Source organism: Hydrogenophaga sp. (assembly GCF_025699295.1).
Taxonomy (GTDB): domain Bacteria; phylum Pseudomonadota; class Gammaproteobacteria; order Burkholderiales; family Burkholderiaceae_C; genus Hydrogenophaga.
In genome coordinates this window covers 227,672-283,814 of sequence record NZ_JAILWB010000002.1, presented here as the reverse complement: position 1 = coordinate 283,814, position 56,143 = coordinate 227,672, and the positions used below count along the sequence as shown (strand labels likewise).

The following is a 56,143-nucleotide window of genomic DNA, read 5'->3' as shown; positions in this document are numbered from 1 at the left end:
TCTCACAGCCTGCCAACGACGATGCCCTCGGCATACCAGGTCATCTTGCCCAGTTCGGCATCTGGATACGAGGCGCCAGCGGGCACTTTCAGGTTGCCTTGGTTGTCCTTCATGGGCCCAGAAAACACCTTCAGGCGGCCTTCGGCGATGTCTTTGCTCTTGGCCGCGACCAGCGCCACCACGTCCTGGGGAACCCAGCTGCTGAAGGGCGCCATCTTGATGTTCCCTTCCTTGATGCCGCCAAAGTACAGGCCGCCCTTGCAGTGCCCTGCGAGCGCCTCCGAGGTCATCCTCGTGTAGTAGCTGCCCCACTCGTGAGTCACCCCGGTCAGGTAACGCTTGGGCGCGAACTTGCGCATGTCAGAGTGAAACGAGATGGAGGCGACGTTGCGCGTATCGGCAGCGCTGACCACGGCCGGTGTGTTCGTGTAGTGGGTCATCACGTCGACGCCCTGGTTCATCAGCGCGTTGGCTGCATCTACTTCCTTGGGCGGGTCAGACCAGGAGCCGACAAAGACCGCCTTCACGGAAGCCTTGGGGTTGACCGACCGAGCCCCCTGTACGAAGCCGTTGAGGTACAACATGACGTCCGGCACCGGGTTGGCGCCAACGAATCCGATGAGGTTAGCTTTGGTCATCTTGCCGGCAACCAGACCTGCCAGGTAACCGCCCTCTTGCCACTTGGCGTTGTAGCCACTGGCGTTTGGGCCGGTCATGTATGCACTGGCTGTGGCGTAGCACTTGTCGGGGTTCTCTCTCGCCACGCGCAGAACCTCTCGCATGTACCCGAACCCGACAGCGAAGATAACCTTGGCACCATCGGCCGACAGCTCGCGCGCGACGCGTTCACCATCGGGGCCTTCCGATGTGTTTGGCACCGTTTGGACAGACACCCTATTGCCCAAGGCCTTCTGCATTTCCTGCCGGCCAAGGTCATGCTGGTAGGTCCAGCCAGCGCCGTTAACAGGTCCGAAGTAGATAAATCCGACTTTTGTCGGTTCCTGGGACAGGGCAAGCGATGGTGCTAGTGCAACCACCAAGCTTGCTGGCCATACAGACATTGACCGTTTCATCATCGCTCCTTTAAACACTGCAACACGGAGCAGCTAAATGCTGCGGGAATGGTTGAGAATTTATAGGGCTACGCGGTCCGTTTAAAGAGTGCCCTGGGGACGATGCATTCCATTTTTGGAACAGTCCGGCTTCAGCGCACCAGCGCACCAGCGCACCAGCGCACTAGGAACACTACGCAGCCTTTAAACCAAGGCGACATGCCGACCCCCTTTCACTGGAGCGGGGTTCTGGGAACAATTGATCGACAAACAGTTCCATTTTTGGAACGATAGAGGCGTCACACTTTGAACATGGAACTGAAACTTGTCGAAGCATTCGCGTCCATCATGAGGGCGGGGAGTCTCACAAAGGCGGAGGCGCAGACAGGTGTCGCCAAAGCAACGCTGAGCAGGTCGCTGCAGCGATTGGAAGAAGAGCTTGGAGTCCAACTCCTCATTAGGTCTGCCAGAACAATCACTCCCACCGAGGCAGGACAGATGCTGTACGCGCACTGCGAGGCGCTGCTGGCCGACCTGAGCGGCCGTTGGGAGACGGCCCAGCACGAGGTGCAAGAGCTGACGCAGGGTGGCAAAGGGCGGCTCAAGGTTCTATCGGACAACCACTTCACCACGACGTTCGTCTGCCATGTCATCAAGTTGTTCATGGAGAGTCATCCGAACACGCTCTGCGAACTGGATGCGGCCGAGCGGTCAGATGCGCCCCGGCTTGATGACGTGGACTGCTACATCTGCGCGGTCGCGCCTGACGTGCCTGACGTTGTAGCCAAGCTAGTTGGCAAGCTCTCGTTTGGTCTTTACGCGAGCCCACAATATGTGGCGCGTCACGGTATGCCGATGGAACCAAAGGAGTTGACTGCACACAACTCCGTGGTCTTGAAACGCTCCGAATTCTCGGAACGAGTGATGCTGCACTCCAGCGATACCTCGCACAAATACCAGTCACGCGTGGCAGTAAGGACCAACGATTACTGGCTGATGAAGACCTTCTGTGTGGACGGTCTCGGGCTTGCCTTGCTGCCAGACTTCTTCGCGCAACCGGAAGTGAAGAGCGGTGGTCTGTTGCCCGTGCTGCCTGCGTGGAAGCCGGAACAGAAGCGAATCTACTGCGCCTATCAGCGAAGCCGCTACGCCTCCAAGAAGTTGCGTTCGTTTGTCGACATGCTCACCCAGAGCATGGAAGACATCGGCAAGCTTAACAACTACGTGGCGTCCGTGCTCACTCCGAGCACCAGGCGATAGTTCGCGATCGCTTGAGAAAGCCCAGGGCCTGACGAGCACCATCTGCTCGTCAGGCGCTTGCCTATTGGGGCGCCAGCTCGGTGCGTTCCATATTTGAGGCTCAAGCGTTGCAGCTTTGTTGCTATCCAAGGTCACGGTGCCCCCATACAGTGGCCTCCAGGTCGCGCCTTGAGCCATATCAAACAGGCCGCTCGCAGACCCACCCGACAGACGCACAGCGCTGATTGATTCATGCATCAGCGGTCGGATTCGTGCGCCCTGACGGTGGGCGATGTAGGTGCCCTTGCCCAAGGTCGCAGACCCGCTTCACGAATAACAACGACATGGCCTGAGAAATGTCACTCCCCTTCGACTTCCCCACTTATAGGAGTTCTGCAATGAATCTTGGTTTCCTGGGCAAGATGGCCGCCGTGACCCTCGCATCGGCCACGACCGTCGCCGCAACTGCTGCCGACTGGAGCACAACGAGTTTCGAGTACCGGCGTGGCAATACCTTCAACGATAACGGCTCGACCGGTGGGCCGAAGTTCGCCAAGGACCTCTTCGAGGTCGAGAACGTGACGGGGTCAAGCTGGGGCCGGACTTACTTTTTCCTGACGCTGGAGAAGACGGCCGAAGAAGATGGTCGCGCTGCCGGCATGTACAGCGAAGGGGATGTCTATCTGAGTCTGTCGAAGCTCTCCGGCAAGAGCATCTCCTTCGGTCCGGTGAAGGATGTCAACGTGCAGGTGGGCTACAACTATGGCGCCAAGAACAGCGCCTTCCGGCCCAACGCGTCCGCTATCACCTATGGCATGGGCTTCGAACTCGATGTCCCGAAGTTCACGTACTTCAACTTCGACGTGGTGGCCTACCGCGACCTGGGCACCTACGGCGGCTTCGGTGGCGGCACCCTGTGCGGCCGGCGCACAACGACCTACCAGCTGACCCCGTACTGGAGCGCCCCATTCAAGGTGGGCAACCTGAATTTTGTCTTCGACGGGTACATGGACATCATCGGCGGCCACGGCACCTGCAAGCAACAAATTCTCACGGCACCTCAACTCAAGCTAGATGTGGGTGATTTCTGGGGTAAGCCCGGCAATGTCTACATGGGCGTGGAGTATCAGTACTGGAAAAACAAGTTCGGTGCCAAGGGCAGCACCGAACGCGTTCCCCAACTGGTCCTGCACTGGAAGCTGTGAACAGGAGCCACCCACATGAACCGTCGCGATTTTCTGTCCGGCCTGACGCTGCTCTCAGGCACGGTGCCGCTCTTTGCCGCGCAGGCGGGCAAGCCTTTGAAGGTCGGCATCGTCTACCAGTCGTCGATTGGCGATGCCGGCTGGAACTACCAGCACAACCTGTCCATCCGCGCGCTGGAGAAGCAGTACGGCTCCGATGTCGTTGTCACCAGGGTGGAGAACGTGCCGGACACGGCCGACTCCGAGCGTGTGTTCCGCCAGTTGGCCATGCAGGGCCATCAGCTCGTCATCGGCACCACCTTCGGGTACATGAACTCGATGCTCAAGGTCGCGAAGGAATTTCCCAAGGCGACCTTCCTGAACGCATCCGGCTACAAGACCGCACCCAACATGAGCTGCTACACGGCCAACATGTACGACGGCACCTACCTGGCCGGTGGCATCGCGGCCTCGGTGACGAAGTCCAAGGTGCTGGGCTTTGTTGCGCCGGTCCCACTGCCGGAGATCTTCCGCAACCTCAATGCCTTCACGCTGGGTGCCCGCAAGGTGGACCCGGCCATCCAGGTCAAGGTGGTGTGGATCAATGCGTGGCATGACCCGGGCAAGGAGCGCTTGGCTGCCCTCACGCTGATCAACGGGGGAGCGGATGTCATCCTTCAGGACGCCAATTCGACCGCGCCGGTAGCCGTCGCGCAAGAGCGTGGTGTTTACTCGTTCGGGTGGACCAGTGACATGGCCGCCTTCGGACCGAAGACCTGCCTGGGGTCGGTGGTTGCCGATTGGTCCGATTACTACCTTCGTCAGGCGGCACAGGTGCTTGGTGGCACCTGGAAGAGCTCGGCCGAGGCCGGCTCCCTCCGCGAGAAGTTCGTCGATATCCGAGGCTTGAACGAGAAGCTCATTCCTGCAGCGGCCTTGGCCCGGTTCCAGGCCGACCGCGAGCTGACGATTCAGGGCAAGTTGGACGCCTTTGCCGGCCCGTTCAAGGACGGCAAAGGGGTACAGCGCGTCGCCGCGGGGGCTTCCCTGCCTTCTCAGGATCGTGACCGCATGGACTGGACAGTCGAGGGCGTCGTCGGCACGCCTGGTGGCTGAAAGGTGGCGCGGTGGTGAAGCCATTGTTGGAGCTGATCGAGGTCAGCAAGCGATACCCCGGGGTCATCGCAAACGAACGCGTATCGCTCAAAGTCCGTCCGGGTGAGATACGCGCCATCGTGGGCGAGAACGGCGCCGGCAAGAGCACGCTGATGAAGGTCATCCACGGCTCAGTGCAGCCCGACGAGGGGCAGATCATCTGGGCGGGCCGCGAGATCGACTTTCTCGGCCCGCAGCAGATGCGCGAGCTGGGCGTGGGCATGGTCTTCCAGCACTTCTCTTTGTTCGAATCCCTGACGACGCTGGAGAACATCCTGCTCTCCGTGCCGCCAGGCCGCACGGAACAGGAGACCCGGCTGCGCGCGACCTCGGTCGCCCAGAAGTACGGGCTCCAGCTCGCCTTGGACAGCAAGGTAGAGGCCCTGTCTGTAGGTGAGCGCCAGCAGGTGGAGATCGTGCGTTGCCTGCTCTCGCAGCCGCGGTTGGTGATCTTCGACGAACCCACGGCGGTCCTCCCCGCGCCAGCCATCGCGTCGCTCTTCGACAGCATCCGCAAGCTGGCAGACGATGGTTGCGCCATCCTGTACATCAGCCACAAGCTGGCAGAAATCAAGTCACTGTGCCACCACGCCTCGGTTCTGCGCGGGGGTAGGCTCGTCGGAGAGGTCACGGTGGCCGACACGCCGGAGGGCGAACTGGCGGTGCTCATGACCGGCCGTGAATTGTCCGTGTACGAGCGGCCAAGCAAGGCTCCTGGCGATGTGGTGCTCAAGGTGGTCCACCTTTCATCTACCCCAAGCACCTCCGACGAAGTCAGGCTCGTAGACCTGAATTTCGAGGTAAGAAGTGGCGAGGTTCTTGGCATCGCCGGTGTTTCAGGCAGCGGCCAGAGGGAGCTGTTCGAGTTCCTTTGTGGCGAGCGGTTGTCGGCCGAAGGGGCGGTCCAGGTTGGGGGGAAGTCGGCCGGCACCGTCGGCGTGAAGAAGCGACGGGCACTTGGCATCGCCTACATACCGGAAGAGCGTGTGGGCCAGGGCGCCTTGCCTGATCTGTCCTTGACGCAGAACTTCTTGTTGTCGCAAGCTGGCGCATCGACGGATGAGTTCTCTCATCTTGGCTTTCTGCGTTCAGCCAGGCTGGCAGAGATGGCCCAGGCGACCATTGCCAAGTTTGGCGTGAAGTGCGCAGGGGCCGACTCGGCCGCGTCCACGCTGTCCGGGGGCAACCTGCAGAAGTTCATCGTCGGCCGGGAGCTGGGCAAACGCCCGAAGGTCCTGCTGGTCGCGCAGCCGACATGGGGCGTGGACATCGCCTCGTCCTTGTTCATCCGCCAGCAGATCACAGAGTTGGCCCAGGCCGGTTCCGCCATCCTGGTGGGCTCCGAGGACATTGATGAGCTCATGCAAATGTGCGACCGCATCATGGTCATCGCCAAGGGCAAGCTCTCCCCCGCGGTCTCGCGCCACCAGATGAACACAGAGCGGCTCGGCTTGTGGATGGCGGGCCTCTTCGATGAGCCGGCTACAAGCGAAGCTGCAGCTTGATGGGCAACCAATGAATACATCCGTACTTGCTTTCAAACTCGCGCCCAGGCTGCGCCCGTCAGTGTGGGCCTTGCGCATGACGCCGTTCGCGGCGCTCGCGATGACAGTCCTCTTGTCCGCCTTGCTCTTTTCGATGCAAGGTGCGCCACCGATCAAAGGCATCGTGACGTTGGTCGTCACGCCTGTGTCGTCCCTGGGCGGCTTAGCGGAGGTGCTGCTCAAAGCGTGCCCTCTTAGCATCACAGCCCTCGGACTGGCTGTGGCCTTTCGAACCGGCGTCAACAACATTGGCGCTGAAGGACAGGTCATCCTGGGGGGCATTGGCGCGACCGCTGTGGCACTGCACATGCCGCCTGATGTGCCGACATGGCTGGCCACTTTCACTGTTCTGGTTGGCGGGGCGTTTGGCGGCGGCGCCTGGGCTGCGCTGCCAGCAATGCTGCGCACCAGGTTCTCTGTGAACGAAACGCTATCGAGCCTGCTGCTGGTGTACGTCGCAGGGCAACTGCTCAGTTGGCTCACGGGCGGACCTTGGAGAGACCCACAAGGGCTCAACTTTCCGGAGACGGCGCTTTTTAACAGCAATGTGACGCTGCCAGGCGTGGCAGCCATGGGTTGGTCGCTTTGGGATGGGACGCGGCTTAACCTCGGCTTGGCCGTCGCGGTCGTGGCCGTCATCTCCACGATCCTGTTCATTGACAAGAGTCGAATCGGGTATGAACTCATCGTTGCAGGCCAATCCGCGCGAGCTGCGTCCTATGCAGGCATTTCAAAGCCTATGGCCATCTGGGTGGCGTTCCTGTTCAGTGGTGGTGCAGCGGGACTTGCGGGCGCAGTTGAGGTGTCGGGGTCTCTTGGGCAGTTGCAGGCAGGTTGGGTGCCCGGCTATGGGTTCACCGCGATCGTGGCCGCCTACCTGGGCCGATTGAAGCCGGCATCGATCGCCGTCTCAGCAGTGCTTCTTGCTCTGGTTGACATCGGCAGCCTTAACCTGCAAATGGAGCTTGGGCTACCCAGTGCGCTGAGCTATTTGATTCAAGGGGTACTTCTGCTGAGCATCTTGGGTATGGACCTGCTCGTGCGCTATGAGCTTCAGCGCAAGGCTCAAGTCAACCGCCCTATCGGGGCACAAGGAGTGTGAACATGGCAGGACATGATGTCGTGGGGGCGCTGCTTCAAAGTGCCGTGATTGCTGCGCTGCCGCTGATGATGGCTGGACTTGGCGAGCTCGTCAGCGAGCGAGCTGGTGTGGTCAACCTGGGGGCGGAAGGCACCATGCTGGCGGGTGCCGCGACAGGTTTCGTTGCGGTGACAGCGACGAACAACCTGTGGGCAGGGATGCTCGCGGGCTTGGTGGTGGGGTTGTTCTTGGGGGCCATTTTTGGGTTCTGTACCCTGACGCTTTACACAAGCCAGATACCCACGGGTATGGCCATCACGGCATTCGGCACTGGTCTGTCGGCCTTCATTGGGAAACTGACGCCGTCTCAACCCATCCAGCCCACGCCCAACGTCCACATCCCTTTGCTGTCCGAACTCCCTATCGTCGGGCCCGCGGTGTTTGGGCTGCCGCTCTTTGCCTATCTCGCATTGACATTGTGCGCAGCTGCGTGGTGGTTCGTGTACCGGTCGCGGGCAGGTTTGCGTCTCAGAGCGGTTGGTGACTCTCCCGTCGTGGCCCACCAGATTGGATTTCCTGTCACGAGGCTGCGATATGCCGCAGTGCTCTTTGGCGGAGCAATGTCAGGGTTGGCCGGTGCGTACTACTGCGCTGGATATGTCCTGCTTTGGCAAGAGAACATGGTGGCAGGGCGAGGGTGGATGGCCATCGCCTTGGTCCTGTTTGCAGGGTGGCGACCGATCCGGCTGGTATTCGGCGCTGTCTTCTTCGGAGCCATCACAGCCGTTCAGTTCCAGGCGCAAACCTTGGGAATAGAGTTTCCGTCACAGTTGCTGGCGGCTATTCCGTACCTTGCTACCATCGGGGTGCTTACCTACATCTCCAGCCAGAAAAAGGCCACGCAAGATATGCCGCGGTCTTTGGGGCGAACGTTCCACCCCATTGTTTCGAAGCTCGTTTGAGGTCGTATGACGAATACGAATTGCCTCGGCTGCACCATCGAAGGCTTCTCCCCATCTTTCCCTTAATGTCGGTGGTGTCTGGTCGCCGAAGGAGCGAACGGACACGCGGCCATCCTACGCGGGCTCGGGCGCTTGTGACGTCGACTGAACAAGTCATGATGGGCTTTTGACCTTGTTCGAACGGCGCCGAGCAAATGACTGCAAAGCGGCGTGTGAGTTACATCAAGGCACTGCAGCAATGTCTGCATCCGCTGGAGGCTGTGTGAAAACCCTCTCACGGCCTGTTCCCTGGGCCGGTAGAGTCCGCAGACATATTGAACACCGGGGTCAATATGTCCAGATTCATCGAGGGTCAGGATCGGCAGCAGGTCACATTGCTGCCAGAGTGCCTGGACGACTTCATTGCAGAGGACAACACGGTTCGGATCGTTGATGCCTTCATCGACGAGTTGGACCTTGCGGCGCTGGGATTCGACGGCGCAACGCCAGCTTCCACCGGCAGACCCTCATACCACCCTGCAGTGCTCCTGAAGCTGTACCTCTACGGCTACCTCAATCGCATCCAGTCCAGTCGCCGGCTGGAGCGGGAGTGCCAGAGGAACGTGGAACTGATGTGGTTGACCGGCAGGCTCACTCCCGACTTCAAGACCATCGCGGACTTCCGGCGCGACAACGGCAAGGGCATCCGCAACGTCTGCCGTCGCTTCGTGGTGCTGTGCCGCGAGTTGAAGCTGTTCACCGAGGCCGTGGTGGCCATCGACGGCAGCAAATTCAAGGCGGTCAACAACCGGGAGCGCAACTTCACACCGGGCAAGATCGAGCGGCGCGAGCGTGAGCTGGAGGAAAGCATCCAGAGCTACCTGGACGCGCTGGAGACGGCAGACCGGACCCAGCCTGCAGAGATGCAGGCCAAGACCGAGCGGCTGCACGGGAAGATCCAGAAGATGCGCCAACGCCTGCAAGGCCTGCAGGTGATCAAGGCGCAGTTGGAGACCCTGCCGGATCGGCAGATCTCCCAGACGGATCCTGATGCGCGCGCCATGACCACTTACAGCGCCAAGGGAACGGCCCTGGTGGGCTACAACGTGCAAGCCGCGGTGGACACCAAGAATCATCTGATCGTGGCCCACGAGGTCACGAACAACGGCAGTGACCGCGCGCAGCTGAGCCCGATGGCGCTGGCGGCGCGTGATGCGATGGGCAAGCGCCGGTTGAAAGCGATCGCAGATCGTGGCTACTACAGCGGCCCTGGGCTCAAGGCCTGCCAGGATGTCGGGGTTGCCGCGCTTGTTCCTAAACCGATGACATCCAACGCCAGGTTCGAAGGCCGGTTCGACAAGACCGACTTCGTCTACATCGCCCGCGACGACGAGTACCAATGCCCAGCGGGTCAGCGCGCGATTCACCGCTTCAGCCGAGAAGAAGCTGGACTGCAGATCAGCATTTACTGGTCCAGCGCCTGCCCCACCTGTTCAATGAAGGCGCAGTGCACGACGAGTGAGTACCGGCGCATCAGGCGATGGGAGCACGAGGAGGTCATGGACCAGACCCAGCAACGGCTAGACCGCATGCCCAACGCCATGACGGTGCGCAAGAGCACCATTGAGCACGTGTTCGGAACGCTCAAGCACTGGATGGGCTGGACGCACTTCCTGACCCGGGGCTTCCAGAACGTGGCAACCGAGATGAGCCTGAGCGTGTTGGCGTACAACTTCAAACGAGTCCTCAGCATCCTGGGCTTTGAGGGGGCCATGAAGGCGATGCGCCTCCTGGGCGCATGAGCGCCATCTACGGTCGCTGCGGGATGAATAGGCACCCCGAGATCGCCTCGAAGATCAATCAGACGGGTCGCTGCCGCGACCAAGCTGAGAAAACCGCCTGAACAGCCAGCGACACCCCTGCAGGACCAGTGCTTCGCGTGTTATCACACAGCCTCGCTGCAGTGCTGTCTACCCCGGCGCAAAGTCAAGAGCAAGCCCGCCCCGGCACAGTAGACGATCGACACCCGTTGAATCAATACTGCAGCCGGGTCGGCCTGAACAGTCGGCCCTCCTCCCTGAAAGTCGTGTCACAGCGACTTTGAGTTGCCCGGCTTTCATGCCGGGTTTTCTTTTGCCAGTGAAGCCGATGGTGCCGATGGTGCCGATGCGTTGTAACGTGCAGATGCTGGAAAACAGCCCAAATCCAGCAGCAGGACCCGGATCTCCCAGACCTACATTGACCTCACGGCACCCAGCGAGATGAAGTGACCTTCACCTCCGGCGGATGCGGAAACTGTGAGGTGTCAGATGGTCTTCATCCCTTCAAGGAACCGGCAAGCGCCCTCACTTCGGAGCGCGGCCCTGTTGGTGGACAAGGTCAAGAAGCTGTGCTCGGCGGGGGCAGCCACAGCTCTGCTATCCCTGGGCCTGTTCGCCCCCAGCGCCGCGCATGCCGTGGACGGCTGTCTGGTGTTGCTGTGCTTCGCAGCACCCAGCTGGAAATCAATTCCTCAGTGCGTTCCACCGATCCGGCAAGTCCTGCGCGACCTGGCGCATGGGGAGCCCTTCCCCACCTGCGGCATGTCGGGTGCGGGCAACTCGGCGAATCATGCGTGGGCACGGGCACCCGGTCGGTGCCCGCCGCAGTACACCCGCGTTTACGAGCGGGATCACACCACGCTCTACCGCTGTGATTACACGGGTGTCATCTCCGTCTCGATTGACGACAAGCCGTTCACGAAGACCTGGTGGAACTTCTCCGGCGACACGGTGACCGACTTCAGTCCTGCAGCCAAGTCCCAGTTCGGCACCTGGGACACGCGGTACGACGACGAAGAGGCGGCTTGGCGCCATTCGCATCCCTGAGGAGTTCGACATGGACGCTTCCACTTTCATGACACTGGCGCTGGCCTGTGCACCCCATGTGCACCCGCAGACGGCACATGCCTTGGTGTCGGTCGAGAGTGCATTCAACCCTTGGGCCATCGGCGTCGTGGGTGGTGCACTCGTTCGTCAGCCGCAGAACCATGCACAAGCCCTCGCCACAGCGCGGGCGCTGCAGGCCCACGGACACAACTTCAGCGTCGGATTGGGGCAGATCAACCTCGGCAACTTCGCCCGACTGGGCCTGACCACCGCCACCGCCTTTGACCCCTGCCTGAACCTGACCGCCATGCAGGAGGTTCTCGCCGAGTGTTTTGACCGGGCCAGGGGTGGCAAAGACCCGACCCGGTCAGATCAGTCAGCACTGCGCATGGCGCTCTCTTGCTATTACAGCGGCAACTTCTCGTCGGGCTTTCGCCACGGCTACGTCCAGAGGGTGATGGCTGCAGCCCGCACGGTTTCCCGTCACCAACCCAACCATGTCCCAAAGGAGTCGTCATGAACCAACAGAAGCTTTCGCCCGCCCAGGTCCGCGCGCTCGGCCTGTTTATGTTGTTGCCTCCCCAGCTGTGGGCGCAAGGCTTTGACAAGGTCAACACGACGGTCACCAACGTCAACGCGATCCTGGTGACGATCTCCGTGGCCGTGGTGACGATCGCGATCATCTGGGCCGGCTTCAAGATGATCTTTCAGGGCGCCCGGCTGGCCGACGTGGCCAACATCCTGATCGGCGGCACCCTAGTCGGCGGCGCGGCGGCCTTCGCCAGCTACATCGTCAGCTGACCTCAGCTGGTACCCGCCATGCAGGCCGAAACCATCTACAAGGGCGCAACCCGCCCGGCCATGAAGCTGGGCATTCCGCTGGTGCCACTCGTGGTGCTCTTCGGCAGCGGGATGCTGCTGATTATGTGGGGCGGCATTCTGGTCAGCTGGTGGATTGCGCTGGGCGTGGTGATGTCCTTTGTGCCCACCCTCTTCTGGATGCGCTGGGTGACGTCCCGCGACGACCAGCGGTTTCGTCAGATCTTCATCGCACTCAAGCTGCGCCTGCACGACCGCAACGGGCGGTTCTGGCGCGCTCGCAGCTACTCACCCACCCTCTTCCGGGGAGCCTCCGATGTCTGGCATCTTTGATCGACTCGGCAAGGGGTCACGCCGCGCGAAGCGCCGCCCCAAAGCGGTAGGCCCTCAGCCGCGCCACTGGTCGCAGGCGCTCGCAGAAAACCCGTTGACGCGGTTCGTGCCCTTCTCGTCGCTGCTCAGCGACCACGACGTGATCACCCGCGGTGGTGACTTTCTGAGGGTGTGGCGGCTCGACGGTGTGGCCTTCGAATGTGCCGATGACTACCTGGTCACAGAACGGCACGAAGCGCTCTGCAGTCTGCTGCGCAACCTCTCTGGCGGCCAGTGGGCCATCTGGACTCACCGTCTACACCGCAAGATTCAGGACTCGCTGACCGACCCGACGGAAGACGGCTTTGCCAAAGACCTGTCACAGGCCTATCAGGCGCACCTGAACCAGCGGGCGATGATGAGCAATGAGCTGTACCTGACGCTGCTCTACCGGCCCAACACCTCTCGCATCAGCCGGGCACTGCAGTCGCCTCAGCGGTCCAAGGCCGCCATCGAAGAGGCACACGCGGAAGCCTTGCGTGTGATGGAAGAGCGAACGGCATTTGTGCACCGGGTGCTGCGTGGCTTCGGCCCACAGTTGCTGGGTGTCCGTGAGCAACGAGGTCGCCTCTATTCGGAAGTGGCCGAGTTTCTGGGCTACCTGGTCAACGGGTACTGGAAGCCCGTGCCTTTCACGGCTGGTCCACTCCATCGCACCCTGCCCTCGACCCGCCTTTCGTTTGGTGGCGACAAGCTGGAGCTGAGAAATGGCGATCAGCGGCGCTGCGCGGCCCTGGTGGACATCAAGGAATACGCCGACGCAGTGGAGCCGGGCATCCTCAACGCTTTGCTGTACGAAGACAGCGAGTTCATCGAGACCCAGAGCTTTTCCATCCTGCCGCGCCGCGAGGCCACTCGCGCCCTGGAGCTGCAGCGCGACCAGCTGATCGCCAGCGACGATGTCGTGTCCAGCCAGATCGCGGACATGGACGAAGCGCTGAACGAACTGGGTGATGGTCAGTTCTGCATGGGCGAGTACCACTACAGCCTGGTGGTGTTCGGTAACCCCGGTGAAGACAGTCTGGCCGATGCCGGCAGGCGCGCGGCACAGGCCATCGGCGCCGTGGGCGAGTCATCGAGCCTGCAGATGTCGCCAGTGGACCTGGTGGCCGACGCGGCCTGGTTTGCCCAGATGCCGGGCAACTGGCAGTGGCGCCCGCGCGATGCCAAGTTGTCCTCGCGCGCTTTCGCCGCCCTGGCCAGCGGACACAATTTCGCCCGTGGCAAACGCGACGGTAACCCCTGGGGCGAAGCCTTGGCGCTGCTGAGAACGCCATCGGGCCAGCCGTTCTATCTGAACTTCCACAGCAGTCCCGACGGCGAAGATTCCGCCGACAAGAAGCTGCCCGGCAATACGATCATCATGGGGTCAACCGGCGTCGGCAAAACCACGCTGGAGATGTTCCTGCTGACGCTGACGCGCAAGTGGAACCCGGCGCCCCGCCTGGTGTTGTTCGATCTGGACCGGGGCTGCGAGATCGCCATCCGGGCCATGAATGGTCGCTACTTCACACTCGAAGCCGGCAAGCCCACGCATCTGAACCCGCTGCAGCGCGACCCCACGCCGGCCCGCATCCAGTTCTGGGAACAGCTGGTGCGCACCTGCATCGCGACACCCGCCCTGCCCCTGCTGCCGGCCGACGAGCGCGCCATCGCCGATGCCGTGAAAACGGTGGCGATGATGCCGACCGCCTTGCGCCGCTTCTCGACCATCCGCCAGAACCTGCCGAAGTCCGGCGAGAACAGCTTGTATGAACGTCTGGGCCGCTGGTGCGAGGGTGGCGCACTGGGCTGGGTGTTCGACCAGGCGAACGACCAGCTGATGGACCTGCAGTCAGCCTCGGTCATCGCTTTTGACACCACCGAGTTCCTGGACCTGCCCGAGGTCCGGACGCCGGTGATGCTGTACCTGCTCCAGGTGATGGAAGAACTGGTCAATGGCGAGCGGCTGATCTACGTGATCTCGGAGTTCTGGAAAGCACTGGACCACGACATCTTCAGCGACTTCGCCAAACAGAAGCAGAAGACCATCCGCAAGCAGAACGGTCTGGGCATCTTCGACACCCAGAGCCCGTCCGACGTGCTGCGCCATCCCATTGGCCGCACGATGGTCGAACAGAGCGTGACCAAGATTTTCCTGGCCAACCCGGAAGCGGTGCGCGAGGAATACGTCGAAGGTTTCGGGCTCAGCGAGGCCGAGTTCGGCATCGTGCGCAGCCTGGGCGCGCAAGGCGGCAGACGCTTTCTGGTCAAACAGGGGCACAGCAGCGCCATCTGCGAGCTGGACCTCAGCGGCTTGCAGGACTTCGTGACCGTTCTGTCGGCCACCACCGACAACGTTGCCCTGCTCGACACCGTTCGCGAACAACACGGTAACGATCCGTTGCTGTGGCTTCCGGTGCTGCTGCGCGAGGTTCAGGATCGCAAATCCCGCAACTCCAGGAGAGCGACATGAACCGGTTTCACCTCATGCTTGTCCTGCTGCCCATCGCCATAGGCAGCGCGAACACCAGTGCCCAGACCGTCAAAGGCAACGAGGCGGTTCGCACCTCGACCAGCGGTGAACGCATTGTCGAGCTGGCGCCACTGCCCAGCGCCGGCCCCATCCTCAAGTCCAAACCCTGCATGGCGCACGCGGGCTGTCACGCCGGCCCCTGGCACATGGTGGAGACACGCGACGGGCTGATGGAATGCACCGAGGTCTATGCGCGCGAAGGTACCTGCCGCGCCTCCAGCTACGGTACCACCAAGCTATCGCGCATCTGGGTGGTGAAGGCTGGAGGCCAGTGGCTGCAGTGCCAGTACCCCGACCTGGGCAGCAAATGCGTCAAGGTCTTTGCGTCGCCACCGACCAACCTGCCCTACCCGGCGGTGCAATAAAGGAGCGATGCCATGTTCGCCTGGGTCGGTTCCAACTTCGACGCGATTCTGAGCACTTACGTGCTCGGCGTGGTGTCGTCGCTCATGTCAGCGATCACGCCGATCGCGCTGTCGGCGATGACGGTGTGGGTGGCGCTCTACGGCTGGGCGGTGCTGCGCAACGAGGTGTCCGAAACCGTGCCCACCTTCGTCTGGAAGGTTTTCAAGATCGGGCTGGTGCTGGCCTTTGCCCTGCAGTCGGGCTTCTACATCAGCAACGTGTCGGACACGGCCAATGGTCTGGCCATGGGCGTGGCCAGCACCTTTCTGCCTTCGGGTGTGGACCCGGCCACCATCAGCTCGCCCTACGCCCTGCTCGACAAGTTCAACGACGACGCCAGCGCCCAGGTGGCCGACATCATGAAAGAGGCCAGCGTGCTCCGGCTTGATCTGCTGCTGGCCGGCGGCATTTTCTCCATCGGCACGGTCTTCTTCCTCTGCATCGCACTCTTCGTTGTCACGCTGGCCAAACTGTTCCTGACCTTCGTGATTGCCATCGGGCCACTGTTCATCCTGTGCCTGGCCTGGCGTCCTACTGCGCGCTTCTTCGACAGCTGGTTGTCCATGTTGCTGAACGCGGTGGTGCTCACCTGGTTCGCCTTCTTCGCGCTGGGCCTGAGCGCCTACATGGGCGCCGCGATGTTCAAGGCCATCAACGACGGTGGTGGCTTCCTCGGGAGCACCTTCAACGTGCTGGGCGAGGCCACGCGCTACTGCGTGCTCATGATCCTCATGGCCATCCTCTGCTTCCAGGCGCCCAGCCTTGCCTCGGCCCTGACCGGTGGCGCCGCCATCCAGCAAGGCGTGCAAATGATCCAGAACGCCATGATGGTCTCGGGCCTGCGCTCTGCTTCCTCGGCACGCTCGGCCGCCACCGGCACGGGCCAGGGAGGCGTGATCCGTTCAGGTGCCGGCGCCACCGCTACGGCCGGTGCTGCAGCCGCAGCCACGGGCCGATACGCCGGAAACATGGCCCGAAAGGGCTACGGAGCCGCACGGTCTGCGGCATACCGACTTGCCGCCTTGCGCGGCCGGTCCTGATCATCCACTTGCCAAGGAGCACACCATGAAGTACCGCCTCAAGGTCGCCGCCGCCGTGTTGATTTCGCTGGGCGCTACGCACGCACGCGCCACCGGCATCCCCGTGATCGATGTCGCCAACCTGTTCCAGGCGGTGCAGCAGGTGATCAACGACATCACCCAGATCAACAACCAGATCCGGCAGATCCGACAACTGCAAGCACAGATCGACAGCATCAACGGCATGCGCAATCTGGGCGAAGTGTTCAACAACCCGCTGCTCAAGAACTACATCCCGGCCGAGGCCTACACCTACCTCAACGCTATCAACACCTCGGGGTACAGCGGCCTCAACGCCACGGCCAAAACCCTGCGCGATGTCGGCATGCTCTACAACTGCCTGGACCGCAGTGGCGATGCGCGCACAGAGTGCCAGGCCACCCTGGCGCAGCCCTACCAGCAGAAAGGCCTGCTGCAAGACGCCATGAAGTCGGCCGCCATGCGGCTGGAGCAGATTCAGTCGCTGATGACCCAGATCAACGCCACCGAAGACCAGAAGTCGGTGCAGGAGATCCAGGCCCGCATCGGCGCAGAGAACGCTCTGCTGGCGCACGAGTCCTCGCAGATCCAGATGCTGCAGGGGATGGCCGACAGCGAGGAGCGCATCGCCCGAAGCCGTGAGCGCGAACGCCAGTACCAGATGCTGGGTCGGACCGGCAAGGTCTCCGACTTCCTGCCGTAAGCACCACACCACCGGAGTCCCCCATGAGTGCCATCCTGATGTCAGGTGAGGCCGCCGCATGGCCGAAACAGCCCAAAACGCCCGTGCCGAAGCCTGAAACTCCGTCGCTGCAGGCCAATCGGGACTGGGAAATCGACCGCGCGCTGATGCTGGAGCGCTCCGAGCGTCGGGCCTGGGCCGCCGCTGCCGCTGGTCTGGCGATTGGCCTGATCGGCATCGCGGCGGTCTTCGTGCAGGGGCCGCTGCGCAAGGTGGTGGAAATCCCCATCGTGGTGGACCGGGTGACCGGTGAAACCACCATCCAGCAGCGCCTGAGCGAAGAAACCATTCCCGCCATGGAGGTGCTGGACAAACACAACCTGGCCACCTTTGTCCGCGCCCGCGAGGCATACAGCTGGATGTTCCTGCAGCGGGACTTTGATCAGGTGGCCCGCATGGCGGTGCCCGCCGTGTTCGCGGAATACAACCGGCAGTTCGAGGGTGACGGGGCGCTCCAGAAGAAGGTCGGCTCCACCGAAGAATGGCGCATCAATATCGTCGGCGTGCGGCTGCGCGCCTCGGGCCGCAGCGGCAACCAGAGCGACGCCACGGTCACCTACGACAAGGTCGTCCACATGACCGACCGCAATCTGCCCGACGTGACCACCCGGCACGTGGCCAGCGTGGTCTACCAGTACCAACCCAAGGTGCTGGCCAAAGAAGCAGATCGGCTGGAGAACCCCTTTGGCTTCGTGGTCACGGCCTACCGGTCCGACCCCGAGATCAACACACCGACCACCGGAGTGAAGCCATGAACCTCCTGGTACTTCCCTTGGTGCTGGTGCCGTTGACCCTGGCTCCTCTGCACACCTTGGCGGCTCAGCCCGTCGACAAGGCCGACCCTCGACTGCGGGAGGTGGTCTACGACGCCAATGCGGTGGTCACCGTCCCGGTCAAACGCGGCATGGTGACGCTGGTGGAGTTCGACAAGGACGAGGTCATCACCGAAGTGGCTGTGGGCCAGGGTGGTGATTGCAGCAAGCCCGATGCCGCCTGGTGCGTGGCCGCCCAACCGGGTGGGCACCACCTGTATGTCAAGGCCAAAAGCGCCGCCGATGCACCCAACAACCTGGCGGTCATCACCGATCGGCGATCACACACGCTTCGCTTCGTGATCCTTTCGGACAGCGACCGCCAGCCGCCGGTCTATCGCCTCGCCATCCGGTCCCCAAAACCTGCAGCAGCCCCACCCAGTCTGGCGGAAAGGGAACTGGCCGCATTGGCGAGTCTTCCACCGATTCCGCCCCCACCAACGGCCCAGCAGATCGTGGCTGAGCGACTGGCGGCCAAGCCCACAGTGCTCAACACCCAGTACGCGCTGGCCGAAGCCGCCGGATCGGCGGACATTGTCCCCACGCTGGTCTACGACGATGGCCGGTTCACCTACCTCCGCTTCCCGGGCAATCGCGAGGTGCCTGCGGTCTTTCATGTCCTTGGCGATGGCAGCGAAACCCAGGTCAACGCCCGCATGGAAGAGGACACCCTGGTGGTGGACCGGGTCAGCCGCCGCCTGATGCTGCGTGCCGGATCGGCGGTGGTGGGCCTCTGGAACGAAGCCTTCGACCTGGAGGGCTCGCCGGCCAAAGGCTCCACCACGGTGCCGGGTGTGCAACGGGTTCTGAAATCCGATGCCTCCGTTTCGTCGCCCTCAACGCTGGGAGCCAAACCATGACCGAGCACACACAAGGTTCATCGGCACCGAACGAAGCGCCTTCGCCGCAAGAGAGCGGCAACACCATCAGCCCCTTGCCGGGCGAAGCGGGCATCCCCAACGTGGCCCGGCGGCAACCGCTGAACCTGTCCTGGAAGAACATCTCGGTCATTGGCCTGGTGGTGCTCATGGTGACGGCCATGTGCATCTTGTACGGGTACCGCTACTTCGCCGGCAGCGGCGATGCGGAGAAGGACAAGTCCTTGCTGCGGGATCGCCCATCAGCTGCGGGAGCAGGCACCCGGCAACTGGACATGACCCAGCCGGTCAAGCCCCGCGTACCCGCATTGGAGCCTACCCCTGCAGAGGCGGCCGACCCCATCAGCTTGAGGCATTCAGGCACGGCTGCCCCATCCGGACCCAAGACCTGGTCACCGGACGACGCGCCCGTGCTGGTGGTATCGTCCCGCCCGGGTGGCATCCCTGGCAACAGCGCCGACTCAACGCAGACGTCCAACGACCCTGCAGCCTCCACGTCCAGGCAGTTGCAGGACTACCAGCGCCGGCTGCAAGGGCTTCTGGACAACCTGACCCAAGGCAACGCCTTGCCGGCCGGTCTGGGCGCTGCAGCCAATGCGTCCCCACAACCGCCAGACAACGACCCCAACCTTCGATCGGCCGTGGCGGGGCTGTTCGGTGGCGAGCTGCAGGGCTCCGCCACACCACGCGTGAAGGCCTCCACCCTGGGCGACCGCAGTCTCACCTTGCCCAAAGGCATGGCCTTCGCCTGTGCACTCAAAACCCGGGTTATCAGCGCCACCTCGGGCCTGGTGGGCTGCCAAGTGCAGCGCGATGTGTACAGCGACAACGGGCGGGTACTGCTTATCGAGCGCGGCTCACACCTGGACGGCGAATATCGGATCGCTTCGCTGCGCCCCGGTACCGTCCGCATTCCCGTCCTGTGGACACGCATTCGGACGCCGAACGGCGTCACGGTGGACATCGAATCGCCCGGCACGGGTCAGCTCGGTGAGTCCGGCATGGACGGCCACGTGGACAACCGCTGGGGTGACCGCATCGGCGCGGCCATGCTGCTCTCCTTGATCGACGACTCGGTCAAGCTGGTGATTCAGAACCAGATGCAGGACCGCGAGGCGGACACCATCGTCCTGCCGTCCACCACAGAAAACACCAGCAAGCTGGCCGAAAAGGTGCTCGACAGCACTATCAACATCCCGCCCCTGATCTACCAGAACCAGGGCGGCATCGTCGGCATCTACGTCGCGCGCGACGTGGACTTCTCGTCGGTCTACGCACTGCAGCCGGTGGCACGATGAACTCCGAGGTAGACCTCCTCTTGTCCCTCTTCGAGGACCTGCAGCCCGACGGCTGGTGCGGCGATGCGACCTCGGTCGTCGAGTTCCTGCGCCCACTGCGCGAACAGCTGGATGCACCTGGCGTGCTGGAAGTGTGCGTGAACCGCCCCGGTGAACTGCAGGTGGAAACCGTGCACGGCTGGCAGCGCGTGGAAGCGCCGGCCATGACGCAAGAACGCTGCCTCTCCCTGGCCACGGCCGTGGCCACTTACTGCGATCAGCAAATCAACCAGGAACGCCCTCTGCTGTCGGCCACGCTGCCCAGCGGCGAGCGCATCCAGTTCGTCATCCCGCCTGCGGTGACGCGCGGCACCGTGTCGATCACGGTGCGCAAGCCGTCCGACCTGATCAAGCGGCTGACCGATTTCGAAAGCGAAGGTCTGTTCGATCGCATCGGCGAACGCGCTGCCTTGGGTGCGGAAGACGACGGACTCCAGCCGTTCCAGAAGCAGTTGCTCGCGCTGAAAGCGGCCGGTCGGTATGGGGAGTTTCTGCGTCTGGCGGTGCAGAAGCACCAGACCATCGTGGTCAGTGGCAAGACCGGGTCTGGCAAGACCACCTTCATGAAGGGACTCGTCGAGGAAGTCCCGCTCCATGAGCGGCTGATCACCATCCAGGACACGGCCGAACTCACCATCCCTCATCACCCGAACGTGGTGCATCTGTTCTACAGCAAGGACGCGCAGGGCACGGCGCGCGTGACGGCCAAGTCGCTGCTGGAAGCCTGCCTGCGCATGAAGCCCGACCGCATCTTCCTGGCCGAACTGCGTGGCGAAGAATGTTTCTCCTTCATTCGCCTGGCCGCGTCCGGCCACCCCGGCAGCATCACCAGCGTACACGCGGGCAGTTGTGCTCTGGCGCTGGAGCAGATGTCGCTCATGATCCGCGAGAGCGGCGCCGGGGGCGGCCTGCGACTGGACGAGATCAAGGGCCTACTGGGCATCGTGATCGATGTCATCGTGCAGTTCAACCGGGATGAACGGGGTCGCTTCATTTCCGAGATCACTTACGAGCCGCGCCGCAAGCGTTTCACCACCGACGACAAGCACTCTGGCAACGCAACCGATGAGCAAGCCGGCCTATTTGACGGAGCGCCGACATGAGCGCGTCCTTGGCATTTCCCATGGCGTCTTGGCCGACTGCGCGTAAGGTCGCGGCCGGTGTTTTCATGCTCGTCGGGATCGCTGCGCTGGTGGTCGCGGCGCTGTACCTGTCGGGCGTGCTGTTTCTGGTCCTGAGCAAGTCGAACCCCAGAGTGGCCGGCTGGAACAGCATCGTGGACTACTGGCTGATTTACGCCGACGAACCCGCGCTGCGCAAGCGGCTGCTGGTGTCTATTGGCATGGCCTACCTGCTCACGCTGGTGCTCTTGCCGGTGGCCCTGATCTCGACCAGCCGTCCGCGGCGGGCGCTGCACGGCGATGCCCGGTTCGCCACCATCTCAGAGGCTAAGAAGGCAGGTCTGCTGCTGAGCGGCAAACAAGCGCCTCCCCCCAGCATCCTGATTGGCCGCTTCCAGGGGCGTTTTCTCGCCCTGCCCGGTCAGCTCTCGGTCATGTTGTCAGCCCCCACGCGCAGCGGCAAAGGTGTGGGCGTCGTGGTGCCCAACCTGCTAACCTGGCCAGACTCCGTGGTCGTGCTCGACATCAAGGGCGAGAACCACGCCATCACGGCTGGCTACCGGGCTCAATACCAACAGGCCGTCTACGCTTTTGCCCCCTTCGACAAAGAAGCTCGCAGCCACCGCTGGAACCCGCTCACCGCCGTCCGCACCAGTCCCTTGCACCGCGTGGGCGATCTGCTGGGCATTGGCCAAGTGTTCTATCCCAACGACGGCAGCGGAACATCGTCTGAAGCCTTCTTCAACGACCAGGCCCGCAACCTGTTTCTGGGGCTGGGCTTGTTGCTGCTGGAAACCCCCACTCTGCCTCGCACCGTCGGCGAAATGCTGCGCCAGTCGTCGGGACAAGGCCGACCGTTGAAGGATCACCTCAACACCCTGATCGAACAACGCCAGGAAACCGGCAAGCCGTTCACCGATGAATGTGTGGATGCCTTGCAACGCCTGCTGTGCAACTCAGAAAACACGCTTTCCAGCGTGGTGGCTACCTTCCACGCGCCACTGACGATCTTTGCGGACGCTGTGGTCGATGCCGCGACCAGCGCCGACGACTTCGACCTGAGCCAGCTGCGCCGTCAGCGCATGTCGGTCTATGTGTGCATCCCACCGCACCGGCTGGCCAATGCCCGGCCGCTGCTCACCCTGTTCTTTTCGCAACTGGTCAGCCTCAACACCCAGCAGTTGCCGGAGCACGACCCGTCGCTCAAATACCAGTGCCTGCTGGTCAACGACGAGTTCACCGCCATGGGCCGCGTGGGCATCATCACGCACTCCGCCGCCTTCCTGGCCGGCTACAACCTGCGCCTGCTCACCGTGGTGCAGGCCATGTCGCAGCTGGACGCGGTCTACGGCGACAAGGAAGCCCGCACCTTCGCCACCAACCACGGTCTGCAGATCCTGTTCGCCCCACGCGAACAGCGGGACGCCGACGAGTACAGCGCCATGCTGGGCTACTTCACCCAACGGGTCACCACCCGGGGGCGCAGCCGCTCGTTCATCGGTCACGGCCACAGCTCCGTCAGCCGCAACGAAAGCGAGCAGCGCCGCGCCCTGCTGCTGCCCCAGGAGTTCAAGGAACTGGGCAAAGACCGGCTGGTGGTGATCGCCGAAAGCTGCAAACCCATCCTTGGCGACAAGATCCGCTACTTCCAGAACAAGGCGTTCACGTCACGCCTGCTGCCGGCGCCCAAGGTGCCGCAGATGAACATGGACCAGCACCTCGCCAGAGTCCAGCAGCGCTGGCGCTACGCAGACGACGAACTGCCGCCCGGGCAAACCGGCATGGACATCGGTGTTCTGAATCACGACGTCAAGCTGACCCAAGACCAGATGGAAGGCCCGCCCGAGAAGCTGGCAGAGACCTGCATCGGTTTCTTTGACGACGGGCTCGCCGCTGTCGGTGAAGGCGGGTCCATAGAGCCAGTCTTTGAGCGCGACAACGCCGAGCCCGAGCCAGCCTCACTTTCCACGCCGTCCTTCGCCAGAAGCACTGCCCCTATCCGGCTCGAAACCCTGGAGGAACAGCCATGACCATCCTGTCACCGCGCACCGTGTTGACCGCCTTGTTCCCGGCAATTCTTGGCGCCTGCAGCTCACCACCCAAGCCCCCCACCGTGGACGAATCTCAGAAGCGGCCCGCCAACGCGCAGATGGCCGTCGATCTGCAGGTGTGCAAGAACGATCTGCAGAACACACGCATCCAGGCCAACGAATCCAGCCGCCTTGCAGAGACCGCCACCGCCACGCTGGCCCACATGGCAGCACGCCAGCAACTGATGGCTTCGATCCAGGAAAAAGCGCAGGCCAACAGCATTCGCATCGTCCACTTCGGCTTCAACAGCACCCGGGTCTCGATCCCCGCCGAGGATGCACCGGCTCTGGTGGAAGAAGCCAAGACCGCGCCACTCGTGGTGCTGAGGGGGCGCACTGACGGCACCAGCGACTCGTCGGTTGAAAGCCGCATCGCACAGGCCCGGGCCAACGCCGTGCGCGACTACCTCGTCGCCGCTGGCGTGGACCCTGCGCGCATCCGTACCACCCACCAGCCCAGCGGGGACCACCTGGCCGACAACAGCAGCCAGCGAGGCCGAAACCTCAACCGCCGCGTCGAGATCGAGGTGTACCGGGTTCCCCCGGTGCCCGCCCAGTCTTCTGCCCCACCCCAACTCTGACACCTCACCTGCTGGCAACAGCCTCCGAAGGAGACCACCATGGACGAAAGAGCAGCACCGGCCCGGCGTGTGGATCAGACCACGGCGGACGCCAACACACCCCTGGGCGGCACAGTGGAACCCGTAGATCGCGCCGCCATCGCCATCAAGACCTTCCAGACACCCGAGCCTGAACTCGGCGAGCGATTCGAACTGCGCGACCCGTTCGCCGAACTCACCTACCGCACCGACAGCTACCAGGACATGGTGACCAAGGCCGACCAGCTCGGTGCCAACCGGTTCGTCGTCGTGGATGTGCGGGGGAAAAAGTCCTTCGTTCACAAGATCGACGGCCAATGGCAGCGGGATGAGGCCCCTGAAGTACCGCCCCCGTCGACAGCCCAGCCAGCGAAACCGGTGAACACCGATCCAGCGCGCGAGACGACGGAATCCAACGTCATCCCACTCCCCTCCAAAGACAGAGGGACTGACACAGCCGACACGCCCAGCCAACAGGCGAGCGCCCGCATGGACGCCCAGGCCGAACGCGAAGCACTCGTCGCCCGGCTGGAGGCTGCGTTGATGGACCGCTACATCATCAAACGCGCACCGGTCACGCTGGGTGATGTCAGCCTTGGCCTGACCGAATACCGCTTCCGGGGTGACACCTCGCGCGTCGCCTTCACGGAATCCACCTTCCGACTCGCCACCGACACCAACAGCCCCTCGGTGGCCCGCTCCATGGTCGATGTGGCCGAAGCCCGCAACTGGCGGTCCCTTCGGGTCACGGGCAGCGAGGACTTCCGGCGCCTGGTCTGGCTCGAAGCCGCAGCGCGCGGTGTAAAGGCCCTTGGCTACGAGCCCAACCCCGCCGACCTGCAACGCCTCAAGGTGGAGCGCGATCAGCGGTTGACCAACCGCATCGAGCCCACCCGTGACGCCAGCGCGCCCCAGGCCGCCACCAACACCGACAAGCCTTCGGGGCGCGGCAGTGGTGGCCGCAAGACGGTGCTGGCCGCCATTGAAGCCATCCTCGTCGCCAATCGGGTGCCAGAGAAGCGGCGAGAAGCCGTGATGGTGGCCGCCGCCGAAAAGCTCGCCCAGCGCATCCGCGATGGCCAGAACCCCAAGGTCCGTGTCTTCGACAAGAACGCACCGTCCCAACGTCCGGTCGTGACACCGCAACAAGACCAGCAGCGCGGTCGCGAACGCGCTGCACCTGCCCGCTGAAGTGGTGAGATGAACACGACAGCGGCCGTGGAGGCGGCCTACGCCATCGGCGATCAACGATGGGGCCGAGACGCCCCCGGCTTCGCAGACGCCATCGCTCAGGCACACGAGCGCCACCTGCGCCCCCGCTGCCTCTGCCAGCCCGGCGGGCTGGGCGTTGACATGTACGTGGCGCGCGTCCTGAACGGCTACACCGTCAAGCGCATGCCCAACACGGGTAGCCAACACGCCACCACCTGCTCGTCCTACGAACCACCGGCAGACTTCAGCGGTCTCGGCCCGCTGGTCGACACCGCCATCGTCGAGAACCCAGCCACCGGCATGACGACACTCAAACTGGACTTCCCGATGTCCAAGCTGCCCGGGCGAGCAGTTCAACCCCCATCGGCCAGCGCCAGCAGCAGCGTGGTTGCCCACGGCCATCGGCTCGGCCTGCGCGCCCTGCTGCACTACCTGTGGGACCAGGCCGAACTGACCCACTGGAAGCCCGGTTTTGTCGGTCGCCGCACCTGGGGCACCGTGCGCCGGCACCTGCTACAGGCCGCCGACAACAAGTTCGTCCACGGCCATGCCCTGCTGGGCAGCCTCTACATCCCCGAGGTGTTTTCGGTGGAACAGCGCGACGCGATCCAGTCCCGCCGCCAACGGCTGTGGGCCCATGGCGCCCCGAGACCCGGACAACCCCAAGCCCTGCTGCTCATGGTGGCCGAGGTCAAGGACATCGCACCCGCCCGCTTCGGGCACAAGGCGGTCTTCAAACACCTGCCAGACCAGGCCTTCGCGCTGGACGATGCGCTCTACAGGCGCCTGGGCAGAAGCTTTGAACACGAACTCACCCTCTGGGGCACCGAGCCTGACCTTCACCTGGTCATGGTGGCCACCTTCCGGGTGGACGAAGCCGGCACCCCAGGCATCGTGGAACTGTCCCTCATGCTCACCACCGCGCAGTGGCTGCCGGTGGACGACGGCTGGGACCGGCAACTGGTAGGGGCACTGGTGCGGCAGGGCCGTAGCTTGGTCAAAAGCCTTCGGTACAACGTGCCCGGCAACCAGGCACTGGTCTGTGCCAGTCTTCTGGACTGCGGTGTGGCGCCCTTCCCTCTGTTCATCGACCGTGATGTTGGCCCTGACGGCGCCGCATTGGGAGAAAGCCCGGAGTCCGGCGGTGACAGCACCACCTGGCGCTGGCGCCCTGCCCTCGGCGACATGCCAGCGCTACCGCCGCGCCAGCTGAAGACCAGCCCGATCCAGCTTCCTCAGGAAGCCTTTTCCAGATCCGATACCAAGACATTTCCAGATACCAGAATTCAAACAAACGCATAAAACCATATCGTTAAACGATTTTTTGCCGTAGAGTCCAGATAAATCAATCCTTCATTCCAGATACCTGCCACCATGGTTCAGTTTGTTCACCATCCGCTGCGGCTGCTGAACCCCAGCTTCGACTCGCCACTGCTGGACGTGTTGACCGACCTGGAGCACCTGCGGCGCCTGCAGATCCAGGGCACCACGCCGCTACCGGTGTTCATGCAGCTCAAGCAGGTCTTCCACGTGCTGGAGAGCCTGGCCTCGGCCCGCATTGAGGGCAACCACACCACGCTGGCCGACTATGTGGAAGCGCGGGTGATCGACGGCCCGAACCGGTCCGAACAGTTGCAGGAAATTGCCAACATCGAACACGCAATGCAGCAGGTGGAAGACAGCATGGAGCCCGGCGCCCCGCTGACCGAGCACCTGCTGCGCGGCCTGCATGCCACCACTGTGGACGGGCTCAAACGTGAAGGCGACACCAACCCCGGCGCCTACCGCCAGGGCGCGGTGAAGATTGCCCAGGCTAACCACCTGCCGCCCGAGGCACCCCAGGTGCCGGACTACATGACCGAACTGGTCACCTTCATCAATCGGGCAGACCCGCCCAAGTACGACCTGATGAAGGTGGCGCTGGCGCACCACCGGTTCGCCTGGGTGCACCCGTTCGGCAACGGCAACGGTCGCGTGGTGCGCCTGCTCACCTACGCCATGCTCATCAAGTACGGCTTCCGCGTGAACGCGGTGGGCCGGCTGCTCAACCCGGCCGCGGTGTTCTGCGCCGACCGCAACGCCTACTACGCCCGGCTTGGTGACGCCGATGTGGGCACCGACGAAGCGCTGGAGCGCTGGTGTGTGTATGTGCTCAGCGGTGTGCGCGACGAACTGACAAAGGTGGACCGCCTGGCCGACTACGAACACCTCAAAGCCAAGGTGCTGCTGCCTGCGGTGAACTACGCCCGCGAACGGGAGTTGATCACCCCGCTGGAACAGGCCGTTCTGACCACCACCATCAAAGCCGGTACGGTGAAGGCGGGTGACCTGGAAGCCGCCATGCCCGACCTCAACGCCAACCAGCGCACCTACCAGATACGAAAGCTGGTGGACGGCGGCATGCTGCAACCCATCAACCCGGGCGCCCGGCAATACAGCATCGGGTTCAGCCACAACATGCTGCTGCGTGGCGTGGTGCGTGCGCTGACGGATGAAGGGTTCATCCCTGCCGCGGTGGTGGCGCCGACGACCTGAAGGACAGGACTGCAGCGGGCTCGGACATCTGCTCAGGGCACTCCGCTGACTGCTGTCGGCCAAGAGCAGACCTTAGGCGAAGCACTTCGAAGAGCTGGAAGTACTTGAGCCCAGTCTAGGACGCACCATCCTGTTAGTGGCTCCTGCGCTTACTAGGCGCGCCTAAATGAACTCAATCTTCTGAGTGGATGTGAACTTCACGGTTCCGATGAAGTGCTGCTCAACGGAACTCTTGACGACGCGAAAAATTATGAGGAAGAAGAGTGATCCTCGAAGCTTAAGATGGCCTAACAGAGACTCATACAAATACTGTATAAAATAACAGATTAATTCCTCGATGAAGATGGCCTCGCCCGGGTTTACGTCAGTCACCTGAAAGTCGCCGTTTGTTACAGTGACCCTGACTGCCAAAGAGACCTTTGGTTGAACCATGGCGACAACAATATTTAAGGGACGGCAAGAAGTGATTATTCGGGAAGCAACAATCCACCAACTCATCAAAGCTGCACAAACTGTCGGTGAGGGCAGTGTTACTGAGCAAGTGCGGCCAGAGCCTCTTCCAATCGATGAAGTTCTTCAAGAGCTTTGCAGAGAATTGCTTGGCCTGTACGCAACTTCCGTCAATAGTAACGGCACCCTCGGACAAGATCCTCTTATTCACGCCTTTCCGGTGACGCTTGCCAGCTATGTTGACGGCGAAACGGATTTTCAAGTATTTACAGTATCGGCGCTCACCCTGATAAAAGAGGCGATGAAGGATGCAATATTCGCCAACGGTGGATATGCGCTTTTTCTCCGCTATGAGCAAGATAACGTTGAATTTTTGCTTATTGCAATGTTGAAATTGAAGGCGGGCGCGGGAATCGATGAAGCAACTTTGAGCTTGCAGCCAACATTGAATATTGATCTCAAGCTTTTGCACGAAGCTGCACGCGTCAACCTTACTCGTCTGGCTAACAACACTCAGCCCTACCTCACCTTCGTCAAGGGCAAGGCAAAGCAAGGTGACATCACCGAGTATTTCCGCAAGGCATTGGCCTGCGTGACATTCACCGATTCAAAACACCACACTGAGCAGTTGATTAAAGCGGCTGAAGCATTTGTTGCATCCAGGGTAGATTTGAGCATGGAGCAGAAGGCTGAAGAGCGTATGCAAATGCGCAAGAGACTGAGCGAATGCATGCAGCAAAACCCTGTACAACTCGTGATAGCTACCGCAGCTGCAGCGATTCGGCCTGAGGGGCCGGAGGAATTCATCCAGTTTTTACAGTCTCCCCAAGCGGCTGACTTTCACATCGATCACACTTTCCAGCCCCATAAGCCTACTTACCGCCGGCTCTACCGGATCACAGGGAAGATTGGACAGACGATTTCCGTCGCTTTCGACGTAGAGGACATTCAGACACACCGAGTTAGCTTTGACGCTGATCGGAACGCGATTATCCTGAACAATCCTCCTGAGGCGCTCAAACAATCGATTTTGGAAAATGGCGCCGCAGATTGATAACTCTCATGATTGGGCGGTCTGGCTCCTAGAAAATCTAGAAGCCCAGCAGGTGCTTGCTCTTGGACACATTGAAGGCAAGCTTCCTGTGGCTTGGGACTTCAGTCAGATTATTGCTGCGATCGGCGACGGCGGCCAGCTCATTGGCATGACCGACGAGGTCGCAAGAACAATTGAGTTCTATCCGCAGCGGGCTGGGGTATACGGATCTCTTAACGAGATGTTTGCTTACCCTAACAATCTGAAAAGTGTTCCGCCACGATTCGCCGTGAGGGACATCTACTTCACCTATGACGCACACGCAGTGCATCAGGGGGCGATACCGCCGCAGGTGGCGAACTATTTTTCCGCAGTAAAGCTTTGTGGCCTTTTGCCATTGATGGCAGACATGACTGCGAACAACGGCGCTCTGCTGCATTTCATCAAGAGTCCCGAATCACGTATCGAAGTCAAGCTTTCCTATCAGGCTGAGGACTTAACGCCATTGCCCTCACTGTCGTACTTCGAGACGGTATTTGTTGTAACAGATAGCCATAGAGATCAAAAATACAGCATCTTGCGTTCGGTCTTGCTCGACGCCTTTAAGGGCAAGAAATCAATCACGATTGGTGAAATCCTTCCACAATTCGAGTCGCTTGTCGAAAACGCCCGAAGCAACTATTCGATGTATGCGGCCGAGTTCTCTTTCGAAAAAATTAAGGCCGAAGTTGAGAAAGACAATCTGGACTCGACTTTGAAGTTGAATAAGACTCTCTCAGAAATTCAAAACCAACTTCTAGCAATGCCTGTTGCTCTAGTATTGGTGGGTGGTCAGATGACGCCAGACACTGGGCTTAGCATCAAAAACGTCGTAGTCTGGCTTGGTGCATGCGTTTTTTCCGGTCTGATGATTTTGTTAATTAGAAATCAGCACCATGCTGTTGATGCGATCAATGAGGAAATACGGCTCCGAAAAATTAAGGTAGATGCTCAACCCGATGGCATGGCAGGAAAATTCAAATCCGGATTCGAAGCTTTGCAAAGAAGGGCTCTATCGCAAACTAAAACTCTAAGCATTCTTCGCAGCTTTGTCTTTCTCTCCGTGGTTCTGGCGACTGGGCTCCTTGTTTGGTACTCAAATCCGGATCTTCACAAAGTGCCTGTCGCAGAGAGCCTAGGCAAACCTAATGCGGGAGCTGCTGGAACAGTCCAGCAGCCATCAGGAACGACTAGTGGAATAGGCGCAGCACCAGCACCAGCACCAGCACCAGCACCAGCACCAGCACCAGCACCAGCATCGGCATCGGCATCGGCATCCGAGCCACCGAAACCCATTGTCGAATTGGCAAAGCAGGACATGAAAGCTGTGCACACGACGCCAGCTTCATCTGCAGCATCAGCGCCTCAGAAGAAGTAGTCGTAAGCCGGGCGGTATAGGCAACAAGCCCTATGCAAACCCAGTAGTGCCGCACCCACGGTGAATTTAGGAAGCCCGCCTGTTGCAGAGGCTACGTTGAGGTCTGTTCTGCGCTTGACTTGGCGATGACCCTTATGGGTCGGAAGCAGCCTGCCACGCGATGAGGGCGAAAGTCAGGGCCCAGCCTCGACCGGCCATCCAGACCGCACCGTGTTGGCAGCAGTCATCAACGTCGAGTCTCTGGCCCAATGGTTGGCAACGGCCGCTGCAGTACCTTTCCAGCATCTTGCGAGGCTTTCGACTGATTCCACGTCGCAGTCGCCTCATGCACAAATCTCGCGATCGAAGCGGCCAGCTTGACATCCTGTGCATCAGGTGACGCCGCCAAGGCCTGCCCGATGTGTAGCCAGCCCTGTATGGCCGCTTCCCGGCTGGTTCGCGCCTTGGCTCCTGAGTTATTCACTGGTCGGACCTTTCTCAACCGACCGCCCTCATTGGCCTTCAGCCGCCAGAGGTCCGGATAGCTGGTGTTTCGTCCTCGCGTGGCTTGTCGGGTGGCTTCGGCCTCGACCCCATAGCCGCGCAGCTTCTCGGCAAAGGTCTCGCGCCATCGCTGCAGGTCGGCCTTGCGCGGGTTGAGGCGCCTGCCGCTCATCGACTCTGCCCGTACGCTGATGTGTACATGTGGGTTGGCCTGGTGGTCGTGCAGCACCATCACGTACTTATGGGCCGCCAGCTCGGTCTGCGCGAACTCGCGCGCAGCTTTCTGCACGATCAGCGGGTCGGTGCCCCGGGGCATGGACAGCATGATGTTGAAGGCCTCGCGACGGAAGCCTTCATCACCAATCAGGCTACCGCCGTAGCGCCAGTCTTCGCCCAGCTCGTGCACAGCGGATTTGCCGCGCACCGTTTCGCCTTGTTCGGTTTCGATGTCGAGTCGGCCGTTTTTGCTGATGTAGCGGAAGTGGGCAGCAATGGCCAGCATGCCCCGCCCTCCCCCGGTGACCTTGACCATGACTTGGGGCGCTCTCTTCACCACGGTGGCTTCAATGCGCTTGCGGATGGCGTCTGCGCGCTGGCGCATGCCTCCATCGCCCAGCTTTGGCTGTGGCTTGACCTTGACCACCCGGTTGCCCGAGTAGAACAGGCGATCACCCCACTGGATGAGCACCCCGTCGATGTTGGGCGTCTGGGTCATGGTGTCCTCCTGTTGGTCATCGGCTCAGGTGCCGAGAAGTCTGTGAGGGTGTCCCACGCGGCCGCAGATCGGCCAGCAGGGCCGCTGCCTGGGAGAGGTGTCGCCGAACGTCGCCATCCAGCGTGTCGAGCATGTCCCGATAAACCAATGCCTTGGGCACGTTGCTCTGGGTCAGCAGGCGTGTGAGGGCGTGGATGTTGCGGCTGAGGTCGGCGAGATGGGCGTTGGAGCCTGTGAGTGCGGCCAGTTGCTCCGCCTTGCTGGCGCCGCTCACGAGCCAGGGTGCTCCCGCCACCAGTTCCGCCACGTAGCTACCAGGGCTCAGGCCCGCCTGATTCGCAGCAGCCAGGATGGTCTGAATGTTTTCGCGGGGCATGCGCAGGCACAAGCGCGGATTGCCCGACAACCGTTTGTGCTGCGAGTGCCCGAGTCCCACCGGCTCGGGTTCTGCAGCTACCCCCAGTGCTTGAACCAGGGCCGTTCTGACCAGGGTCGAGGGCGACATGCCCAAGGCCTGAGACCGGTCCAGCAGCAGGCCCTTCAGGCCTTGCAGGTCGATGCTGATGCGCTCGCGAGAATGGGACTCCATGATCGCCTCCAGACACGTGATCACCCGGGGTGACGTGTCGGACAACCGGCGCCGCGGCGCCTATCCTGCAATCACCCATGCACTGATGTTCACCGAGGATCGACAGAGCCGAGGCGCTGGATTCACCCTGAAATCCAGAAGACACAGGCAAGCGGACGCCCACCGGGTTGTCAAGCTGCTTGACAACCCGGTGAGGCAGGGAAAGCGATCAGCAGGAGATTTGCAGCAAGCCGACGGCGTCAAAGCCGGGGCGCCACTGCATTCAGATGAATAGTTCGAGGCTGCTTCGCCCGATGAGTTGTCAAGCTGCTTGACAACTCACAACCCGGACCAACCAATCAAGGTCAGGCGGCTGGCTTGCACCGCTTGCAGCTGGCCACCCTTCACAGGCACCACATAGACCTGCCCTGCCTGCGCTGGGGCCTGCAGGGCGTTGAGCACCACCTCGACACCATCCAAGCTCGCCAGCAATCGCAATGAGGCTTGCAGGGGCACACGAGGCCTGGTCTCGGCGCTGGCGCCTGTTGTTGGACGGATCTTCACAAGAACGCCTTGATCGGCGCCCTTCACCAGGCTGGCCTCCACGGACTCGATCAATGCCGAAGTGCCGCGCCTCACACTGCCCGAACCCTCTGCCAGGTCGGACCGAAGTGACAGGACCATGTCGCGCGTGATGGCCTGGCGATCCGATACCCAGGCCTCGACGTACTGCGGATGTTCCCCGGCCAGCTTGCGCAGTTCATGCAGCTCGGTCAGCCCTCGACAACGCCCCTCCCGGTACGCGGCCATCAACCAGTCCGGCGGATCGATCAACGCCGTCGCCAGCGTCACGTACTGCCGGCTCTTGCCGATGGCGCGCGCGATGTCGGCCTGCGTCTGCCCCTGGTTCAGCGCCCGTTGCACGAACAGCGCGATCTCCAGCGGTGTCAGTCCCTTGCGCTGTTCGTTTTCGATGAACTGGTCCACGCTGCTGGCGGTCTGGTCCACGAAGGCGGGGATCTCGGACAGCCCGACCCGCTGGCAGGCCCGCAGGCGCCGGGCGCCGAAGTTGAGCATCCAGCGGCCCGGCATGGTGGGATGCGTGCGGACCGAGACCGGCTGGCGCACACCTCGCTCGCGAATGGTCTCAGCCAACTCGTCCAGGCTCTGCTCGTCGAACTCCTGCCGGGGCTGGTCCGGGTCTTCGTCGATGGTGTCCACCGGAATCTGCAAAGGGGTACCGCTCTCGCCCCCGGTCGGCGGCAGCAGGTCCAGACTATCCAGCGACAGGGCCATGGTCCGCTCCGTTGATGGGGGTGATGGGGGATGTCTGTGTCGGCGCTCCATCCAGCACGGCTTTGGCGACCACGACCATGGCCACTTCGATCTCGCGCCAGGCGTCTCGCGCGGCGGTCTTCTTCATCTCCCACAGCACCAGCCCTTCGGCCTGCGCTTCGGCCACGGCCGAGCGGCGCGGCATGGAGGCGTACTGCCCTGGCTTGGTGCCGTAGGGAATTAGGATGGGGTGGAACTTCTGCACCAGCTGCAGGAAGTTCTCCCGCTGGAAGGGGTTAGCCTCCACCATGACCGGCAACAAACCGATCAGGTGCAGCTTCGGGTTGAGCATGGTCTTGATCTTGCGCACCCCCACCCGAGGGTGGTTGAGCAGGGCGTGCACGCCGTCCAGGGCTTCCTGGTTGAGCTGGATCGGGGAGAGCACGCAGTCGGCCGAGACCAGCCCCGCGATCATGCGGATGTCCGGGTTGGGGTTGGTGTCGATGAGGCAGACATCGAACCGGTCATCCATCGACTTCAGGAACGCCCTCAGATTGTTCGCGAAGTCGTTGTGCAGGCTGGGCTGGCGCTCCAGCCCGGAGAGACCTTGGTCGGCGGCGACGAGGACGAAGTCCGCGGGCGGGATGACCGGGCTCGTCTGCGTGAGCAAGGCGCTGGCCGGGACTTCGGCCACGACCGCGCGCTGGGACTTGCGCAGCGGGTCGGAGAAGTTGCCCTGGTGGTCCAGGTCGATGGCCAGCACGCGGCAGCCGAGTTTGCGGAAGTAGTAGGCCAGCAAGGTGGCGACGGCGGATTTGCCGACGCCACCCTTCTGGTTGGCGAGCACAAGGGTCTTCATGGGGTTTCCTCCAGCGCGACCGACAAGGGAGGTCGAGGCGGAGGACGTTTCCCGGGCGCCGCGCTCGATGCGCCAGCGGCCGGGATCGCGCGAGCCGGCGCCGGCCGGCGAGCGCGTTCTGGAATTTCACGCGCACGCACTGCCCGATGATGGGCGCGGAGCACCGCATGGCCAGCGCTGGATTCGGGGTTGAATCCAGCGCCGGACCTCATCAAACCTTGAGCTTGCGCATCTCTTCGGCCAGCACCCACAGCGCGCGGTTCAGGCTCACGCTGCGGTCGATGCTGGCCACCGGGCGGGTGTGCAGGCGCCGGCCCTTGGCGCCCCTGCCCGGCTGGCCACCCTTCAAGGCGTTCTCCTGCACCCGCTGGAACGTGGTCCACAGGCTGTTGCCGCAGTCCTCGGGCCGTCGGGCTTCAATCAATTGCTCGGCGGTCACCGGTGCGGGTGGTTCGCCCTCCCCCCGTTCACCGTAGCGCAGCGCAAGGGCGGCGGTGGCAAAGGCCTGCTGCTCCTCACGCTGCAGCGGCAGGGCCTTCATGCTGTCTGTGGACGCTTCCACAACCTCGAAGTCCTCCAGCACCCGGAACGCGCCTTCGATCACTTCGTCGCGGATGTTGCCCTTGTGCGGGATGCGGATGTCGTTGGCCACATCACCGACCACCAGACCGTTGCAACAGACGAACCTGAACTGACCAGCAAGCATTTGATAACTGCTGGCGCCGTCGTGGCTGTTGATCAGGATGATCTCGTTGGCCTCGGGCCGGGTGTTGACCTGACCCAGGTGGCGCATGCGGATCATGTGTTTGGTGAATTCGGTCTTGCCTTCGATGCGGCTTTTGCTCTGGGCCACCATGAAGGGTTCGAAGCCTTCGTGGCGCAGGCCGCGCAGCACGTCGATGGTGGGGATGTAGGTGTAGCGCTCGGAACGGCTGCCGTGTTTGCCTTCGGCAAAGATGGACGGCGCGGCCCGGCGCATTTGGTCTTCGGCCAGTGGGGTCTCGCTGCGGATGACAAAGGTGCTCTGGCCAAAGCGGGCAGCCAGACGGGGGGAATGGGCGGACGAGATCATGGTGACGCTCCTGGATCAGTGAATAGGGGAGAAACGGGATGAGGGAGACCGGGCGGCCGAACCGCCCGGTGTGGGGCTTCAGGCGGTGGCCGGCTGGCAGCCCTGGGAGTCATTGGTGTGGCGGCTGCGGCGGGCTTCGCTCTCGGCCTTGCTGTCGAGGTAATCGATGTCTTCGACGGTGAACTCCATGCCGTGGACCTCGCGGCCTTCGCCGTCCTGGTACTGGGTGTTGTGCAAGCGCCCGATCACGTTCACGTGCGAGCCCTTGCCCAGGTACTCGGCGGCGTGTTCAGCCAGCTTGCCCCAGAGGGTCCAGCGGATCGACACCGCACGCTCCTCGCGGTCTTCGCCGCTGCCGCGATGCTGGTTGCTGATGGCGATCAGGCTTGCTTTGGCGAGCTTGCCTTCGCGCCCGTTGACGAATTCGAGCTTGACGGCACCGGCCAGGTGCGCGTGGTGCTGAATGATCAGAACATTGGCCATGGTGAAACTCCTTGCAAGAGCGACCAGCCGGACCCCGATCCGGGTTCCTCAAAGCTGATCCTCTCGCTCGGACTCCCTCGCTCCCGCCCACGGGCGGGCGGGGGGTGGGCAAGGCCCCTTCCCTCGGGAAGGGGTGGGGGATGGGGAAACCTTGCAGCACGAAACAGTGAGCCAGTCACCTGGCCCACCGCTGAAAGATCCCCCCACAAGTCCCCCTCACCTGTGGATGGGGGCGCCGTGGGGGGATGACGGTGGGCCCATTGGCGCACGCGCTGCCCGAGCCTCTTCGGGCGACCAGCAAAGCGCAGGCGACCGGATGACGTGAGCAGCGGCGGCTCTGCGGGCGGCGTGACACCAAGCGCAGCGACTGGCGCGGCGTTCGAGCCGGTGCGATCACCTCAGGGGTTCGCTGTCTCCGGTATTCCCGGCGGCCCGGCTTCGGGCATGGCGGGTGAGCGGGGGACGATCTGGCGGGCGGGACAGAACCACAGCGCAGCGGCGGGAGAGGACCGTGCGTCAGTTCGTCCAGCGGGCGCGTTCCCGCGTAGCGGGAAGGAAACAAGACCGCGATCCCCAGGCACGGGACAGGGCCGCTGCCCAATGTGCTGCCGGTGAACACCGGCCATGCTCCGCCCTCCCCTGCGCTCGCGCGAAGCGCGCTGGTCAGCAACAAGAAAATTGGGGCCGAAGGCCCCAGGGGTTACGCAAGACCGATTTCTGCCATCGAGCAGATCACGTTGCCGGCGACGATGAAGTGATCGAGCACCCGCACATCGACCAACGCCGCTGCGGCCTTGATGGTCTGCGTCAGATGTTCGTCAGCGCGCGACGGACGGGCCTCGCCGCTGGGATGGTTGTGCACCAGGACCAGAGCGCTGCTGTTGCGCATCAGTGCGTCACGCACCACCTCGCGCGGGTACACCGATGTCTGACTGACCGTGCCGCGGAACATCTCGACGTAGTCCAGCACTCGGTTCTGCGAGTCCAGGTGCACCACGGCAAACACCTCGTGCGGCAGGTTGCCGAGTCTGGCGCGCAGGAAGTCCTTCACCACCGCGGGCGAGTCCATCAGATCGCTACCGCGCACCTGTGCAGCCAGCAGCCTCTGTGCCGCCAGCAGCACCTCGTCGGCCTCGGCTGGCCGGTACTGGCCCGCCAGGTCGCGGATGAGAAAGCCTCCCGCCCCTGCGGGCACCGACAGGAGGGAATCGAGGGAAGAGAACAGATCGTGCTGCATGACCAACTCCGGTGATCGGGCGGGATTGCCCGAGACCGGAACCGGCACGCCGCAGCGCAGCGGTCACAGGTTCGAAGACGGCCGAATGGCCGCCAGCGCCCGCAGGGCGCGCAGACCTTGACGGCGAGAACGGTGTGCAAGGATGAAGGGAACAGCAAGCCAGCCCCACCACACATGTCCGAGTGAAACAGGCAAGCGCAGCGCGCAGGCCGGGGGCATGCCAACGGCCGGAGGCGTCAGCGATCGGCGCCCGACAGGGTCGAGACACCGGGTCACGCGTGGCCTGGTGGCTCGATGCGCAGCACCAGAGCGCGGTCCGGCTGCGCCGGAGACGCACAAAAAATCCCGGCCGAAGCCGGGATGTGAAGAGGCGTTTCGGAACTTGTCGCAGCGTCAAGCGGCCTGAGTTTCTTCCGGCTCTTGCTCACCCTGCCCTTCCTCAACCTGCACTGGCTCGGTCAGCATTTGCGGCAGCCAGCCCGAGCCAGCGGCCAGCCGCCCGGCCTCGGCGGCGATCTGGGCCTTCTTGAGTTTTGCCAGTCGTTGCACCTCGCCCGGCGCGAAGACCTGCACCGCCTCCAATGCCTTGGCCTTGGACACGTGGTCGAAGTAGCCCGCTGCGGTTGGAGCCCACCAACCATGCATGTCCAGCCCCACCGCCTGCGCCAGCAGCGCGGCGGGGGCTTCGTCTTCGCGGTGAGCGATGGCCGATACCGTCAGGCCCACGCACAGGGCCAGCAGCGACAGCAGTTCTTCCTGCTCCATTGCCAGGAATTCGGCAAACAGGGCCTTCGGGTCTTCCGGCAACCGCGCTGCCCAGGCCTCGCGCACGGCACGCAGGCCCTGCGAAGCCGGGGCCTCTGCAACGTCTGGCGCATGCTGCTCCAGCCGGTCCTGCGGTGTGGCGCTGATGTTGACCGGCGATGCACCGTAGCCACCCAGGATCACCCGCTGCGCCAACTGGTGCACCAGAGCCACCAGCGCGATGCGCGGATGGCGGGCCACCTCGGCTTGCAGGGCGGCGGTGCGGTGCGCGCTCAAGCGGCGCACCAGTTTCTCCGACAGACCGCCCCGGGTGGCGGGTGCATCTGTTGGCCCTCCTTCGCCTCCTGCGTGTGCGTCCGGCGTTGGCCGCTCCTGCGCCCGCAGTGCCTTGACCTGTTCAACGCGCAACAGCCCGCGATGCACCACCACAGCCCCATGGGGTCCACCGACACCACCGCGCCGGCCATGGACACGACGCCGGGCTCGTACACCACCAGGGTCTGTTCGATGGCGTCCAGTTGCTCGCCCAGCCGGTCCAGTTCTTCGTGCAGAGCCTGCGCACCGTCGTCGCTCAGGTCGTCGTCCTCGTCGTCGAGCTTGTCTTGAAGCAGCGCCTGCTCGGCCTCCAGTTTCTCGATGCGTTTGGCCTCGGCCTTGGTGGGTTCCCGGCGCGAACGCCGCGCCCGCTGGAAGGTGTGCAGATCGGCCGACGACACACGCGGCGTGATGTCCACCCAGCCCCAGCCTTCGGCCCGCACCGATTCGGCTGCATCGGTCAGCCGGTCGCGTGCCAGCCTCTCCAGCAAACCGGTATCGGTGAGGAATACGCCCTTCTGCTCGTCCGCGAACAGGTCGCGCCGGATGTCACCGCCTGCCGCTTCGTAGGCCTCCACCCCCACGAATCGAGCCAGCGCGTCGCGACTGGCATCCACCTCGTCGCGGGTCAAGTGGTCCCGCAGGGATTCCGGACTGCGCTGCCACTGTGGCACTTCATAGAAAGCCGACTCCTGCGCCGCGTGGTCGTCCGTGATCGCCAGGGCCATCAACTGCTCCAGCGTGACCGCTCCCTGCTGATAGTCCACCAGCAGCCGGGGCGCGACGTTCGCCAGCCGCAGCCGCCGCTTGACCACCAGCGGCGTGACGCCGAAGTCGGCCGCGATGTCCTCCAGCGACCGGCCTTCGGCCACCAGTGCCTTCCAGGCGAACAGTTCATCCACCGGGGTCATGGCCTCCCGCTGCACGTTCTCGCTCAGGCTCACGGTGCGGGCCGAGGTGTCGGGCACCAGCAGACAAGGCACCGGGTGGTCCTTGGCGAGCTTGTGGCGCTTGACCAGCAGCTTCAAGGCGGCCAGTCGCCGACGCCCGGCCACCACCTCGAACCACTGTCCATCGGGCGTGGTGACGACGGTCAGGTTCTGCAGCAGACCCACGCGTGCGATGGACGCAGCGAGTTCGGGAATGGCCGTGCCGCCGCTCTGGCGCACGTTGCGGTTGGAGGGCCGCAGCCGCGACAACGGGATCAGATGCAGTTCGTAGGGTGCGATTTCCGGCACGGTGACGGATTCACCGGCAATGGCCGCAGTGCGGAGGACTGCCGCAGCGGCCACGGCACTCAAGGCCAGGGTTTCGGATTGGGTAACGGTGTTCATGTGAAATCTCCTGTCCCACACGGGGACCTTGTTCAAACAATGGAAGACATCGAAACGCGGATGGGAAGTCAGTCGGTGTTGTGCATGGGCGCTCTCCTTGGGTGTTGGGCTCCGCAGGGGCCGCGAAGCCCTTCGCGGCCATGGACGGCCACTGGGGCCGGCGCGGGTGCGCCGTCAAGGGAGGAAGCGAAGGCGCTGGCGCGGCCCGCAGGCGCAGCCGAGGACACGGGCGCCGCCAGCGGCCCTTGACGGGAGGAGCGCCCGCAAAGGCCAGGCAAGCCGGCGAAGCTGGCGCGCAGGCGGTGCGAAGCCCGCGCAGCACCGCCGGAGAGAACACGTTCGACCCATTCGGCCGAGGGTTCATCCCAACAGCCCGGTGCAGCAAAACAAAGCGCCGCTCCCGCGATCCACGGGGCGGCGCATCAAGGCCTCAGAGCGACGTCAATCGGTGGCCGGCACCATCGCCTTCAGTTGTTCGATCACGCCGGGCTCGACGAAGACACAAGGCTGCTCGGCCGCGACCGGGACGTTGAACACCCGGGCGAATGCATCCCGCTTCAGATGCGCCAGCCGCCCGGTGCGGTACGCCTGATCAGGCTTCATCAGGCCTGAACCCGATGGCGAACCGCTGCGCTGCGGATCGCATTCGACCAGGGCCACGAAGCCCTCCGAGAACAAACGCTGGTACTCGGGACACAGACCCCAGCCCGTCGTCGTGTGGTGCGCCATGCTCGCGCGCAAACGCCGGTCCAGCAGGATGTTGCCCGTGTCAAAAGCGTTGCCGCACACCAGACAAAACTGCTGCTCCAGCGAAACATATGACTTGTCGTCCATGACCTACTCCAGTGATCGGGCGGGATTGCCCGAGACCGGAACCGGCACGCCGCAGCGCAGCGGTCACAGGTTCGAAGACGGCCGAATGGCCGCTAGCGCCCACAGGGCGCGCAGACCTTGACGGCGAGAACGGTGTGCAAGGATGGAGGGAACAGCAAGCAAGCCCCACCACAACAGCAGGCGTGAGACAAGCAAGCGCAGCGCGCTGGCCGGATGCCAACGGCCGAAGGCGCAGGGATCGAAGCCGAATGGCCGTGACCCGGCATGGGGCGCGGGCACAGCCCGCAGAGCCCGACGGCGGCACGCCGTGACGCACCACCAGCAAAAGTCAAGCAGCACGTCTTTCTGGGTTATTCACCGGCCAGCACAATGCCGTCATGAAAACCCTGCTGCTTTTCGTCGCCACTGCGTTGGCAGAAATCATCGGCTGCTATCTGCCCTACCTGTGGCTCAAACAAGGCCGGTCCATGTGGCTGTTGGTGCCCGGCTTCCTGAGCCTGGCCTTGTTCGCCTGGCTCCTGACCTTGCACGACACGGCGGCCGGTCGCGTGTATGCCGCCTACGGCGGCGTCTACATCACTGTGGCTCTGTTGTGGCTTTGGGCTGTCGATCAGGTTCGGCCCACCGTGTGGGACATGGCGGGCATGGCCATGGGCCTGGTTGGCATGGGCATCATCATGTTCCAGCCGGCCCGTTGACCGCAGCCAAGGGGACGGTCCTGATGCATCAGGACGGCTTCACCGAGTGGCAGGCGCAGGCTTCACCATGTGCGGCGGCCACCAACTCCTTGAGGATGCCGCAATCGGCTCCGTCATCGTCACAACGCCCGCAACTGGCCTTGAGCAGCAACAACTGCTTCTCCAGCGCGCGCATGCTCTTGAGCCTTGCACGCACCCGCTCGATCTGTTCCTGCACCAGGTGATCCACGTCCGGGTGCGGCTCGCCCGGTGCATCCAGCGCACTCAGCAGTCGGCGGATGTCGGCCAGCGGCATCTCCAGCGCTCGGCAGTGCCGGATGAAGGCCAGTTGTTCCAGGTGAGCATCGGTGTAGTCGCGGTAGCCGTTGTCCTGCCGCGCCGGTGCTGGCAGCAGGCTTTGCTTCTCGTAGTAGCGGATGGTTTCAACATCCACGCCAGTGGCCTGTGCCAGTTCCTTGATGCGCATGAGGTCTTTCAGGTCGTTTGAGGTGAAGACTTGACTCTGGAGCCGCTCCAGGGTTTTCGATACCCTCACTCTGTACTTGTAGGAGTTCCAATGTCGAAGCGCCGGTATTGGATCAATGAGAAAGGGCGACAGTTGTTCTTCTTCGTTGGTTGGGTCGGCTGATCGGTCCTTCGGGCAAACGGACCAGCAACAAAACTCGCTTGGACCACGCCCACACCCACTGGCGCCCGAGTCCAAGCTCGGGGCACACTACCTTCAGCTCCATGGCCTGGGGCATCTCGCGAACAAAGAACAGCCCGCCACCATGGTGCGCCTGATCGCTGAAGGGTTCAATTTGCGCGCTTGAACCGGACTGGCTCAGGGCACCACTGTGTTGATGTTGATCTGCAACTGGGCGCTGTTGCTGGCCACTGGTCCACTGCTCCCCTGCAGGTCACCACTTTGCGGCAGTGCCTGAGCGGTGCGGCTGATGCGCGCCTCTACCACCACCTGCTCGTGCAGAGAAATGCGGTGCTCGGGCGTCATGGCTTGGCTGTCGTCCAGCGCAAAGGCCACCGGGCCAGCCGTGGCCGGCACACGCATCACGGCCAGTGGCATGCGCGGTCCTTGCACAGCACGCGCGAACACAAACAAGGTGTCGCCCGGTGCCAGTTTTGAACGCAGTTCGGGCGACAGGCTGATCTGACCGCTCAAGCCAGGATGATCGACCGTATCCGTGATGGGCGTCTTGGCCGCTGGTGCGGTTTGCTCCGCCAGGCGCTCCCCTCCCCCCTGTTGTGATGCGATGCCGGCGCGCGCAGCCACCAGGCTGCTGTCCAGCCCCTGGGCAAACGGGCTTCCTGGCTCGGCCCGCTCGCGCGCACGCTGCCAGAAAGACTCGGCCAGCTTGAATTCCTGCCGGCTGTAGGCTGCGCTGCCAGCCAGCGCGAGCGCCTTGGGGTGGCCAGGGTCGATCACCAGGGCTCGATTGACGAGTCGCATGGACTCACCGCTTGCGCTCTGCCCTTGCAACGACGACAGCAGATCGGCCCGGTCAGCGAGCAGGTCGGGGTTGTCGGGAGTGAGTTCGAGCGCGCGTTGGTAGGCCTGGTCGGCATCGGCGAAACGTTGACGGCTGGCGTGAGCACGCGCCAGCATGGCCCACGCGGGCGCATCCGCCGTCTGCCCCGGTGGATGACTCTGGAGTTTCTGAGCCACCTGGCGGACCATGGCGTCCAGGTCCTTGCTCGACACCTCGCCTTGTGCCTTGGCCAGCTCGGCCTCATAGCGCACCACATCGGGTTCGCCCAGATACAGGTACAGGCCGACGGCCAGCGCGGGCACGGCCACCAGCAGTGCGAGCGCAGTGGCACTGCGAGGCGATGTTGGTTCAATGCGCTGGGTCGAGGCAGACTCCTGCAGCACCCGCCGCGCCAGTTCGGTCTGCGCTTGGGTGTGCTCGGTGAGCGAGATTTTTCCTTCAGCCAATTCGGTATCGAGCTGGGCGCGCTGCTCGCGCAGCAGAGCGATGTTGGTGTTTGATACGGGCTGGCGGTCGGGCGTTGAAGACGGACGCCACACCACCGCTACCAGAGGCCACACAGCCAGCGCCAGCATCGCCAACGCAAGGGCGTAGAACACGATCATGGAGCGCCTCCAGCTTCGTCAAGCAAGCGCTGGGCGCGCCGCAGTTCCGCCGTGCTCAGCGGCGCGGCCTCGGTCAACGGATCGCGCCGCCGGATATTCATCAACAGCACTCCAGTGGCCACCAGCAACAACACGAACGGCCCGACCCACAACAGCACGGTGCTGAACTTGAGCGGCGGACGATAGAGAACGAAATCGCCGTAGCGCTGTGACATGAATTCCAGAATCTGGGACTGTGTGCGGCCCTGCGTGAGCTGCTCGCGGATCTGCTGGCGCAGGTCCTTGGCCAGGTCGGCCTGCGAGGCAGCGACGGTTTCGTTCTGGCACACCAGGCAGCGCAGCTCTTCGGCGATCTTGAGCACGCGCGCGTCCAGCTCCGGATCGGCCGACAAGGGCGTGGCCTTCGACTCCGGCGAAGATTGTGCGACCACGCTGCCAGGCCCCAGGAGCCAGCTCAACATCACTGCGATCAACATCAAACGCATGGGTTCAGGCACCGAGTTCGTTTATCAGCGGCAGCAGCTTCTCGCGCACCACCTCAGGCGTGACCGGGCCGGTGAACTTCAGGCGGATCATGCCCTGCTTGTCGATCACATAGGTCTCGGGCACACCGTACACACCGAAGTCCAGACCGACACGGCCGTCCGCGTCGAACAGCGTGGTTTTGTATGGGTTGCCGTGTTTGCCCAGCCAGCTCAGCGCCAGGAGGCGTTGGTCCTTGTAGTTCAGGCCGATCAGCGGCACGGTACTGGTTTTCGCCAGGTCCATGAGCACCGGGTGTTCCAGCTGACAGGCCACGCACCACGAGGCCCACACATTGAGCAGCCACACCTGGCCGCGCAGGTCCTCGGGGCTGAACACCGTATCGGGCGCAGCCAGTGTGGGCAGGCGAAAGGATGGCGCCGGTTTGTCGATCAGTGGCGACGGCACGTCGCGCGGGTTGAGCTGCAGCCCCATGCCAAGAAAACCCAGCATCACCACAAAGATGGCCAGTGGCCACAAATAACGTTTCATGGGCGCGCGCTCCGGACAGTCATCACTGGCCCCGCCGCGCCCATATTGTCAGAGAGCGGCGCGGCCGGTGTCACGGCAGCCGCCTTGCGCACGCGGTAGCGCCGGTCCATCACGGCCATCAGTCCCCCCAGCGCCATCAGCAAACAACCGCCCCATATCCAATTGACCATGGGCTTGTGGTGCAGGCGCACGCTCCACGCGGTTTCGCTCACCGGTTCACCGAGGGCCACGTATACGTCACGCATCACACCCCTGTCGATGGCCACCTCGGTCATGGGCATGCGGCTTACGGTGTAGATGCGGCGCTCGGGGTGCATCACCGCCACCATCTCGCCACCCTGACTCACGGTGAGCGTGGCGCGGGCCGAGGTGTAGTTGGGCCCTTGCACCATCTCCATCTTGTCGAGCCGGATGCTGTGGCCGCCAACATCGGCGGTCTGGCCCACCTCCATGCGCACGTCGTTTTCGGTCTGAAAGCTGCTGACCACCGTGACACCGGCGATGAACACAGCAACGCCGAAGTGAGCAAGCAACATGCCGAAGTAGCTCCCCGGCTGGGCGCGAAACGCGACCCAGGCGGAAGCCGGGTGCGAGCGCAGGCGCTGCACCAGGTTGAGCACCGCCGTGCTCGCGACCCACACCGCGAGCAGCAGACCCAGGCCGGTGAGCGGCGTCCAGCGCTGCAGCACCAGCGGCGCGATCACCGCGCTGGCCACGCTCACACCTGCGGCCCAACGCAGCTGGTGCGCGAGATCGCCCAGCGAGGCCTGCCGCCAGCGCGCCAGCGGCCCCACGCCCATGAGGAACAGGGCCGGGGCAATGAGCGGCACGAACACCGCGTTGAAGTACGGCGGGCCGACCGAGAGCTTGCCCATGCCAAGTGCGTCAATCACCAGCGGGTACAGCGTGCCCAACAGCACGGCGGCCGCGGCCACCACCAGCAGAATGTTGTTGGCCAGCAGCAGGCTTTCGCGCGAGAGCAGTTCGAAAGCACCCCCACCGCCCACCTTGGGGCCTCGCCAAGCGAACAGCGTGAGCGAGCCACCCACCGCCAGCGTGAAAAACACCAGAATGAACACGCCGCGAGCCGGGTCGGTGGCGAAGGCGTGCACCGAGCTCAACACACCCGAGCGCACGATGAAGGTGCCCAGCAGCGAGAGTGAAAACGCGAGAATGGCCAAGAGTGCGGTCCACAACTTGAAGCCACCGCGCTTCTCAGTCACCGATAGCGAATGGATCAGCGCCGTGCCCACCAGCCAGGGCATGAAGGATGCGTTTTCCACTGGGTCCCAGAACCACCAGCCGCCCCAGCCCAGCTCGTAGTAAGCCCAGAAGCTGCCCAGCGCAATGCCCAGAGTGAGGAAACACCAAGCCATGGTGGTCCAGGGGCGTGACCAGTGCGCCCAGGCCGCGTCCACGCGCCCAGCCAGCAGGGCCGACACGGCAAACGCGAAGGCCACAACAAACCCTACATAGCCCATGTAGAGCATGGGCGGGTGGATCGCCATGCCCAGGTCTTGCAGCAGGGGGTTGAGATCGCGCCCGTCCAGCGGCACCGGGTACAGGCGCTCGAAGGGGTTAGAGGTGAGCAGCGTGAACAGCAGGAAGCCCACGCTGATCAGCCCCATGACGCCGAGCACACGCGCAAGCATTGCGTCGTCCAGTTGCTTCGAGAACTGCGCCACCGCCATCGTCCAGCCCGCCAGGATCAGCGTCCACAACAGGATTGAGCCCTCGTGGTTGCCCCACACGGCGGTGACGCGGTAGATCAGTGGCGCGCTGGTATGCGAGTTCTGCGCCGCCAGCAACACGGAAAAATCACTGGTGACGAAGGCATGCACCAGACAACCAAAGGCCACCAGCAACAACCCGAACTGCGCCTGTGCAGCCGGACGAGCCATCGCCATCCAGCTGCTGCGACCCTGGTGCGCGCCCATCAGCGGAAACACGCTTTGCACAAGCGCCATCAGCAGCGCGAGTACGGTGGCGAAATGGCCGAGTTCGGGAATCATGGTTTCGCTCCTTCGGGGATCACGATGGATGTCTGTCCGGCGCGCGCGCGCGCCACGGCATCGGCCGCTTCGGGTGCCATGTAGTTTTCGTCGTGTTTGGCCAGCACCTGGTCGGCGCGGAACACACCGTCTGCCCCCAGCTTGCCTTGCGCCACCACGCCCTTGCCTTCCTGGAACAGGTCGGGAAGCAGGCCGGTGTAGGTCACGGGAATGCTCTTGGCCGTGTCGGTCACCATGAAGCGAATGGTCAGCCCCTGCGGCTCGCGCACCACGCTGCCCTGCTGCACCAGACCACCCACGCGAAAGTTGCGCTCGCGTGGAGCTTCGTTGGCCAACACCTGCGTAGGGCTGAAGAAGAACACGAGATTGCTGTTGAAGGCGTTGAGCACCAAAGCGGTGGCGGCTCCAAGCGTGGCCAGACCCAAAGCGAGAGCCACAAATCGGCGGTTGCGGGGCTTCATGCCGTGGTCTCCTCGGTAGCGCGTTCGTCGCCCGCTTCCTGCGCCAGCAGGCGGCGGCGAAAGCGGATCACCATCAGCTCAGCAACAACCACCGCCGCGCACATGCCGAGCGACCCCCACACATACAGGCCGTAGCCCCCCATAGCCAGCAGCTCATCAAGGCTGTTCATGTGAGGCTCCCCAGTGTCTGTTGCGCCCACGGCGCGTGGCGTTCGCGCTCCAACATGATCAAGCGCACACGGGCCAGCGCCACCGCGATGCAATACATCCAGCAGGCCAGCGCCATCACCAGCATGCCCAGCAGCATGGGCGTGGCCATGCTCGGGGCCTTGGTGATGCTGACCGACGCGCCCTGGTGCAGCGTGTTCCACCACTGCACCGAAAAATAAATGATGGGCAGGTTGACCACACCCACAATTGCCAGCAGGCCGGAGGCGCGGTCGGCGCGGCGCGTGTCGTCGATGGCGCTGTGCAGCGCCATGAAGCCGATGTAGAGAAAGAGCAGCACCAGCTCGGAGGTGAGCCGCGCGTCCCACACCCACCAGGTGCCCCAGGTGGGCTTGCCCCAGAGCGCGCCGGTCCACAGCGCCAGAAAGGTCATGAGCGCGCCGGTGGGTGCCAGCGCCGTGGCCATCATGGACGAGAGGCGCGAGTTGAACACCAGGCCGATGGCCGCCCAGGTTGCCATGGCCAGGTAGACCACCATCGACATCCAGGCCGTGGGCACGTGCACGAAGATGATGCGGTAAGCCTCGCCCTGCTGCGCGTCGGTGGGCGCCACCCACAGGCCGAGGTAGAGGCCCACGGCGGTGAGCACCACGGCCAGCGCGCCGAACCACGGCACCAGCCGGCCGGCCAGCGGGTAGAAGCGTTGCGGCGCCGCGTAGTGGAACCAGTTGATTGAACTCATGCGGTCACTCCATCGAGATGCGCAGGGCGGCGCTGGTCACCAGCGGCGCGGCAAAAAGACTCAGCAGCAGCAAGACACCGAGCAGCGAAAAATGGCCGCCCACACCCAGCCCGGCGGTGTGCGCTTCCACCGCGCCCGAGCCGAAGATCAGCACCGGAATCACCAGCGGCAGCGTGAGCAGCGACATCAACACCCCGCCACCGCGCAGGCCCAGCGTAAGCGCCGCGCCGATCGCGCCCACCAAGCTGAGCACGGGTGATCCCACCAGCAGCGTGAGCAGCAGCACGCCGGTGCTGGATGCCGAGAGGTCGAACTGCAGTGCCAGCAGCGGCGACACCAGCACCAGCAGCAGCACCGAGCCGCACCAGTGCGCGGCAATCTTGCCCAGCACCAGCAGGGGCAGCGGGTGGGTGGAGAGCAGCAGCTGTTCGAGCGTGCCATCCTGCAAATCATCGGCAAACAGACGCGCCAGCGGCAGCGTGCAGGCCAGCAGGGCCGCCACCCAGACCACACCCGGCGCCATGGTGCGCAACAGCGCGGGCTCGGGCCCCACACCGAGCGGAAAGAGGCTCACCACCATCACGAAGAACACCACGGCAGCGAGCGAATCGGTGCGCCGGCGCAGGGCGATGCGCAGGTCGCGCAGGAAGACGCAGGAAAAGCCCTCCAGCCAGCCCTGCGGCGCGGCGGAAGTGATCGGGTGGGTGGCCACGTGGGTGTTCACAGGTTGAACACCTGGTGCGGCGTGTCGTCGAGCGCCACGCCCTGGTGGCTGGTGAGCACCACCGATCCACCGCGCAGCAGCTGCGCGCGGATCAGGCCTTCGAGCCAGGTGGTGGCAGCGGTGTCGAGGGCGTTGAAGGGCTCATCGAGCACCCACAGGGGTGCAGTCCGCGCCAGCACCAAACGCGCCAGCCCACAGCGGCGGTGCTGGCCTTGCGAGAGCCGGCGCGCGGGTGTGCGCTCGAAGCCGCGCAGGCCCGCATCGGCCAGGGCCTGCAGCGCGCTCACCTGGTCGGCAGGCTGGCCGCCCAGTGTGCAGGCGGTCAGCAGGTTGTCCAGCGGAGATAAATCGTCCTTGAGCGCAGCGGCGTGACCCACGTACACCAGATCGCGGCCCCACTGTTCGCGCTGCGTCGCCAGCGGCTGGCCGCGCCAGAGCACCTGACCCTCGGTGGGGCTGAGCAGGCCGCACACCAGGCGCAGCAGGCTGGTCTTGCCCGCGCCGTTGGCCCCGGCCACGCGCAGCAACCGGCCACCGGGCAACTGCAGGTTCAGACCGCTGAACAGGGTGCGCCCGCCGCGCACGCAAGCCACCCCGTTCAGGGCCAGGGCGGCGCTCACGGGCAGACCTCGGGGAGAGGCGTCGGGGTTTTCACCGGTGTGTCTCGAAATTCGCATGTGAACTTTCTGTGACGCACATGGCGCCAGACGTTTTGTGGAACAAGCATGTTTAGCGAAGGTTCAGGGCTGTATTGAGTGCGGCCGATTCGCATTGACCCGGTTTGACATAGCGAAGAAGGCGCAAGCCGTTTCCGACCACGAGCAGACTCGCGCCCATGTCCGCGAAAACCGCCATCCACATCGTTGCGCTGCCCACCACGGCCAGCACGAAGAAAACAGCCTTTATGGCCAGAGCAAGGCTGATGTTCTGCCACAGAATCGAGTGCGTCCCGCGACTCAGCTCAATGGTTTCGGCGATACGGCCCAGGTTGTCGTTCATGATGACGATGTCGGCCGCCTCCATGGCCGTGTCTGTGCCGGCCCCACCCATCGCGAAGCCGATATCCGCCTGCGCCAGCGCGGGCGCGTCGTTGATCCCGTCACCCGCCATGGCGGTGTGGCCGTAGCGCTTGCGCATGTCTTGGATGGCCGTCAGCTTGTCCTCGGGCAGGAGGTCTCCACGGGCATCGGCAATGTTCGCATCCTGCGCCACCGCCTGCGCGGTGGCCGCGTTGTCGCCTGTGAGCATGACGGCGGTGACACCCAGTCGCTGGAGATGTGCAACCGCCGCCACGGAGGTGGACTTGATCGTGTCGGCCACCGCGAACAAGCCCAGGACTCCGGTGTCGTCCGCCAGAAGGGTGACGGTGCGGCCTTGCGTTTCATGGGCGATCAATTCGGCATCCAGTTGGGCATCGGACTGCTTGCGTTCCCGCATGAGGCGGTGGTTGCCCAGAACCATGGCCTTGCCGTCGACCATGCCCTCGACGCCGCGCCCCAGCAATGTGGTGAATCGATCAACGTCCCCAGCCGCGCCATCGATCCCCGCCGCAATGGCCTTTGACACAGGGTGATCGGAACGAGCGGCGAGGCTTTTCGCCCAACGCTGCACCCGGGCCTCTTCGGCTTGCCCCCACGCCCTGAACGCCACCAGTTTCGGCTTGCCTTCGGTCAGGGTTCCGGTCTTGTCCACAGCCAAGGCCTTGATGAGGCGGGCATCCTCCAGGTAGGTGCCTCCCTTGATGAGAATGCCTCGGCGCGCGGCGGCGGCCAGACCGCTCACCACAGTGACGGGGGTCGAAATCACCAACGCGCAAGGGCATGCAATCACCAGCAGCACGAGCGCCTTGTAGATCGCCGTCAGCCAGGCCCAGTCAAGTAGCAACGGTGGCACCACAGCGACCGCGAAAGCCACGACAAAGACTGCGGGCGTGTAAATGGCCGCGAAGCGATCCACGAAACGCTGGGTAGGCGCCCGGGTGCCTTGCGCTTCCTCCACCGCGTGGATGATGCGGGCCAGGGTGGAGTTGCTCGACGCCGCGGTCACGCGGAATTCGAGTTCACCGTTTTCGTTGATCGTGCCTGCGAAAATCGAACTGCCTGGCTCCTTGTCAACAGGAATGCTCTCGCCCGTGACGGGGGCTTGATTGATGCTGCTGTTGCCTTTGGTGACGATGCCGTCAAACGCGACCCGCTCGCCTGGTTTGACCCGTGCAATGGCGTCGAGCGCCACCTCGGTCGCCTTGATGCGGCGCCAGCTCCCGTCAGGCTGCTGGATTTCGGCATCATCGGGCGCGAGATCGACCAGGCCCTTGATGGCGTTTCGGGCGCGATCGATCGCGCGCTCCTCGATGAGCTCAGCGATGGCATAGAGGGCCATCACCATGGCGGCTTCCGGCCACTGGCCGATGACGAATGCGCCCGTGACGGCGACCGACATGAGGGCATTGATGTTGAGCTTGCCATGTCGAACTGCGGTCAGGCCTTTGGCATAGGTTTCGAGGCCAGCCAACCCGATGGCGAGGGCAGCAACCGCCATGCCCACCACTTTCCAGGCCATGGTTTCAGGCGCGAAAAAGGAGATGCCTTCTGCAGCCATCGCAAACACCAGTGCTGCGGCGAACCGTGCGTAGCTGGTGCCGGTGCCCGATGCGTGGTCGTGCGAAGCATGGTCTGTGGCATCCGTACCTGCTGATGCCGTCACGGCTTCGGGCGCGAAGCCCGCTCGGCGAATGGCGGTCAACGCGGTGATGACAGCCTCATTGGTGCCATCGATACGCAATGTCCGTTGTGGGAGGCGAAAGTGCAAACCGCGAATCCCGGAGATGGGCTCCACGGCACGGCGAATTTCCGATTCTTCGACCGCGCAATCCATCGTCGAAATACGAAAGGTGTTCGGCGCCACCACTTCAACGCCCCCCGAATCGGGAGCAGCGTGGATCGCAGGCGCACAACAAGAGGAACTGTCTGTGGGTTCCGGCCGGGCAACTGCGGCATGATCGGTTCCGCAACACGTTTCGTGATCGTGTTGTGCGTTGGACATCGGCGGATTTTCGTGGTGGTGTTTTGCCATGGGTCCTTACTCGAAGCCGGAATTTCACACCCTGTACCAACTACAGAGTCAAGCTCTTTGTGACGTATTCGTTCGAAATGACGGGTGTGTTCGCGATGGAGATTGGCGGTGCTGGCCCCTGAGAACCAGTACTCACTGGGGAGATCGAAGGTCTGGCTGACTTCAGCGCAGCAGGCGCTATTCTTCCCACCCACGGACAGCAAGGTTTCTACCTGGTGCAGGGCATGGCAACTACGGTTGCCGCTGTTTGATTCCAAACAATCTCATCGCTTCGAGGATTTCACATGACCCGCCGTCACATCGTCTTTCTATCGGCGCTGGTCGCCTTGGCAATGTTTTCCGCCGCTGTTTTTCTTTATCAGCGCCATACCCTGCAGACTGCGGCTTTGAAGGCTTCAGAGCAGGCCGGTTCAATGGTGCGACCACACTCGCCAGTCATTGGTGCTACGGACGCACCAGTCACTATTGTTGAGTTCTTTGATCCTGCATGCGAAGCCTGCAAAGCCTTTTATCCCCGAGTCAAGCAGATCCTTGCTGCATTCCCACGTGAGACGCGCCTGGTGATTCGGTACACGCCATTTCACCGGGAAGCGTCAGTGGAAGCGGTTAGGCTTCTTGAAGCGGCACGTGCGCAGGGGAAATTTGAACCCATGCTCGAAGCTTTACTGGATGGGCAACGGGCGTGGACGGGTCAGGGGGCAAAAGCCATTGATCGCGCATGGGCCATTGCGCAGTCTGCCGGCCTCGACGTAGCGCAGGCACGTCAGCATATTGCCTCTGGCGTGGTGGATACCGTGCTGTCGCAGGATGTCTCGGATCTGAAGGCTATCGGGGTGCGAGCCACACCGACCTTCTTCGTCAACGGGAAGCCGCTGCCTTCTACTGATCCGGAACAGCTCTACGAGCTGGTAAAGAGCGAGGTAGGGCGAATTCGGAAATCGCGGTGACCCTGGTGTAGACGTCAACGAGTTTCAGATCGAAACCGCCGAGACCTCCGTTCTTAGGTAAGCAGCACCTCCAAAACCGGTGTTTCAACGCTTACCCGGTCGCAAAGAGCTGAAATATGTGCCCGATGTGCACCACACGCACCGGCCTAGAAAAAAGTTTTGACTAGCCAGCTCGGCTGATAGGCAACGCCTGTGGCCATGGCGAGTTCCTTGATGCGCATGTGGTATCTACCGTCGGAAGGACTGAGGGCTTGACTCTGGACCCGCTCCAGGGTTTTCAATAGCGTCACTCTGAAGGAGTTTCCATGTCAGCTCACAGCTGCCCCGCTCCCAGCCAAATAGACATCCTGCCGCGCTACCGTCGCATGCTGTGGGTGGCGCTCATCGTCACTAGCGCTATGTTCGTGGTCGAACTGGGCGCCGGCTTTTCATCGGGATCGCTGTGCCTTCTGGCCGATGCCATCGACTTCGCCGGCGATGCGTTTAACTATGGCGTGTCGCTGGCGGTACTGGCTTTGGCGCTGGCTTGGCGTGCTCGGGCAGCGGCGCTCAAGGCCTTCAGCATGATGGGCTTTGGTCTCTATGTGGCCTGATCTACAAGTCGGTGCGGCCCACGCTCACGGACATGAACACCACGACCATGCGCACTGAACCCAAAGAAACGGTGGCGTTTGACCCACACACTTTCGCGCGGATACACCGGGCTTACCTCCGGATCGACCGAAGTGATCTGGCCCAGGCCTGGCATCTGCTCGAAGCCCTGCACGTGCTCGGACAAACCCGTCTGGCCCCGCATGTGCGAACGCATGGGCTCATGCTCGCGCTGGCCTGGCAGACGCGGAACCTGGGCGAGGTGAACGGTCAACTGCTGCGGCTGCTGCTGGTTCCACTAGGGCACCTGCTGGGCCGGCTGCCGCTGGGCAACACAGGGCGATCACACATCGGCGCGTTCCGGCCGATGCCGGTGGAGCAAGAACTGCTGGCCACCATCCGCGCATACCAGAGACCACCGGCGCCTTGAACATCCAGCGGGTTGCCTCGGTCAATGTGCATCCATCGCAGCCTTCGCTCTACAATCCCATGCTGATGCGCGCCTGTCTCTTTGCCCTGTTGCTGATGTTCTGCCTGCCCTTGCAGTGGGCCGGTGCAGCCACGGGCGCGCCTTGCGTACACGAACCCTGTGGACCGATGCACGCCAGTACGGCGGACGTGCTGTTTCAAGCCGATGCCGACGAACACGCCAGTGAAAGCCATGCGCAGCACCCGCATTGCGGGAGTTGCCACACTGGAGCCTTAGCCGTGCTGACCAGCAGATCCTTTTCCATGAGCGACACCAGCACTCGGACGCAAGCCGGGACGCGCTCCTGGACCGAGGTGCTGTTCGTCGAGAGGCCCGAACGGCCGCAGTGGCCCACCCTGGCCTGACCAGGGTTCGGTTTTTTTGACGGCGCCCAGCGCCGCACCGCTCCGATCCCTGTGAAACGCGCCAGCCCTCGCGGCTGGTGATGTCCGTTCTTTCAGGGTGTTTTTCATGTCTGCATTTCCCTGGCGGGATCGTCCTCGTCTGGCTTGGCTCACCGCAGTGGCCTTTCTTTTGGCACTGGACCAGTTGAGCAAAGCCTGGTTCGCCAGCACCATCGCGCTGGGCACGGCCGTCGAGGTCACGACCTGGTTCAACCTGGTTCATGTGCTCAACACTGGTGCAGCGTTTTCGCTGCTGGCCGATGCGGGCGGCTGGCAGCGGGTGTTCTTCATCGTCGTCGGTTTCGCGGTGGTCGTTCCCATCACATTCGTCAGTCTGGCGCGCCGGGTGGACCCACTCGAACGCGTGGCGGGTGCGCTGCTGGTGGCCGGCGGCAGCGGCAACCTGATCGACCGCATCGCCAGTGGCGCGGTCACCGATTTCCTCGACCTGCACTGGCGTGGTCTGCATTGGCCGGCCTTCAACCTGGCCGATGTGTTTATCGTGCTGGCGGCGGGCACCTGGATTCTGATGTCCTTTCGCCCAACGGTCGCCTCCTCGGAGTGCCCGTCATGACACGACCCTGGACCCTGCTGCTGATGGCCTGGCTGATGGCGACCACCGCCACCCTGGGCGCGCTGTTCATCGGTGAAGTCATGGGTATGACGCCCTGCGTGCTGTGCTGGTACCAGCGCATCTTCATGTTCCCCATCGCCATCGTTCTGGGCATCGCCTGTTTCACCGATGACCGCCGGGGCGCTATCTATGCCCTGGCCCTGGCATTGGGCGGTCTGGCCATGGCCGGCTACCACACCCTGCTGGTCGCGGGCCTGATTCCCAAAGCCTGGGTGCCATGCAGCGCCGGGGTGTCTTGCGCGGACCAGAAGCTCGAAATCCTCAATGGTGTCCAGATTCCCTGGCTGTCGCTGGCCGCGTTCCTGGCGCTGGTCATCCTTCTCGTCGTCTACCTCAGAAAGTCCTCCCGATGAATTCCAAAAAAATCACCGTCGCCGCCCTCGTCGCCATCGTCCTGATGTTCTTCGTCCTGGGCATGAATGCCTACCAGAAGCGGGTCCAGAACTCGCAGGCGGAGAAGGTCAATCAGGTCGTCAAGGAATCCACCGCTCAGCCGGCCACCCCGTCGGGCAGCCAGGCAGACAACCGCCTAGTCCGCTTCCATTCGCCGGTCTTTGGGCCGCGCAACGCGCCGGTCACCATCGTCGAGTTCTTTGACCCCGCGTGCGAGACCTGTCGAGCGTTCTATCCCATCGTCAAGAACATCCTCAAGCAGTACCCGAACGATGTGCGCCTGGTGGTCCGGTACGCCCCCTTCCATGCCGGTTCTGATCAGGTGGTCAAGCTGCTGGAAGCCGCCAAACTACAGGACAAATACCTTCCGGTGCTGGAAATGGTGCTGGCCGCCCAGCCGCAGTGGGCCGACCACGGCAAACCCAACCTCGATCTGGCATACCGCGCCGCGCAAGAGGCGGGCCTGGACATCGCCAAGGCTCAAGCCGACGCACAGACGCCAGCCATCGACGCGGTTCTGAAGCAAGACATCGAGGACCTGACCGCCCTGGAAGTGACCAAGACGCCCACCTTCTTCGTCAATGGCCGCGGACTGCCGTCTTTTGGCGATCAGCAGTTGATGGCGCTCGTGGCCGAAGAAGTAGCCAAAGCCAGGAAGTGACATGACACAGCGCTCTTCAACCATTTCAGACGACTCGTCCATCGACCGTCGGCGATTTGTTCAGACGTCTCTCGCTTGCTTGGCAGGTATCCCTGCGTTGATGGCCTGTTCACCAGAAGCTCCCAAGTTCAAGAGCACCGATGTGACCGGCGCATCCTTTGCCCAGGATCTCCGGCTCAAGGATCACCTCGGCAACCTGAGGACGATGAAGGACTTCAAGGACAAGATCGCGGTCGTTTTCTTCGGCTTCACCCAGTGTCCGGACGTCTGCCCCACCTCGATGACCACCATGGCAGAGGTCAAGCGCTTGCTGGGTGCCCAGGGCGACCGGCTGCAGGTACTCTTCATCACGGTGGATCCCGAGCGGGACACACAGGCGCTGCTCAAGGAGTACATGGCGAACTTCGACCCGAGTTTCATCGCGCTGCGGCCCGAACCCGGTGAACTCCAGGACGTCGCAACTGGCTTCAAGATTTACTACAAGAAGGTCCCGGGTTCGACCCCGACCTCCTACACCATGGACCACTCGGCGGGTAAGTACATCTTCGACACCGAAGCCCGGGTCCGCCTGTTTTCCGCCTACGGAACCGATGCCGCCACGATCGCATCGGACATCCAGGTCCTTTTGTCCGCGGCCTGAGGCGCTTCAAGCCCTGGGAATAA

At 63.1% G+C, this 56,143-nt stretch carries 57 protein-coding genes and 1 pseudogene; 36 read left to right on the top strand and 22 right to left on the bottom strand.

Annotated features, from left to right (window positions below; genetic code table 11):
* Positions 1-2 precede the first annotated feature (2 nt).
* Positions 3-1,073 (bottom strand): BMP family ABC transporter substrate-binding protein, encoded by a 1,071-nt coding sequence (locus K5880_RS02935; protein WP_179130054.1) that lies wholly within the window; start codon positions 1,071-1,073, stop codon positions 3-5.
* Between the two features lie 291 nt (positions 1,074-1,364).
* Between K5880_RS02935 and K5880_RS02930 the strand changes: the two genes are divergently transcribed.
* From K5880_RS02930 to K5880_RS02805, 26 genes are all read left to right on the top strand, one after another.
* Complete coding sequence (locus K5880_RS02930) at positions 1,365-2,312, top strand: LysR family transcriptional regulator (RefSeq protein WP_079365875.1); 948 nt, start codon at positions 1,365-1,367, stop codon at positions 2,310-2,312.
* A gap of 377 nt (positions 2,313-2,689) precedes the next feature.
* Positions 2,690-3,496: an outer membrane protein OmpK gene (locus tag K5880_RS02925; protein ID WP_179130055.1), complete on the top strand. Its 807-nt coding sequence runs from the start codon at positions 2,690-2,692 to the stop codon at positions 3,494-3,496.
* 15 nt (positions 3,497-3,511) lie between these two features.
* Complete coding sequence (locus K5880_RS02920; RefSeq protein WP_079365877.1) at positions 3,512-4,591, top strand: BMP family ABC transporter substrate-binding protein; 1,080 nt, start codon at positions 3,512-3,514, stop codon at positions 4,589-4,591.
* Positions 4,592-4,605: 14 nt separating this feature from the next.
* Positions 4,606-6,135, top strand: a complete 1,530-nt coding sequence (locus tag K5880_RS02915) for an ABC transporter ATP-binding protein (protein ID WP_179130056.1) — start codon at positions 4,606-4,608, stop codon at positions 6,133-6,135.
* Positions 6,136-6,211: 76 nt separating this feature from the next.
* Positions 6,212-7,276, top strand: a complete 1,065-nt coding sequence (locus K5880_RS02910; protein ID WP_218669486.1) for an ABC transporter permease — start codon at positions 6,212-6,214, stop codon at positions 7,274-7,276.
* A gap of 2 nt (positions 7,277-7,278) precedes the next feature.
* Positions 7,279-8,217: an ABC transporter permease gene (locus K5880_RS02905; RefSeq protein ID WP_079365880.1), complete on the top strand. Its 939-nt coding sequence runs from the start codon at positions 7,279-7,281 to the stop codon at positions 8,215-8,217.
* 332 nt (positions 8,218-8,549) lie between these two features.
* Positions 8,550-9,998, top strand: a complete 1,449-nt coding sequence (locus K5880_RS02900; protein WP_297648518.1) for an IS1182 family transposase — start codon at positions 8,550-8,552, stop codon at positions 9,996-9,998.
* A 567-nt stretch (positions 9,999-10,565) separates the two neighbouring features.
* Positions 10,566-11,063: a hypothetical protein gene (locus K5880_RS02895; RefSeq protein WP_256861420.1), complete on the top strand. Its 498-nt coding sequence runs from the start codon at positions 10,566-10,568 to the stop codon at positions 11,061-11,063.
* Positions 11,064-11,073: 10 nt separating this feature from the next.
* Complete coding sequence (locus K5880_RS02890; RefSeq protein ID WP_079364879.1) at positions 11,074-11,583, top strand: lytic transglycosylase domain-containing protein; 510 nt, start codon at positions 11,074-11,076, stop codon at positions 11,581-11,583.
* Positions 11,580-11,864 carry a TrbC/VirB2 family protein gene (locus K5880_RS02885; protein ID WP_079364880.1) on the top strand — a complete coding sequence of 95 codons (285 nt, stop codon included), beginning with the start codon at positions 11,580-11,582 and terminating at the stop codon, positions 11,862-11,864. Before K5880_RS02890 ends, K5880_RS02885 begins: the two co-directional genes overlap by 4 nt.
* 18 nt (positions 11,865-11,882) lie before the next feature.
* The gene (locus tag K5880_RS02880; RefSeq protein WP_079364881.1) at positions 11,883-12,215 is read left to right on the top strand and encodes a VirB3 family type IV secretion system protein; all 333 of its coding nucleotides are present in this window, start codon (positions 11,883-11,885) and stop codon (positions 12,213-12,215) included.
* Positions 12,199-14,709 (top strand): VirB4 family type IV secretion/conjugal transfer ATPase, encoded by a 2,511-nt coding sequence (locus K5880_RS02875; protein ID WP_297648421.1) that lies wholly within the window; start codon positions 12,199-12,201, stop codon positions 14,707-14,709. The genes K5880_RS02880 and K5880_RS02875 overlap by 17 nt, the downstream gene beginning before the upstream one ends.
* Positions 14,706-15,134 carry a hypothetical protein gene (locus K5880_RS02870; RefSeq protein ID WP_079364883.1) on the top strand — a complete coding sequence of 143 codons (429 nt, stop codon included), beginning with the start codon at positions 14,706-14,708 and terminating at the stop codon, positions 15,132-15,134. Before K5880_RS02875 ends, K5880_RS02870 begins: the two co-directional genes overlap by 4 nt.
* A gap of 12 nt (positions 15,135-15,146) precedes the next feature.
* Positions 15,147-16,214, top strand: a complete 1,068-nt coding sequence (locus K5880_RS02865) for a type IV secretion system protein (protein ID WP_079364884.1) — start codon at positions 15,147-15,149, stop codon at positions 16,212-16,214.
* A 25-nt stretch (positions 16,215-16,239) separates the two neighbouring features.
* Positions 16,240-16,935, top strand: a complete 696-nt coding sequence (locus tag K5880_RS02860) for a type IV secretion system protein (protein ID WP_079364885.1) — start codon at positions 16,240-16,242, stop codon at positions 16,933-16,935.
* Positions 16,936-16,958: 23 nt separating this feature from the next.
* Positions 16,959-17,729, top strand: coding sequence for a virB8 family protein (locus tag K5880_RS02855; protein ID WP_079364886.1), 771 nt, complete (start codon positions 16,959-16,961; stop codon positions 17,727-17,729).
* A 20-nt stretch (positions 17,730-17,749) separates the two neighbouring features.
* The gene (locus K5880_RS02850) at positions 17,750-18,646 is read left to right on the top strand and encodes a TrbG/VirB9 family P-type conjugative transfer protein (protein ID WP_297648515.1); all 897 of its coding nucleotides are present in this window, start codon (positions 17,750-17,752) and stop codon (positions 18,644-18,646) included.
* Positions 18,643-19,962: a type IV secretion system protein VirB10 gene (gene virB10 / locus K5880_RS02845; RefSeq protein WP_079364888.1), complete on the top strand. Its 1,320-nt coding sequence runs from the start codon at positions 18,643-18,645 to the stop codon at positions 19,960-19,962. Before K5880_RS02850 ends, virB10 begins: the two co-directional genes overlap by 4 nt.
* On the top strand, positions 19,959-21,104 hold the full coding sequence (gene virB11, locus K5880_RS02840) for a P-type DNA transfer ATPase VirB11 (RefSeq protein ID WP_297648414.1): 1,146 nt from the start codon (positions 19,959-19,961) through the stop codon (positions 21,102-21,104). The genes virB10 and virB11 overlap by 4 nt, the downstream gene beginning before the upstream one ends.
* A 65-nt stretch (positions 21,105-21,169) precedes the next feature.
* Complete coding sequence (locus K5880_RS02835) at positions 21,170-23,152, top strand: type IV secretory system conjugative DNA transfer family protein (RefSeq protein ID WP_297648411.1); 1,983 nt, start codon at positions 21,170-21,172, stop codon at positions 23,150-23,152.
* Positions 23,149-23,793, top strand: coding sequence for an OmpA family protein (locus K5880_RS02830; RefSeq protein ID WP_297648409.1), 645 nt, complete (start codon positions 23,149-23,151; stop codon positions 23,791-23,793). The genes K5880_RS02835 and K5880_RS02830 overlap by 4 nt, the downstream gene beginning before the upstream one ends.
* A 39-nt stretch (positions 23,794-23,832) precedes the next feature.
* Positions 23,833-25,002: an LPD7 domain-containing protein gene (locus K5880_RS02825; protein WP_297648406.1), complete on the top strand. Its 1,170-nt coding sequence runs from the start codon at positions 23,833-23,835 to the stop codon at positions 25,000-25,002.
* 9 nt (positions 25,003-25,011) lie between these two features.
* Positions 25,012-26,325: a DUF1173 domain-containing protein gene (locus K5880_RS02820; RefSeq protein ID WP_297648403.1), complete on the top strand. Its 1,314-nt coding sequence runs from the start codon at positions 25,012-25,014 to the stop codon at positions 26,323-26,325.
* A 72-nt stretch (positions 26,326-26,397) separates the two neighbouring features.
* A complete protein-coding gene (locus tag K5880_RS02815) occupies positions 26,398-27,558 on the top strand; it encodes a Fic family protein (protein WP_297648401.1) in 1,161 nt (386 codons plus the stop codon).
* 430 nt (positions 27,559-27,988) lie between these two features.
* Complete coding sequence (locus K5880_RS02810; RefSeq protein WP_297648399.1) at positions 27,989-29,062, top strand: nucleoid-associated protein; 1,074 nt, start codon at positions 27,989-27,991, stop codon at positions 29,060-29,062.
* A complete protein-coding gene (locus K5880_RS02805) occupies positions 29,046-30,458 on the top strand; it encodes a hypothetical protein (RefSeq protein WP_297648397.1) in 1,413 nt (470 codons plus the stop codon). The genes K5880_RS02810 and K5880_RS02805 overlap by 17 nt, the downstream gene beginning before the upstream one ends.
* A gap of 226 nt (positions 30,459-30,684) precedes the next feature.
* Here the strand turns inward: K5880_RS02805 and K5880_RS02800 are convergent, their stop codons facing one another.
* A complete protein-coding gene (locus K5880_RS02800; RefSeq protein WP_079364930.1) occupies positions 30,685-31,656 on the bottom strand; it encodes a conjugal transfer protein TraS in 972 nt (323 codons plus the stop codon).
* Positions 31,657-31,672: 16 nt separating this feature from the next.
* Complete coding sequence (locus K5880_RS02795; RefSeq protein WP_079364931.1) at positions 31,673-32,245, bottom strand: hypothetical protein; 573 nt, start codon at positions 32,243-32,245, stop codon at positions 31,673-31,675.
* Here K5880_RS02795 and K5880_RS02790 point away from each other — a divergent pair.
* The gene (locus K5880_RS02790; RefSeq protein ID WP_297648394.1) at positions 32,244-32,519 is read left to right on the top strand and encodes a hypothetical protein; all 276 of its coding nucleotides are present in this window, start codon (positions 32,244-32,246) and stop codon (positions 32,517-32,519) included. The two genes, K5880_RS02795 and K5880_RS02790, sit on opposite strands and share 2 nt — an antisense overlap.
* A 44-nt stretch (positions 32,520-32,563) precedes the next feature.
* On the opposite strand, the gene K5880_RS02785 is transcribed toward K5880_RS02790, so the two are convergent.
* From K5880_RS02785 to K5880_RS02750, 8 genes are all read right to left on the bottom strand, one after another.
* A complete protein-coding gene (locus tag K5880_RS02785) occupies positions 32,564-33,520 on the bottom strand; it encodes a ParB/RepB/Spo0J family partition protein (RefSeq protein WP_297648392.1) in 957 nt (318 codons plus the stop codon).
* Positions 33,501-34,358, bottom strand: a complete 858-nt coding sequence (locus K5880_RS02780) for a ParA family protein (RefSeq protein WP_297648390.1) — start codon at positions 34,356-34,358, stop codon at positions 33,501-33,503. The genes K5880_RS02785 and K5880_RS02780 overlap by 20 nt, the downstream gene beginning before the upstream one ends.
* Before the next feature lie 211 nt (positions 34,359-34,569).
* Positions 34,570-35,430 (bottom strand): DUF932 domain-containing protein, encoded by an 861-nt coding sequence (locus tag K5880_RS02775; protein ID WP_297648388.1) that lies wholly within the window; start codon positions 35,428-35,430, stop codon positions 34,570-34,572.
* A gap of 78 nt (positions 35,431-35,508) precedes the next feature.
* The gene (locus K5880_RS02770; protein ID WP_297648386.1) at positions 35,509-35,913 is read right to left on the bottom strand and encodes a single-stranded DNA-binding protein; all 405 of its coding nucleotides are present in this window, start codon (positions 35,911-35,913) and stop codon (positions 35,509-35,511) included.
* A gap of 700 nt (positions 35,914-36,613) precedes the next feature.
* Positions 36,614-37,150, bottom strand: coding sequence for a DNA repair protein RadC (radC, locus tag K5880_RS02765; RefSeq protein ID WP_297648384.1), 537 nt, complete (start codon positions 37,148-37,150; stop codon positions 36,614-36,616).
* Positions 37,151-37,543: 393 nt separating this feature from the next.
* Complete coding sequence (locus K5880_RS02760) at positions 37,544-38,191, bottom strand: hypothetical protein (protein WP_297648382.1); 648 nt, start codon at positions 38,189-38,191, stop codon at positions 37,544-37,546.
* A complete protein-coding gene (locus tag K5880_RS02755; protein WP_297648380.1) occupies positions 38,188-39,564 on the bottom strand; it encodes a ParB/RepB/Spo0J family partition protein in 1,377 nt (458 codons plus the stop codon). The genes K5880_RS02760 and K5880_RS02755 overlap by 4 nt, the downstream gene beginning before the upstream one ends.
* Before the next feature lie 441 nt (positions 39,565-40,005).
* Positions 40,006-40,398: an ATPase gene (locus tag K5880_RS02750; RefSeq protein WP_297648378.1), complete on the bottom strand. Its 393-nt coding sequence runs from the start codon at positions 40,396-40,398 to the stop codon at positions 40,006-40,008.
* A gap of 377 nt (positions 40,399-40,775) precedes the next feature.
* On the opposite strand from K5880_RS02750, the gene K5880_RS02745 reads away from it, so the two are divergent.
* On the top strand, positions 40,776-41,096 hold the full coding sequence (locus tag K5880_RS02745) for a YnfA family protein (RefSeq protein WP_297648376.1): 321 nt from the start codon (positions 40,776-40,778) through the stop codon (positions 41,094-41,096).
* A gap of 28 nt (positions 41,097-41,124) precedes the next feature.
* On the opposite strand, the gene K5880_RS02740 is transcribed toward K5880_RS02745, so the two are convergent.
* The 11 genes from K5880_RS02740 to K5880_RS02690 all read right to left on the bottom strand — a co-directional run bounded on the left by K5880_RS02740 (position 41,125) and on the right by K5880_RS02690 (position 51,183).
* Positions 41,125-41,562: a Cd(II)/Pb(II)-responsive transcriptional regulator gene (locus tag K5880_RS02740; protein ID WP_297648374.1), complete on the bottom strand. Its 438-nt coding sequence runs from the start codon at positions 41,560-41,562 to the stop codon at positions 41,125-41,127.
* A 357-nt stretch (positions 41,563-41,919) separates the two neighbouring features.
* Positions 41,920-43,188: a c-type cytochrome biogenesis protein CcmI gene (ccmI, locus tag K5880_RS02735; RefSeq protein ID WP_297648372.1), complete on the bottom strand. Its 1,269-nt coding sequence runs from the start codon at positions 43,186-43,188 to the stop codon at positions 41,920-41,922.
* Positions 43,185-43,649: a cytochrome c-type biogenesis protein gene (locus tag K5880_RS02730; RefSeq protein ID WP_297648371.1), complete on the bottom strand. Its 465-nt coding sequence runs from the start codon at positions 43,647-43,649 to the stop codon at positions 43,185-43,187. Before K5880_RS02730 ends, ccmI begins: the two co-directional genes overlap by 4 nt.
* 28 nt (positions 43,650-43,677) lie before the next feature.
* Positions 43,678-44,202: a DsbE family thiol:disulfide interchange protein gene (locus K5880_RS02725; RefSeq protein ID WP_297648369.1), complete on the bottom strand. Its 525-nt coding sequence runs from the start codon at positions 44,200-44,202 to the stop codon at positions 43,678-43,680.
* Positions 44,199-46,214: a heme lyase CcmF/NrfE family subunit gene (locus K5880_RS02720; RefSeq protein WP_297648367.1), complete on the bottom strand. Its 2,016-nt coding sequence runs from the start codon at positions 46,212-46,214 to the stop codon at positions 44,199-44,201. Before K5880_RS02720 ends, K5880_RS02725 begins: the two co-directional genes overlap by 4 nt.
* Positions 46,211-46,675 (bottom strand): cytochrome c maturation protein CcmE, encoded by a 465-nt coding sequence (gene ccmE, locus K5880_RS02715; RefSeq protein WP_066159794.1) that lies wholly within the window; start codon positions 46,673-46,675, stop codon positions 46,211-46,213. The genes K5880_RS02720 and ccmE overlap by 4 nt, the downstream gene beginning before the upstream one ends.
* Positions 46,672-46,845 (bottom strand): heme exporter protein CcmD, encoded by a 174-nt coding sequence (gene ccmD, locus K5880_RS02710; protein WP_297648364.1) that lies wholly within the window; start codon positions 46,843-46,845, stop codon positions 46,672-46,674. The genes ccmE and ccmD overlap by 4 nt, the downstream gene beginning before the upstream one ends.
* Positions 46,842-47,585 (bottom strand): heme ABC transporter permease CcmC, encoded by a 744-nt coding sequence (gene ccmC / locus K5880_RS02705; protein ID WP_297648363.1) that lies wholly within the window; start codon positions 47,583-47,585, stop codon positions 46,842-46,844. Before ccmC ends, ccmD begins: the two co-directional genes overlap by 4 nt.
* A gap of 4 nt (positions 47,586-47,589) precedes the next feature.
* Complete coding sequence (ccmB, locus tag K5880_RS02700) at positions 47,590-48,255, bottom strand: heme exporter protein CcmB (protein ID WP_297648512.1); 666 nt, start codon at positions 48,253-48,255, stop codon at positions 47,590-47,592.
* Between the two features lie 50 nt (positions 48,256-48,305).
* Positions 48,306-48,986: a cytochrome c biogenesis heme-transporting ATPase CcmA gene (gene ccmA, locus K5880_RS02695; RefSeq protein ID WP_297648360.1), complete on the bottom strand. Its 681-nt coding sequence runs from the start codon at positions 48,984-48,986 to the stop codon at positions 48,306-48,308.
* 52 nt (positions 48,987-49,038) lie between these two features.
* Positions 49,039-51,183: a heavy metal translocating P-type ATPase gene (locus tag K5880_RS02690; protein WP_297648509.1), complete on the bottom strand. Its 2,145-nt coding sequence runs from the start codon at positions 51,181-51,183 to the stop codon at positions 49,039-49,041.
* 482 nt (positions 51,184-51,665) lie between these two features.
* On the opposite strand from K5880_RS02690, the gene K5880_RS02685 reads away from it, so the two are divergent.
* From K5880_RS02685 to K5880_RS02650, 8 genes and pseudogenes are all read left to right on the top strand, one after another.
* A complete protein-coding gene (locus K5880_RS02685) occupies positions 51,666-52,328 on the top strand; it encodes a thioredoxin domain-containing protein (protein WP_297648357.1) in 663 nt (220 codons plus the stop codon).
* 305 nt (positions 52,329-52,633) lie between these two features.
* Positions 52,634-52,915: pseudogene (locus K5880_RS02680) on the top strand (cation transporter); the annotation flags it as partial.
* Positions 52,916-52,953: 38 nt separating this feature from the next.
* Positions 52,954-53,349 (top strand): DUF3703 domain-containing protein, encoded by a 396-nt coding sequence (locus K5880_RS02675; RefSeq protein ID WP_297648354.1) that lies wholly within the window; start codon positions 52,954-52,956, stop codon positions 53,347-53,349.
* Complete coding sequence (locus K5880_RS02670) at positions 53,346-53,753, top strand: hypothetical protein (protein ID WP_297648352.1); 408 nt, start codon at positions 53,346-53,348, stop codon at positions 53,751-53,753. The genes K5880_RS02675 and K5880_RS02670 overlap by 4 nt, the downstream gene beginning before the upstream one ends.
* A gap of 106 nt (positions 53,754-53,859) precedes the next feature.
* Positions 53,860-54,366, top strand: a complete 507-nt coding sequence (gene lspA / locus K5880_RS02665; protein WP_297648349.1) for a signal peptidase II — start codon at positions 53,860-53,862, stop codon at positions 54,364-54,366.
* Positions 54,363-54,779, top strand: a complete 417-nt coding sequence (locus K5880_RS02660) for a disulfide bond formation protein B (RefSeq protein WP_297648346.1) — start codon at positions 54,363-54,365, stop codon at positions 54,777-54,779. The genes lspA and K5880_RS02660 overlap by 4 nt, the downstream gene beginning before the upstream one ends.
* On the top strand, positions 54,776-55,480 hold the full coding sequence (locus K5880_RS02655) for a thioredoxin domain-containing protein (protein ID WP_297648343.1): 705 nt from the start codon (positions 54,776-54,778) through the stop codon (positions 55,478-55,480). Before K5880_RS02660 ends, K5880_RS02655 begins: the two co-directional genes overlap by 4 nt.
* Positions 55,481-55,580: 100 nt before the next feature.
* Positions 55,581-56,120 (top strand): SCO family protein, encoded by a 540-nt coding sequence (locus K5880_RS02650; RefSeq protein WP_143434178.1) that lies wholly within the window; start codon positions 55,581-55,583, stop codon positions 56,118-56,120.
* Positions 56,121-56,143 lie beyond the last annotated feature (23 nt).

Bases quoted from the DNA above. Each gene is read 5' to 3' on its own strand.
- K5880_RS02790 (WP_297648394.1), top strand. From the start codon at position 32,244: ATGATCGCCTCCAGACACGTGATCACCCGGGGTGACGTGTCGGACAAC.
- K5880_RS02815 (WP_297648401.1), top strand. From the start codon at position 26,398: ATGGTTCAGTTTGTTCACCATCCGCTGCGGCTGCTGAACCCCAGCTTC.
- K5880_RS02925 (WP_179130055.1), top strand. From the start codon at position 2,690: ATGAATCTTGGTTTCCTGGGCAAGATGGCCGCCGTGACCCTCGCATCG.
- K5880_RS02650 (WP_143434178.1), top strand. From the start codon at position 55,581: ATGGCCTGTTCACCAGAAGCTCCCAAGTTCAAGAGCACCGATGTGACC.
- K5880_RS02855 (WP_079364886.1), top strand. From the start codon at position 16,959: ATGAGTGCCATCCTGATGTCAGGTGAGGCCGCCGCATGGCCGAAACAG.
- K5880_RS02910 (WP_218669486.1), top strand. From the start codon at position 6,212: ATGACGCCGTTCGCGGCGCTCGCGATGACAGTCCTCTTGTCCGCCTTG.
- K5880_RS02930 (WP_079365875.1), top strand. From the start codon at position 1,365: ATGGAACTGAAACTTGTCGAAGCATTCGCGTCCATCATGAGGGCGGGG.
- K5880_RS02880 (WP_079364881.1), top strand. From the start codon at position 11,883: ATGCAGGCCGAAACCATCTACAAGGGCGCAACCCGCCCGGCCATGAAG.
- ccmI (WP_297648372.1), bottom strand. From the start codon at position 43,188: ATGATCGTGTTCTACGCCCTTGCGTTGGCGATGCTGGCGCTGGCTGTG.
- radC (WP_297648384.1), bottom strand. From the start codon at position 37,150: ATGCAGCACGATCTGTTCTCTTCCCTCGATTCCCTCCTGTCGGTGCCC.
- K5880_RS02935 (WP_179130054.1), bottom strand. From the start codon at position 1,073: ATGAAACGGTCAATGTCTGTATGGCCAGCAAGCTTGGTGGTTGCACTA.
- K5880_RS02905 (WP_079365880.1), top strand. From the start codon at position 7,279: ATGGCAGGACATGATGTCGTGGGGGCGCTGCTTCAAAGTGCCGTGATT.
- K5880_RS02885 (WP_079364880.1), top strand. From the start codon at position 11,580: ATGAACCAACAGAAGCTTTCGCCCGCCCAGGTCCGCGCGCTCGGCCTG.
- ccmA (WP_297648360.1), bottom strand. From the start codon at position 48,986: ATGCGAATTTCGAGACACACCGGTGAAAACCCCGACGCCTCTCCCCGA.
- K5880_RS02755 (WP_297648380.1), bottom strand. From the start codon at position 39,564: ATGAACACCGTTACCCAATCCGAAACCCTGGCCTTGAGTGCCGTGGCC.
- virB10 (WP_079364888.1), top strand. From the start codon at position 18,643: ATGACCGAGCACACACAAGGTTCATCGGCACCGAACGAAGCGCCTTCG.
- K5880_RS02655 (WP_297648343.1), top strand. From the start codon at position 54,776: ATGAATTCCAAAAAAATCACCGTCGCCGCCCTCGTCGCCATCGTCCTG.
- K5880_RS02870 (WP_079364883.1), top strand. From the start codon at position 14,706: ATGAACCGGTTTCACCTCATGCTTGTCCTGCTGCCCATCGCCATAGGC.
- K5880_RS02810 (WP_297648399.1), top strand. From the start codon at position 27,989: ATGGCGACAACAATATTTAAGGGACGGCAAGAAGTGATTATTCGGGAA.
- K5880_RS02745 (WP_297648376.1), top strand. From the start codon at position 40,776: ATGAAAACCCTGCTGCTTTTCGTCGCCACTGCGTTGGCAGAAATCATC.
- K5880_RS02785 (WP_297648392.1), bottom strand. From the start codon at position 33,520: ATGGCCCTGTCGCTGGATAGTCTGGACCTGCTGCCGCCGACCGGGGGC.
- K5880_RS02890 (WP_079364879.1), top strand. From the start codon at position 11,074: ATGGACGCTTCCACTTTCATGACACTGGCGCTGGCCTGTGCACCCCAT.
- K5880_RS02770 (WP_297648386.1), bottom strand. From the start codon at position 35,913: ATGGCCAATGTTCTGATCATTCAGCACCACGCGCACCTGGCCGGTGCC.
- K5880_RS02660 (WP_297648346.1), top strand. From the start codon at position 54,363: ATGACACGACCCTGGACCCTGCTGCTGATGGCCTGGCTGATGGCGACC.
- K5880_RS02780 (WP_297648390.1), bottom strand. From the start codon at position 34,358: ATGAAGACCCTTGTGCTCGCCAACCAGAAGGGTGGCGTCGGCAAATCC.
- K5880_RS02835 (WP_297648411.1), top strand. From the start codon at position 21,170: ATGCTCGTCGGGATCGCTGCGCTGGTGGTCGCGGCGCTGTACCTGTCG.
- lspA (WP_297648349.1), top strand. From the start codon at position 53,860: ATGTCTGCATTTCCCTGGCGGGATCGTCCTCGTCTGGCTTGGCTCACC.
- K5880_RS02750 (WP_297648378.1), bottom strand. From the start codon at position 40,398: ATGGACGACAAGTCATATGTTTCGCTGGAGCAGCAGTTTTGTCTGGTG.
- virB11 (WP_297648414.1), top strand. From the start codon at position 19,959: ATGAACTCCGAGGTAGACCTCCTCTTGTCCCTCTTCGAGGACCTGCAG.
- K5880_RS02820 (WP_297648403.1), top strand. From the start codon at position 25,012: ATGAACACGACAGCGGCCGTGGAGGCGGCCTACGCCATCGGCGATCAA.
- ccmC (WP_297648363.1), bottom strand. From the start codon at position 47,585: ATGAGTTCAATCAACTGGTTCCACTACGCGGCGCCGCAACGCTTCTAC.
- K5880_RS02825 (WP_297648406.1), top strand. From the start codon at position 23,833: ATGGACGAAAGAGCAGCACCGGCCCGGCGTGTGGATCAGACCACGGCG.
- K5880_RS02730 (WP_297648371.1), bottom strand. From the start codon at position 43,649: ATGTTGAGCTGGCTCCTGGGGCCTGGCAGCGTGGTCGCACAATCTTCG.
- K5880_RS02865 (WP_079364884.1), top strand. From the start codon at position 15,147: ATGTTCGCCTGGGTCGGTTCCAACTTCGACGCGATTCTGAGCACTTAC.
- K5880_RS02805 (WP_297648397.1), top strand. From the start codon at position 29,046: ATGGCGCCGCAGATTGATAACTCTCATGATTGGGCGGTCTGGCTCCTA.
- K5880_RS02900 (WP_297648518.1), top strand. From the start codon at position 8,550: ATGTCCAGATTCATCGAGGGTCAGGATCGGCAGCAGGTCACATTGCTG.
- K5880_RS02720 (WP_297648367.1), bottom strand. From the start codon at position 46,214: ATGATTCCCGAACTCGGCCATTTCGCCACCGTACTCGCGCTGCTGATG.
- ccmE (WP_066159794.1), bottom strand. From the start codon at position 46,675: ATGAAGCCCCGCAACCGCCGATTTGTGGCTCTCGCTTTGGGTCTGGCC.
- K5880_RS02725 (WP_297648369.1), bottom strand. From the start codon at position 44,202: ATGAAACGTTATTTGTGGCCACTGGCCATCTTTGTGGTGATGCTGGGT.
- K5880_RS02920 (WP_079365877.1), top strand. From the start codon at position 3,512: ATGAACCGTCGCGATTTTCTGTCCGGCCTGACGCTGCTCTCAGGCACG.
- K5880_RS02800 (WP_079364930.1), bottom strand. From the start codon at position 31,656: ATGACCCAGACGCCCAACATCGACGGGGTGCTCATCCAGTGGGGTGAT.
- K5880_RS02740 (WP_297648374.1), bottom strand. From the start codon at position 41,562: ATGCGCATCAAGGAACTGGCACAGGCCACTGGCGTGGATGTTGAAACC.
- K5880_RS02775 (WP_297648388.1), bottom strand. From the start codon at position 35,430: ATGATCTCGTCCGCCCATTCCCCCCGTCTGGCTGCCCGCTTTGGCCAG.
- K5880_RS02830 (WP_297648409.1), top strand. From the start codon at position 23,149: ATGACCATCCTGTCACCGCGCACCGTGTTGACCGCCTTGTTCCCGGCA.
- K5880_RS02795 (WP_079364931.1), bottom strand. From the start codon at position 32,245: ATGGAGTCCCATTCTCGCGAGCGCATCAGCATCGACCTGCAAGGCCTG.
- ccmD (WP_297648364.1), bottom strand. From the start codon at position 46,845: ATGAACAGCCTTGATGAGCTGCTGGCTATGGGGGGCTACGGCCTGTAT.
- K5880_RS02860 (WP_079364885.1), top strand. From the start codon at position 16,240: ATGAAGTACCGCCTCAAGGTCGCCGCCGCCGTGTTGATTTCGCTGGGC.
- K5880_RS02675 (WP_297648354.1), top strand. From the start codon at position 52,954: ATGAACACCACGACCATGCGCACTGAACCCAAAGAAACGGTGGCGTTT.
- K5880_RS02685 (WP_297648357.1), top strand. From the start codon at position 51,666: ATGACCCGCCGTCACATCGTCTTTCTATCGGCGCTGGTCGCCTTGGCA.
- K5880_RS02690 (WP_297648509.1), bottom strand. From the start codon at position 51,183: ATGGATTGCGCGGTCGAAGAATCGGAAATTCGCCGTGCCGTGGAGCCC.
- K5880_RS02875 (WP_297648421.1), top strand. From the start codon at position 12,199: ATGTCTGGCATCTTTGATCGACTCGGCAAGGGGTCACGCCGCGCGAAG.